General features: G+C 74.0%; 45 protein-coding genes and 3 pseudogenes (2 of these 48 running past the window's edge). 32 read left to right on the top strand and 16 right to left on the bottom strand.

Going from position 1 to position 57398, the window contains the following annotated elements; translation table 11 throughout:
- Together ACZ6JS_RS08710 and ACZ6JS_RS08705 are read left to right on the top strand one after the other, a co-directional pair.
- On the top strand, nt 1-315 hold the 3' end of the coding sequence (locus ACZ6JS_RS08710) for an acyl-CoA dehydrogenase family protein (RefSeq protein ID WP_469296903.1). Its footprint begins 876 nt before the window's first position; 315 of the gene's 1191 nt are visible here — the last part of the coding sequence; its start codon lies beyond the left edge, outside the window; the stop codon is at nt 313-315.
- A 545-nt stretch (nt 316-860) separates the two neighbouring features.
- Nucleotides 861-1520 carry an MSMEG_1061 family FMN-dependent PPOX-type flavoprotein gene (locus tag ACZ6JS_RS08705; protein ID WP_469296901.1) on the top strand — a complete coding sequence of 220 codons (660 nt, stop codon included), beginning with the start codon at nt 861-863 and terminating at the stop codon, nt 1518-1520.
- Between the two features lie 103 nt (nt 1521-1623).
- Here ACZ6JS_RS08705 and ACZ6JS_RS08700 read toward each other — a convergent pair whose 3' ends face one another.
- Together ACZ6JS_RS08700 and ACZ6JS_RS08695 are read right to left on the bottom strand one after the other, a co-directional pair.
- A complete protein-coding gene (locus ACZ6JS_RS08700) occupies nt 1624-2529 on the bottom strand; it encodes an ADP-ribosylglycohydrolase family protein (RefSeq protein WP_469296899.1) in 906 nt (301 codons plus the stop codon).
- 383 nt (nt 2530-2912) lie between these two features.
- Nucleotides 2913-3662, bottom strand: coding sequence for an ABC transporter ATP-binding protein (locus ACZ6JS_RS08695; RefSeq protein WP_469296898.1), 750 nt, complete (start codon nt 3660-3662; stop codon nt 2913-2915).
- A 202-nt stretch (nt 3663-3864) separates the two neighbouring features.
- On the opposite strand from ACZ6JS_RS08695, the gene ACZ6JS_RS08690 reads away from it, so the two are divergent.
- The 4 genes from ACZ6JS_RS08690 (at nt 3865) to ACZ6JS_RS08675 (ending at nt 12911) form a co-directional block, all read left to right on the top strand.
- Complete coding sequence (locus tag ACZ6JS_RS08690) at nt 3865-7140, top strand: FtsX-like permease family protein (RefSeq protein WP_469296896.1); 3276 nt, start codon at nt 3865-3867, stop codon at nt 7138-7140.
- Entirely contained in the window at nt 7137-10007 is a 2871-nt protein-coding gene (locus ACZ6JS_RS08685) for a hypothetical protein (protein ID WP_469296894.1), read from the top strand. The genes ACZ6JS_RS08690 and ACZ6JS_RS08685 overlap by 4 nt, the downstream gene beginning before the upstream one ends.
- Nucleotides 10004-10966 carry an ATP-binding cassette domain-containing protein gene (locus ACZ6JS_RS08680; RefSeq protein ID WP_469296892.1) on the top strand — a complete coding sequence of 321 codons (963 nt, stop codon included), beginning with the start codon at nt 10004-10006 and terminating at the stop codon, nt 10964-10966. Before ACZ6JS_RS08685 ends, ACZ6JS_RS08680 begins: the two co-directional genes overlap by 4 nt.
- Before the next feature lie 541 nt (nt 10967-11507).
- Nucleotides 11508-12911 carry a virginiamycin B lyase family protein gene (locus ACZ6JS_RS08675; protein WP_469296891.1) on the top strand — a complete coding sequence of 468 codons (1404 nt, stop codon included), beginning with the start codon at nt 11508-11510 and terminating at the stop codon, nt 12909-12911.
- A 39-nt stretch (nt 12912-12950) separates the two neighbouring features.
- Here ACZ6JS_RS08675 and ACZ6JS_RS08670 read toward each other — a convergent pair whose 3' ends face one another.
- Nucleotides 12951-13343, bottom strand: coding sequence for a TOBE domain-containing protein (locus ACZ6JS_RS08670; RefSeq protein WP_469296889.1), 393 nt, complete (start codon nt 13341-13343; stop codon nt 12951-12953).
- 177 nt (nt 13344-13520) lie between these two features.
- Here ACZ6JS_RS08670 and ACZ6JS_RS08665 point away from each other — a divergent pair, with 177 nt between their 5' ends.
- From ACZ6JS_RS08665 to ACZ6JS_RS08650, 4 genes are all read left to right on the top strand, one after another.
- Nucleotides 13521-14444: an oxygenase MpaB family protein gene (locus ACZ6JS_RS08665; protein WP_469296888.1), complete on the top strand. Its 924-nt coding sequence runs from the start codon at nt 13521-13523 to the stop codon at nt 14442-14444.
- Between the two features lie 26 nt (nt 14445-14470).
- Nucleotides 14471-16537 carry a serine/threonine-protein kinase gene (locus ACZ6JS_RS08660; RefSeq protein WP_469296886.1) on the top strand — a complete coding sequence of 689 codons (2067 nt, stop codon included), beginning with the start codon at nt 14471-14473 and terminating at the stop codon, nt 16535-16537.
- Complete coding sequence (locus ACZ6JS_RS08655) at nt 16534-18102, top strand: phytoene desaturase family protein (RefSeq protein WP_469296885.1); 1569 nt, start codon at nt 16534-16536, stop codon at nt 18100-18102. Before ACZ6JS_RS08660 ends, ACZ6JS_RS08655 begins: the two co-directional genes overlap by 4 nt.
- Nucleotides 18103-18179: 77 nt before the next feature.
- Nucleotides 18180-19184, top strand: a complete 1005-nt coding sequence (locus ACZ6JS_RS08650) for an alpha/beta fold hydrolase (protein WP_469296883.1) — start codon at nt 18180-18182, stop codon at nt 19182-19184.
- Nucleotides 19185-19234: 50 nt separating this feature from the next.
- Here the strand turns inward: ACZ6JS_RS08650 and ACZ6JS_RS08645 are convergent, their stop codons facing one another.
- Nucleotides 19235-19684 carry a nitroreductase family deazaflavin-dependent oxidoreductase gene (locus ACZ6JS_RS08645; RefSeq protein ID WP_469296881.1) on the bottom strand — a complete coding sequence of 150 codons (450 nt, stop codon included), beginning with the start codon at nt 19682-19684 and terminating at the stop codon, nt 19235-19237.
- A 39-nt stretch (nt 19685-19723) separates the two neighbouring features.
- Nucleotides 19724-20935, bottom strand: a complete 1212-nt coding sequence (locus tag ACZ6JS_RS08640) for an FAD-dependent monooxygenase (RefSeq protein ID WP_469296880.1) — start codon at nt 20933-20935, stop codon at nt 19724-19726.
- A gap of 78 nt (nt 20936-21013) precedes the next feature.
- Between ACZ6JS_RS08640 and ACZ6JS_RS08635 the strand changes: the two genes are divergently transcribed.
- On the top strand, nt 21014-21634 hold the full coding sequence (locus tag ACZ6JS_RS08635) for a TetR/AcrR family transcriptional regulator (RefSeq protein WP_469296879.1): 621 nt from the start codon (nt 21014-21016) through the stop codon (nt 21632-21634).
- A gap of 184 nt (nt 21635-21818) precedes the next feature.
- Here the strand turns inward: ACZ6JS_RS08635 and ACZ6JS_RS08630 are convergent, their stop codons facing one another.
- Entirely contained in the window at nt 21819-26567 is a 4749-nt protein-coding gene (locus ACZ6JS_RS08630; protein WP_469296877.1) for a thioesterase domain-containing protein, read from the bottom strand.
- An 85-nt stretch (nt 26568-26652) separates the two neighbouring features.
- Between ACZ6JS_RS08630 and ACZ6JS_RS08625 the strand changes: the two genes are divergently transcribed.
- Nucleotides 26653-27027: a VOC family protein gene (locus ACZ6JS_RS08625; protein WP_469296875.1), complete on the top strand. Its 375-nt coding sequence runs from the start codon at nt 26653-26655 to the stop codon at nt 27025-27027.
- Between the two features lie 49 nt (nt 27028-27076).
- Here the strand turns inward: ACZ6JS_RS08625 and ACZ6JS_RS08620 are convergent, their stop codons facing one another.
- Nucleotides 27077-29077, bottom strand: a complete 2001-nt coding sequence (locus ACZ6JS_RS08620; protein WP_469296874.1) for a serine hydrolase domain-containing protein — start codon at nt 29075-29077, stop codon at nt 27077-27079.
- A gap of 316 nt (nt 29078-29393) precedes the next feature.
- Here ACZ6JS_RS08620 and ACZ6JS_RS08615 point away from each other — a divergent pair, with 316 nt between their 5' ends.
- The 3 genes from ACZ6JS_RS08615 (at nt 29394) to ACZ6JS_RS08605 (ending at nt 33998) form a co-directional block, all read left to right on the top strand.
- Nucleotides 29394-30509 carry an NAD(P)H-dependent flavin oxidoreductase gene (locus ACZ6JS_RS08615; protein ID WP_469296872.1) on the top strand — a complete coding sequence of 372 codons (1116 nt, stop codon included), beginning with the start codon at nt 29394-29396 and terminating at the stop codon, nt 30507-30509.
- 5 nt (nt 30510-30514) lie between these two features.
- Nucleotides 30515-32101, top strand: coding sequence for an acyl-CoA synthetase (locus ACZ6JS_RS08610; protein WP_469296870.1), 1587 nt, complete (start codon nt 30515-30517; stop codon nt 32099-32101).
- A 793-nt stretch (nt 32102-32894) separates the two neighbouring features.
- Nucleotides 32895-33998, top strand: a complete 1104-nt coding sequence (locus ACZ6JS_RS08605; RefSeq protein WP_469296869.1) for a calcium:cation antiporter — start codon at nt 32895-32897, stop codon at nt 33996-33998.
- Between the two features lie 40 nt (nt 33999-34038).
- Here ACZ6JS_RS08605 and ACZ6JS_RS08600 read toward each other — a convergent pair whose 3' ends face one another.
- Nucleotides 34039-36522 carry a penicillin acylase family protein gene (locus ACZ6JS_RS08600; protein ID WP_469296867.1) on the bottom strand — a complete coding sequence of 828 codons (2484 nt, stop codon included), beginning with the start codon at nt 36520-36522 and terminating at the stop codon, nt 34039-34041.
- 157 nt (nt 36523-36679) lie between these two features.
- On the opposite strand from ACZ6JS_RS08600, the gene ACZ6JS_RS08595 reads away from it, so the two are divergent.
- Nucleotides 36680-38257, top strand: coding sequence for a fatty acyl-CoA synthetase (locus ACZ6JS_RS08595; protein WP_469296866.1), 1578 nt, complete (start codon nt 36680-36682; stop codon nt 38255-38257).
- Between the two features lie 30 nt (nt 38258-38287).
- On the opposite strand, the gene ACZ6JS_RS08590 is transcribed toward ACZ6JS_RS08595, so the two are convergent.
- Nucleotides 38288-39145, bottom strand: coding sequence for a YhjD/YihY/BrkB family envelope integrity protein (locus ACZ6JS_RS08590; protein WP_469296864.1), 858 nt, complete (start codon nt 39143-39145; stop codon nt 38288-38290).
- Between the two features lie 96 nt (nt 39146-39241).
- On the opposite strand from ACZ6JS_RS08590, the gene ACZ6JS_RS08585 reads away from it, so the two are divergent.
- The 3 genes and pseudogenes from ACZ6JS_RS08585 to ACZ6JS_RS08575 form a co-directional block, all read left to right on the top strand.
- The gene (locus tag ACZ6JS_RS08585; RefSeq protein WP_469296862.1) at nt 39242-39400 is read left to right on the top strand and encodes a response regulator; all 159 of its coding nucleotides are present in this window, start codon (nt 39242-39244) and stop codon (nt 39398-39400) included.
- A gap of 316 nt (nt 39401-39716) precedes the next feature.
- On the top strand, nt 39717-40274 hold the full coding sequence (locus tag ACZ6JS_RS08580) for a flavoprotein (protein ID WP_469296860.1): 558 nt from the start codon (nt 39717-39719) through the stop codon (nt 40272-40274).
- Nucleotides 40275-40856: 582 nt separating this feature from the next.
- Nucleotides 40857-41083: pseudogene (locus ACZ6JS_RS08575) on the top strand (hypothetical protein); the annotation flags it as partial.
- Between the two features lie 166 nt (nt 41084-41249).
- Here the strand turns inward: ACZ6JS_RS08575 and ACZ6JS_RS08570 are convergent.
- The 3 genes and pseudogenes from ACZ6JS_RS08570 to ACZ6JS_RS08560 form a co-directional block, all read right to left on the bottom strand.
- The gene (locus ACZ6JS_RS08570; protein WP_469296859.1) at nt 41250-41558 is read right to left on the bottom strand and encodes a hypothetical protein; all 309 of its coding nucleotides are present in this window, start codon (nt 41556-41558) and stop codon (nt 41250-41252) included.
- Between the two features lie 507 nt (nt 41559-42065).
- Nucleotides 42066-42461 (bottom strand): hypothetical protein, encoded by a 396-nt coding sequence (locus tag ACZ6JS_RS08565; protein ID WP_469296858.1) that lies wholly within the window; start codon nt 42459-42461, stop codon nt 42066-42068.
- 37 nt (nt 42462-42498) lie between these two features.
- Nucleotides 42499-42869: pseudogene (locus tag ACZ6JS_RS08560) on the bottom strand (hypothetical protein); the annotation flags it as partial.
- 112 nt (nt 42870-42981) lie between these two features.
- Between ACZ6JS_RS08560 and ACZ6JS_RS08555 the strand changes: the two are divergent.
- From ACZ6JS_RS08555 to ACZ6JS_RS08545, 3 genes are all read left to right on the top strand, one after another.
- On the top strand, nt 42982-43449 hold the full coding sequence (locus ACZ6JS_RS08555; RefSeq protein ID WP_469297161.1) for a DUF2199 domain-containing protein: 468 nt from the start codon (nt 42982-42984) through the stop codon (nt 43447-43449).
- Nucleotides 43446-44111 carry a hypothetical protein gene (locus ACZ6JS_RS08550; protein ID WP_469296856.1) on the top strand — a complete coding sequence of 222 codons (666 nt, stop codon included), beginning with the start codon at nt 43446-43448 and terminating at the stop codon, nt 44109-44111. Before ACZ6JS_RS08555 ends, ACZ6JS_RS08550 begins: the two co-directional genes overlap by 4 nt.
- Before the next feature lie 691 nt (nt 44112-44802).
- Nucleotides 44803-45432: a hypothetical protein gene (locus ACZ6JS_RS08545; RefSeq protein ID WP_469296855.1), complete on the top strand. Its 630-nt coding sequence runs from the start codon at nt 44803-44805 to the stop codon at nt 45430-45432.
- 124 nt (nt 45433-45556) lie between these two features.
- Here ACZ6JS_RS08545 and ACZ6JS_RS08540 read toward each other — a convergent pair whose 3' ends face one another.
- The 3 genes from ACZ6JS_RS08540 to paaK all read right to left on the bottom strand — a co-directional run bounded on the left by ACZ6JS_RS08540 (nt 45557) and on the right by paaK (nt 47863).
- A complete protein-coding gene (locus ACZ6JS_RS08540) occupies nt 45557-46099 on the bottom strand; it encodes a DapH/DapD/GlmU-related protein (RefSeq protein ID WP_469296853.1) in 543 nt (180 codons plus the stop codon).
- Between the two features lie 105 nt (nt 46100-46204).
- On the bottom strand, nt 46205-46483 hold the full coding sequence (locus ACZ6JS_RS08535; RefSeq protein WP_469296852.1) for a hypothetical protein: 279 nt from the start codon (nt 46481-46483) through the stop codon (nt 46205-46207).
- 63 nt (nt 46484-46546) lie between these two features.
- Nucleotides 46547-47863, bottom strand: a complete 1317-nt coding sequence (gene paaK / locus ACZ6JS_RS08530; RefSeq protein ID WP_469296850.1) for a phenylacetate--CoA ligase PaaK — start codon at nt 47861-47863, stop codon at nt 46547-46549.
- 112 nt (nt 47864-47975) lie between these two features.
- Here paaK and ACZ6JS_RS08525 point away from each other — a divergent pair.
- Nucleotides 47976-48149: pseudogene (locus ACZ6JS_RS08525) on the top strand (alpha/beta fold hydrolase); the annotation flags it as partial.
- 335 nt (nt 48150-48484) lie between these two features.
- The gene (locus ACZ6JS_RS08520) at nt 48485-48664 is read left to right on the top strand and encodes an alpha/beta fold hydrolase (protein ID WP_469297175.1); all 180 of its coding nucleotides are present in this window, start codon (nt 48485-48487) and stop codon (nt 48662-48664) included.
- A gap of 71 nt (nt 48665-48735) precedes the next feature.
- Here the strand turns inward: ACZ6JS_RS08520 and ACZ6JS_RS08515 are convergent, their stop codons facing one another.
- Entirely contained in the window at nt 48736-50388 is a 1653-nt protein-coding gene (locus ACZ6JS_RS08515; RefSeq protein WP_469296849.1) for an acyl-CoA synthetase, read from the bottom strand.
- A gap of 188 nt (nt 50389-50576) precedes the next feature.
- Between ACZ6JS_RS08515 and ACZ6JS_RS08510 the strand changes: the two genes are divergently transcribed.
- From ACZ6JS_RS08510 to ACZ6JS_RS08475, 8 genes are all read left to right on the top strand, one after another.
- Entirely contained in the window at nt 50577-51377 is an 801-nt protein-coding gene (locus ACZ6JS_RS08510; protein ID WP_469296847.1) for a crotonase/enoyl-CoA hydratase family protein, read from the top strand.
- 606 nt (nt 51378-51983) lie between these two features.
- Nucleotides 51984-52952 carry a Zn-ribbon domain-containing OB-fold protein gene (locus tag ACZ6JS_RS08505; RefSeq protein ID WP_469296845.1) on the top strand — a complete coding sequence of 323 codons (969 nt, stop codon included), beginning with the start codon at nt 51984-51986 and terminating at the stop codon, nt 52950-52952.
- Nucleotides 52952-54025, top strand: a complete 1074-nt coding sequence (locus ACZ6JS_RS08500; protein ID WP_469296844.1) for a thiolase domain-containing protein — start codon at nt 52952-52954, stop codon at nt 54023-54025. The genes ACZ6JS_RS08505 and ACZ6JS_RS08500 overlap by 1 nt, the downstream gene beginning before the upstream one ends.
- The gene (locus tag ACZ6JS_RS08495) at nt 54022-55233 is read left to right on the top strand and encodes a thiolase domain-containing protein (protein ID WP_469296842.1); all 1212 of its coding nucleotides are present in this window, start codon (nt 54022-54024) and stop codon (nt 55231-55233) included. Before ACZ6JS_RS08500 ends, ACZ6JS_RS08495 begins: the two co-directional genes overlap by 4 nt.
- A 133-nt stretch (nt 55234-55366) precedes the next feature.
- Nucleotides 55367-55594: a DUF397 domain-containing protein gene (locus ACZ6JS_RS08490; protein WP_392053096.1), complete on the top strand. Its 228-nt coding sequence runs from the start codon at nt 55367-55369 to the stop codon at nt 55592-55594.
- 133 nt (nt 55595-55727) lie between these two features.
- The gene (locus ACZ6JS_RS08485) at nt 55728-56336 is read left to right on the top strand and encodes a hypothetical protein (protein WP_469296841.1); all 609 of its coding nucleotides are present in this window, start codon (nt 55728-55730) and stop codon (nt 56334-56336) included.
- Nucleotides 56337-56361: 25 nt separating this feature from the next.
- Nucleotides 56362-56778: an ACT domain-containing protein gene (locus ACZ6JS_RS08480; protein ID WP_469296840.1), complete on the top strand. Its 417-nt coding sequence runs from the start codon at nt 56362-56364 to the stop codon at nt 56776-56778.
- Between the two features lie 193 nt (nt 56779-56971).
- Nucleotides 56972-57398, top strand: the start of a protein-coding gene (locus tag ACZ6JS_RS08475) for an ATP-binding protein (RefSeq protein WP_469296838.1). 2396 nt of this gene lie beyond the right edge of the window; the window shows 427 of its 2823 coding nt (coding positions 1-427); it begins with the start codon at nt 56972-56974; its stop codon lies off the right edge, out of view.

Here is a 57398-nt window from a genome sequence, read left to right as displayed (position 1 = left end):
GCCCGCCTCGACGCGATGAAGCTGCTCAACTGGCAGATGGTGAACGCGGTCGAGTCCGGCACCTTGACCCCGCAGGACGCCTCCGCGGTCAAGGTGTACGGCTCGGAGGCGCGCCGCGACGCGTACGCCTGGCTGATGGAGATCGTCGGCGCGGCGGGCCCCCTCAAGGACGGCTCGGCCGGAGCGGTCCTCCACGGCGAGCTCGAACGCGGCTACCGCAGCGCGGTCATCTTCACCTTCGGCGGCGGCAACAACGAGATCCAGCGCGAGATCATCTCCTGGATAGGCCTGGGCATGCCCCGAGTCCGCCGCTGAGTGTCGTATGACGGGGGCCGAGCGCGCCGCCGAGCGGAGTCGCCGGCGGCGTGCGGCGGCCTCGTGGATGCTCCGTCGCGCCTGTCCACCAGGTAAGGGCCGCTGCGGCCCGCACGCCGGCAGGTCACCGGCCGCGCCGCTGTGGGACCCCGCCTGAGCGCGCTCTGCGCCGACGAACCCGACAGCGGGAAGCCGCCCCCGAAGCCCTGCGCTCCGCCCGACGGATCGTCGACGACGCCGCACCCGTCGCGCAGCACGGCGCCCTCGCCGACGCCGGGTTTCCTCCACGGGCGCCGTACCGCTCGGAGAGGCGATCCGCGGCGAGGCCCCCGGCCGCCCCCACGGCCGGGACCTCACCACCTGCGCCCGCGTCGGCCCGCCCCGGCAGGCCTGGCCCCGAGCCGGCCGGCGTTCCGGCGCGCCGCTGCGGGGGACCGGAGCAAACCCCGACCACCTGTCCCTGTCCCGACCCGCTGTCGTGGCCCAGCATTCGACGGCAGGGCCGACCGAGATCCGCCGCCGGCCGGCCCCTTAGGGTCGGGCGCATGACGCCATCTCTCGCCGGCAGCGCCTTCGACTCGCTCCGCCTCGACGCGGTGCCCGATCAGGACGCGTTGCGCCGGGTCTACGCATTGCCCCAGGAAACGGCCCTGCGCAAGCAGATGACCGAACTCACCGACCAGACACGCACGTTGATCGGCTGCTCCTCGCTGGTCCTGGTCGCCAGCGCGGACGCCGACGGCAACTGCGACGTCTCCCCGCGCGGCGGCCCCGCCGGGTTCGTCGCCGTCCTGGACGCGCGGACGGTGGCGATACCGGACGCCACCGGCAACAAGCGCCTGGACACCCTGCGCAACGTCGTCGCCACCGGACGGGCCGGCCTGCTGTTCGTCGTCCCGGGGCGCACGACGACGCTCAGGGTGAACGGCCGGGCCTGCGTCTCCACCAGCCCGGAGCTGCTCTCGCAGCTGACCGCCGTGGGCAAGCCGCCGGCCAGCGCGCTGGTGGTGGGGATCGAGGAGGTCTACCCGCACTGCCCCAAGTCGCTCCTGCGCGGCGGGGCCTGGAAGCCGGAGCAGTGGCTGCCGGCGGACGCCCAGCCGACCTCGGCCGAGGTGACGCTGGCCCAGCTGCGGATGCCGGAGCTGACGCTCGCCGCCGTCGAGCAGGCGGAGGCGGACTCGCTGAAGTACCGCTACGAGTAACGGCCGGCCGGCGGGCACCGACCGCCGGCCCCCGCGCGATCAAGCACGGTGCGGGCGACGACCGCGGAAGGTGTACGCCGGCCGCGCCCCCTCGGCGCGGGTCTCAGCCGAGCGGCGGCAGTGGTTCGCGGGACGCGTGCCAGACGGGCGGGAGCCCGGCGACGCCCGTGCGGGCGGCGATCACGCCGCCCGCGATGGCGCAGGTGGTGTCGATGTCACCGCGCCCCGCGACGGTGGACCACAGGCCCTCGTGCAGGTCGTCGAGATGGCCCGCCGCACACCAGAGCGCGTAGGGGACGGTGTCGGGACCGGACATCCGGTAGCCGGAGCCCAGGACCTCCGCGGCGTGCCGGACCGAGGTGCGTGCCGACATCCGGGCCGCTACCCGCACCCCTGACCGGACGTCGCTGTCGGGCAGTCGTGCGGCGACCGCCCGGAGGAAGCCCGGGCGGTCCGGCGCGGGGCCGCCACGGCTGCGCGTCGCGAGGGCGGCGGCGACTGCCACCGCCACCGCGCCGGCCACCGCCTCCGGGTGGTGGTGCGAGACCACGCTCTGCTCGGCGGCCCGTTCGGCGACGGCGTCGAGGTCGGCGGCGTGCCAGGCGCCGAGCGGGGCCACGCGCATCGCCGCGCCGTTGCCCCAGGATCCCTGGCCCTCGAACTGCCCGGCCACCACCTCCCGCCAGGGCTCGCCCGCGCCGATCCGGCGGAGCACGTCGTGCATCGAGGCGCCGTAGCCGCGGTGGGTGTCGTCGGCGTAGGCCTCGGCGAGGCGGCGGGCGAAGCGGTCCTGGTCGATCGTGCCGCCGCCCTCGACGAGTTCCCGGACGAGGACGACCGCCTGGGCGGTGTCGTCGCTCCACTGCCACGTCGGCTCCGGGGGCGCGATCCGTGCCTCCAGGGCCGCCGGGCCCTCGCGGCGCAGGATGCCGAACCAGCGGTCGCCGAAGGCATCGCCGAAGGCGAGGCCCGACAGGGAGTCGAGGGCGGCGGCAGGGAGATCGATCATCGAAGCAGTATCACCAAGCCACGGCGCCCCGGCATTCCGATTATGCGGACCGGTACAGGTCCCGGGCCTCCGGACACGGCCGGAAGCCGGCCGCCGCGCAGGCGGAGCAGGCGCCCGCGCCGGAGCTCGAGGTGAAGCCGACCTTGTTCGACGAGCCCATGTCCCGCAGAGCGGCGGCCTCGGCGGAGACCGCCCCGCCATGGCCGCGACGGCGGTGTTCCCGGTGCACGCCCATCGGGTTCGAGCGGACCTGGCCCGCCCGCTCCGGCCCCCACCCCGATCCGCCCCCGGCCCCACCGGCTCCCCGAGGTCGCGGTGCAGTCCACGGCTCGCCGACCCCCAGCGTTCCGGACAACAGGGCCCCCAGGACCGGCCGCCGGTGGCTATGGGGCTGCGGGGGCCGGGGAGTGTTCGACGAGGCGGCCGTCGCGCAGCTCCACCACGCGGTCGGCGAGTTCGATCAGGTTGGGGTCGTGCGTGGCGACGAGGACGGTGACCGACTCGCTGCGCACCACCGCGCGCAGCAGCTCCATGATGGACCGGCCCGTTTCGGAGTCGAGCTGGCCCGTGGGCTCGTCCGCGATGATCAGGTCGGGGTCGTTTGCCAGGGCCCGGGCCACCGCCACGCGCTGCTGCTGGCCGCCGGAGAGTTCGCCGGGGCGCTGCTCGGCGTGGTCCGCGAGGCCGACGAGGGCGAGCAGGGTGCGGGCGCGCTCCTCGCGTTCCCTGGCCGGGAGCCGGCGCAGCCGCATGGGTACGCCGACGTTCTCGGCGGCGGTGAGGACGGGTATCAGGCCGAAGGACTGGAAGACGAAGCCGACGCGGTCGCGGCGCAGGGCGAGCAGGTCCGGCTCGCCCAGGGACGCCAGGTCGGTGCCGTCGACGCTGATCCGGCCGGACGTCGGGCTGTCGAGGCCGCCGACGAGGTTCAGCAGGGTGGTCTTGCCGGAGCCCGACCGGCCCTTGAGGGCGGTGAGTTCGCCCCGGCGGACCTCGAAGGACACGCCGCGCAGGGCGTGGACGGCCTGCGCCCCGGTACCGAAGCTGTGGCGTACGTCGTCCACGACCACGATCGGTGTCCCGCCGGCCTCCCGGGCCGCCGGGACCGTGGCCGTTTCCTGGTGGTCCGTCATCGCCTGTACCCCCCCGTTGGGCCGTCCGAGCGGAGCGTCCAGCTCCGGTCTCGCGCCGCGCTCACGCTGCTGCTGCAACATTCTGATCGCATTTGCGCATCCGCCGCACCAATCACGCAAGCCCCTTCCGTCCATGGCTCGAATCTGACAACATCGTCCGCTATCCGGTACCTGGAGTCCGGACGGGGGAGGAACTCAACACGTGCTCGGCTTCGTCCTGCGCCGGCTGCGCGGGCGATGGCCGCTCGCCGTCGCCGTGCTGCTCACCGTACTGATCACCGCGACCGCTCTGACGGCGCTGACGGCCTTCACCCGCGGCGTGGGGGAGGAGGGGCTGCGGCGGGCCCTGACCGGCCCGGAAAAGCCCCGGACCGCCGTCGTGATCACCAGCGGCCATCCCGCCGAGGCCCGCACCAAGGACGACGAGTCCGTCCGCGCCTACGCGGAGGAGGTGTTCGGGCGGCTCCCCGTGGACGCTGAGAGCGTGGCTCGCAGCCGTTCCTACGGGCTCCCCGGCACCGCCGCCTCCGGCCAGGACGCCGACCTGACCCTGCTCGCCGCCTTCGGCCGCGACCACGTACGGCTGCTCGCCGGCCAGTGGCCCGGCCCGGTCACCGCCAACGCCGGGACCGCCACCGCCCCGGCACCGGTACAGGTCGCCGTGCCGCGCGCCGCCCTCGCCCGGCTCGGCCTCTCCGAGTCCGCGCTGCCCGCACCGGTCCGCCTCGACGACCGGTTCGGCGGCCCCCCGCTCACCGTGCTGGCCACCGGCGTGTACCGGGCCGCCGACCCGGACGCCGGATACTGGCGGCTCGACCCGCTCGGCGGCCGGGAGGTCCAGTCCAGCACCCTCGCCACCTACGGTCCGCTGATGGTGGACGACAGCGCCTTCACGACGGGCGCACTCCTGCAGAACTACCGCCTCACCCTGCTGACCCCGGACCTGCGCACCCTGCGCACCACCGAGGCCGAGGCGATCAGGGACGCCACCGAACCGGCCGCGGCCGACCTCGAGCGCACCACCTCCCTCCGGGCCGCCACCGAACTGCCCAAGGTCCTCGCCGAACTGGACTCCGGCCTGCGCGTCGCCCGCTCGACCCTGATGATGGGCGCCCTCCAGCTCGCCGTCCTCGCCACCGCCGCACTGCTCCTCGTCTCCCACATCGTCACGGTCCGCCAGGAGCCGGAGCGCGTCCTGCTCACCGCCCGCGGCGCCTCCCGCCGCCGGCTCGGCGCCCTGAGCGCGGCCGAGTCCCTGCTGCTGGCCCTGCCCGCCGCCGTCCTGGCGCCGCTGCTGACCCCGCCCCTGCTGCGCCTGTTCAGCCGGCTCGGACCGCTCGAGCGGGTCCGCCTTGAGATCCCTGACACCTGGCTGGTCTGGCCCGTCGCGGCCGGCTGCGCCCTGGCGTGCGTCCTGCTCACGACCCTGCCCTCCGTCCTGCGCGGCGCATCGGCCGCCGTCCTGCGCCGCGCCGGCAGCCGCCAGGCGGTGGTGTCCGGGGCCGCCCGCTCCGGCCTGGACCTGGCCGTGGTGGTCCTCGCCGTCCTCGGTCACCAGCAGCTGTCGCAGTACGGCGGGACGGATGCGCCGCCCGCCACCGGCTTCGGCGGCGGCCTCGGCGTGGACCCCGTCCTGGTCGCCGCCCCGGCGCTCGCCCTGTGCGCAGGCACACTGCTCGTGCTGCGGGTACTGCCGTTCGCCGCGCGTGCCGGAGGACGCCTGGCCGCGCGCGGCCGGAGCCTGGCGCCGGCCCTGTTCGGCTGGCAGCTCGCCCGGCGCCCCGGCCGCGCCACCGGGCCCGTGCTGCTCCTCGTCCTCGCCGTCTCCAGCGGGATCCTGGCCCTCGGCCAGGACTCCGCCTGGTCCGCGTCCCAGCGCGACCAGGCCGACTTCGCGACCGCCGGCGGTCTGCGGATCTCCGCGAGCAGCATGCCCGCGATGGGACAGGGCGGACGCTACGGGGCCCTGCCGGGCGGCGACCGCCTCAACCCGGTGGTCCGCCGCGAGCAGCAACTGCCCGGCGGGGTCGTCGCCGACGTCCTCGCGCTCGACGCCGCCAAGGCGGGCGAACAGGTGCCGCTGCGCGCCGACCTGCGGGGCGGCCGCGACATGCGCGACCTCTTCGGCCCGCTCGCCGACACCGCCGCCCAGAGCCCCGGCGTCGCACTGCCCGGCAACCCGCGCCGGATCGACCTCGATGTGACCGTACGCTCCTCCGGCACCGGCTGGGCCGCCGTCAGCATGCTGCTGCGCGACCGGTTCGGGTCGGTGCACGGCACACAGTCCGTCACCCTGCCGACGGGCGGCGACGCCACCCTCGCCTTCCCCCTGGACACACTGACCGGAGCCCCGGTCGGATCGGCCGCGGCCCCGCTGACCCTGGCGGGCCTGCGCCTCTCCTACGCCGGGGACGGCGGCCCGCCCGGCGACGGCAGCGAACTGATCCTGCGCCGGATCGGCGTCTCCGACACCGTCGACGGCGCCGCGGCGGCGGTCCCCGCTCCCGCCACCGCCGGCCCGGGCGGCTGGCGGGCGCTGCCCCCGCAGGGGCAGCGCATCCAGCGCGCCCCCGAACCGTCCCCCGGTCCGGCCGGATCCACGGACCTGGCGGGGCTGCGCTACTGGGGCGGGTTCGGCACCGACAGGGGGGTCACCGTCGTCCTGTTCCCGGCGCCGGCCGCGCCGCCCGCCGAAGCCGTCCCGGCCGTCGCCACCACCCGCTACCTGCGCAGCGTGGGCGCCGCCGTCGGAGACACGGTCCCGGTCCCGATGGACGGGGCGACCGTCCCCATGCGGATCACCGCCGCCGTGGACTCCCTCCCCGTGGCCGGGCGGACGGCGCTCGCCGCCGACCTGCGCACGCTCGGCCGGTTCCTGCTGGAGTCCGCCGGCCGGCAGCCGGGCCCGCCCACCGAGTGGTGGCTGCCCGCCGCCTCGGAGGCGGACCCGGTCCCCGCCCGGGCCGCCGCCGAACTGCGCGCGGGCGTCAGGACCGAGCGCGTCCAACTCCGCGAGGAGATCACCGACCGCCTGCTGGACGACCCGCTGAGCGCCGGCCCGCAGAGCGCGCTGGCCGCCCTCGCCGTCGCCTGCGCGGTCCTGGCGGCCATCGGCTTCGCGACGGCCACGGCCGCCGAACGAAGGGTGCGCGGCCGGGAGTTCTCCGTCCTGCTCGCCCTGGGCACGCCACGCCGGTCACTGGCCGTGGCGGCCGCCGCCGAGGGCGGGGTGCTGATCCTCATCGGGACCGCCGTGGGGACCGGACTGGGCGTGGCCCTCGTCCATCTGATGGCGCCCCTGATCGTCCTGACCCCCTCGGCCGGGCGGCCGTTCCCGCCCGTGCAGGTGGACATGCCGCTCTGGCAGATCCTGCTGACGGCCGCCGCCATCGCCGCCGTCCCCCTGCTGTCGGCCGCCTCCAGCGGCCCCCGGGGCCGCGACATCGCCGCCCGGCTGCGCCCCGTGGAGGAGATGTGACCACCCCGCCGTCCGCGACCCCGCAGCCGTCCGGCTCCAGGCCGCCCGCCGCGCCGCGGCCCGCGCCGTGGGTGCGTACCCGGCTCCGCGCGGCTCCGGTCGGAACCCTGCTCGCCGCCGCCCTGGCGTTCGTCGCCGTCCTGCTCGCCGCCGCGCTGCCGAGGGCCCAGGACCGCGGCGCCGACCAGGCCCTCAGGTCCTTCCTGAACGACACCGGGCCGACCCGCACCAGCCTCCAGGCGACCGCGCCGGCACCGGCGTCCGGGCAGAGCGCCCAAGCCCTGGACCAGACGCTGAAGAGCCTGCTCGCCCGCACCGGTGACACCTTCCACGTCGACGCCGGGAAAGTCGTCCACGGCACGCGGACCGACAAGCGACAGCCGCTGATGAATCCGGAACTGTCCCGGCCGCACCGCATCCCGCCCGAGATGTCCCTGCTGTACGTCCAACAGGCGCAGGACCACGTGAAGCTGGAGGAGGGGCGCTGGCCGAGCGGCGCCCCACGGCCCGCCACAGGCACCGCGTACGCGCCCCCGCTCCAGGTCGCCCTGTCACGGCAGGCCGCCGAGACCATCGGCGCCCGGGTCGGCTCCGTCCTGGCGAGCGCCCCCCTGGTCGACGGCACACCGTCCGTGGAGGTCGTGGGCCTCTTCTCGGTCCCGGACGAGACCGAGGACTTCTGGGTGGGCATGGACTGCCTCCCTCGCGCCTGCAAGAAGTTCGTCGGCGACAGCCACCTGTGGGAGGCCGACGCCTTCATCGGAGCCGGCGACCTCGACCGGATGGACCTCTGGGGCCACGACGCCCAGGACTTCTGGCGCCTCCCCGTCGACGTAAACCGCCTGCGGGCCGACCGGCTCGACGCCACGAAGGAGGAGATCGCCTCCTACGTGGCCGGCCCCACCGCCGCCACCCTCTCGTTCGAGACCCGCCGCGAGCGGCTGCGGACGACCTCGTGGCTGCCCGAACTGTTCGAGCAGGCACACGAGCGCAGGCAGGCGGCGGCTCCGCTCGCACTGATCGGACCCGCCGGCGTCGGCGGGGTCGCCTTCGTCGTCCTGTGCCTCGCCGGTGCGCTCGCCGCGGACCGGCGCGACGCCGAACTGCGGCTGCTGCTGGCGCGCGGCGGTTCCCGCTCCGCCATCGCCGGCCGGCTCCTCGGGGAGGGCGCCGTGACCGTCCTCCCGGCCGCGGCCGCCGCCACCGCGCTCGCCGTGCTCCTGCTGCCCACCCCACGGCTCGCCCCCGCACTGCTCTCGGCCGCGACCGTCGCGCTGCTCGCACTGCTGGCCTTCCCCGTCCGGGCGGCCGTGCTGCTGACCCCGCCGCGCCCGGCCGGGCGCTGGCGCCGGCCCGTGGCCGAACTGCTCGTCCTCGCCGCCACGGCCGCCGCCGTCCTGGAGGTCCGCCGCCGCGGGGTCGCCCCGGCCGGCAGCGACCCGGACCCGCTGCTCGTCGCGTCTCCGCTGCTGCTCGCCCTGTGCGGGGCGCTGCTGCTGGCCCGGGTCCAACCGGTGGTGACCGGGTGGTTCGCCCGGGCGGCCGGCCGCAGACCCGGACTGGTCGGCTTCCTCGGACTGGCCCGGGCAGCCCGTGGCTCCGGTGCCCGCGGCTCCGGAAGCTCCGGCCCCTCGGTCCTGCCGATGGTCGCTCTGCTGCTCGCCATCACCACCGGGGGGTTCGGAGCCGCCGTCCTGCAGTCCGTGGACTCCAACCGGCTCGGCGTCGCCCGGCTGACGGTCGGCGGCGACGCCGCGATCTCGGCCTTCGGCAAGGCGCACCTCCCGGACGGCCTCGCGAAGGCAGCCGGCGAACTGCCGGGCGTACGGACGTCCGTGCCGCTGTGGGTCGACCACGACTCGGCCCTCGTCGGCACCGTCCAGCGCTCCAGCCAGGTCAACCTGGTCGTCGTCGAGCCGACCGCGTACGCGGAGCTGTCCCGCGTCCTCGGCTGCGGCCCCTTCGCCCCCGCGCTGCTGGCCACGGGCGGCGGGGAGTCCGCGGACGCGCCGGTGCCCGCGCTGTTCAGCTCCGCAGTGGCACGCCTGGGCGGCTCGGGCACGTTCACGATCCAGCCCGGCAACGGCGGCGAGGTGCGGGTCCGGGGTGTCGCCGTGATCGACTGCACCCCGGCGGTCCCGGCCGCGGACGCCGCGACGGTCGTCCTGCCCGCGGGCCGCGCGACGGCCCTCATCGGCGGCCCCGACCGCCCCAACCGGTGGTTCGGCCTCGGACCCGTCGACGGCAACCGGCTGCGCGCGCTGGTCCGGTCCGCACTCCCGGCGGAATCCGCGCCCCCGTCCCCGTCCTCCTCGCCGACCGCCGCGGCCCCCGCCGAGGGCCGGGACCAGGCCCCCGGGGCGCGGCCGGACGACGAGGTGTATCCCGTACGCACCAGCGCCGACGCCGTCGCCGAGCTGGGCGCCGATCCGCTGCAGCGGTCGGCGCAGCGCCTCTTCTGGGCATCGGTGGCCGCAGCGGCCGGCTTCGCCCTGCTGGCCGTACTGCTGACGCTGATGCGGACCGTCCCCGAACGCGCGGCGCTGCTGGCCCGGCTGCGCACGATGGGCCTGCGTCGGCGGCAGGGCGTCGCGCTGATCCTCGCCGAGACCCTGCCGCACACCCTGGCCGCCGCGCTCGGCGGGGCCCTTGCGGCGGCCGCCGCGGTGGCGCTGCTGGGTCCGGCGATGGACCTGTCCACCCTGGTCGGCGCGAGCGTGCCGACCGGCGTACGGCTCACGGCCGGGCCCGTACTGACCCAGGCCCTGGGCCTGGCCGCCCTGGTCGCCGCAGCCGTACTCATCGAGGCGGCGACCTCCGGGCGTCGGCAGATCACCACCGAGTTGAGAGCGGGAGACCAGCGTTGAACAGCGATCAGCCGACGTACGAGGAGCTGCGCCGGCGGGTGACGGCCGCCGCCGAGCCCCGCACCCCGGCGACGGACGCCGCGATCGCCTGCGACCGCCTGGTCCGGATCTTCAGCACGGACGGCATCGAGGTACAGGCACTCCAGGGGCTGGAGCTGACGGTCGCGCAGGGCGACCTGGTGGCCCTCGTGGGCGCCTCGGGCAGCGGCAAGTCCACCCTCCTGAACATCCTGGCGGGGCTCGACGTCCCAACGGCGGGCAGCGCGGCGGTCGCCGGCTACGACCTGCTGGAACTGACGTCCCGGGACCGGCTGCGCTACCGCCGCGAAGCGGTCGGGTTCGTCTTCCAGCAGACGGCCCGCAACCTGCTGCCGTTCCTGACGGCCGCCCAGAACGTGGCCCTTCCCATGCAGTTGAAGGGTGGCAGCGGTCCTCGGCGCGGCGCGGGCGCACGCCGCTCCGCCCGCGTGGCGGAGATCCTGGACGCCCTCGGGATCGGCGACCTGGCTCACCGGCGCCCGGCGGAACTGTCCGGCGGCCAGCAGCAGCGCGTCGCGATCGCCGTGGCGATGGCCAACGACCCCAAGGTGCTCCTGGCCGACGAACCCACCGGTGAACTCGACTCGGAGACGGCCGCGGCTGTCTTCGAGGCCTTCCGGACCGTCAACAAGGAGCTCGGCGTCACCGTGGTCATCGTGACGCACGACCCCATGGTGGCGGGCGAGGTCCGCCGCACGGTCGCGATCCGCGACGGCCGCACCAGCAGCGAGGTCCTGCGCCGCCTGGTGACCGACGAGCACGGTGAGGAATCCGTCAGCGAACGCGAGTACGTCGTGCTGGACCGGTCGGGGCGCGTCCAGCTCCCCGCGAAGTTCCTGGAGGCCCTGGGCATGGAGCACCGGGTCGCGGTCGATCTGGCACCGGACCGCATCGAGCTCCGCCCGGACCGCGCCTGGTAGTGCCGCGATCGGCAGGGTTCACCGGGTCACGACGGCACGGCACCTCGCCGTGCTGTCGGACCGCGCAAGTGCGTTCGGTACGAGCCGCGGTCCTCCCCCGGTAGGAGCCGCGGTCCTCCCCCTTCCGATGCACCGCACCGGACGCCGCGCTCCGGGGGAAACTCCGGCCACAGCGTCAGCCGGGGGGCGAGGCGCCGGGCAACCGGGGCCGCCGGGCAGCCGGGCGCCGGGGCCGTCTCGGCCGGGGCCGGCCGGCCGGGGCCGTCTCGGCCGGATCGCCCGTCACAAGGACCGGACCCCACGGGCGTTCGCCGTGGCGGACCTGCGGCGGGAGCACTCCCATGGGTGTCAGCCTGTTGGCCCACAGCCGACTGACGCGCCGTCACCCCGCCCCCTACGCTGCAGTGCGCGCATGCTCCGGCAGGCCGGAGCGCGCCGCTGTCGCGACCTCACGCGCCGCCCGACAGTGCCCGGACCCGTCGGCGCGGTCTCGCCCGATGACGGGCCCGCCCCCGAACCCCGGCCGAAAGGTCTGCCGCCGATGACCCCCCGCATCCTGGGCGGGCCCCCGCCCCCCACCGCCCGACGCCGCCGTGCGCGCCGGGCCTTCCCGCTGGCCGCCGCCCTCCTCCTCGGCCTGGCCGGCCCGCCCGCCACCTCGGCGGCCGCCCCCGCCCCCGTCCGCGGGGAGGCCGGGGAGATCGCCGAGTACCCGCTGGCCGCCGGCAGCGCGCCGAGCGGCATCACCACGGGCCCCGACGGCAACCTCTGGTTCAGCGAGACCGGCACCAGGAAGATCGGCCGCCTCAGTCCCGCCGGGCAGCTGACCGAGTTCCAGCTGCCCGGCTCCGCCGGCGACGCGCTCGGGATCACCGCGGGCCCCGACGGAAACCTGTGGTTCACGGACGTCGGCGGACGGATCGGGAAGATCACCACGGCCGGCGCCATCACCGAGTACGACCTGCCCCCGGGCAGCGGCCGGCCCTTCGCCATCACCGCCGGTCCGGACGGCAACCTGTGGTTCACGGAGGACCCCGGCGACCGGATCGGGAAGATCACCACAGCGGGCGTCATCACCCGGTACGCCCTGCCCCACGAGGGCGGCGGTCCGGAGAGCATCGTCACCGGGCCCGACGGCAACCTGTGGTTCACCGAGATCCTCGGCAACCGGGTCGGGAAGATCACCACCGGCGGAGCCGTCACCGAATACGACCTGCCGCACCCCGACAGCGGACCGGACGTCATCGCCGCGGGTCCGGACGGCGCGTTGTGGTTCACGGAGCTCTTCGGCAACCGGATCGGCAGGATCACCACCGCCGGAACGGTCACCGAGTACGACCTGCCCACCGCCGACAGCGGCCCGGACGGGATCGCCACCGGGCCCGACGGCAATCTGTGGTTCACCGAGCAGCTCGGGAACCGCATCGGCCGGATCACGCCCTCCGGGCGGTTCGCGCATGACCCGCTGCCCGCCCCGGCGAGCTTCCCGACCCGTATCACCGCCGGTCCCGACGGCGGCATGTGGTTCACCGAGATCGTCGGCGACCGCGTCGGACGCGTCGGGACCGGGGCCGGCCGGCCGAAGGCCGACCTGGCGGTCCGGCTGGACGCGCCGGCCACCGTACGGGAAGGCGATCAGTACACCTACACCGTCACGGTGACCAACGACGGGCCCTTCGCCGCCGCGGACACCGTGGTCAGCCTGAACCTGCCGCGCGGGGCGCAGGTCACCGGCACCGCTCCGGCGGCCGACCACAACGGCACCAACCGGGTGAGCCGGCGGATCGAGGCACTTGGCGCCGGACAGCTGCGGGTCTTCCACGTCACGGTACGGGCCGCCCAGAGGCCCGTCGTCATCGCGACCGCCGAGGCCCGCTCCCGCACCCCGGACCCGAAGCGGAACAACAACACCGACAGGGCGGCGACCCGGGTGACCCGTCCCTGACCGTCCCGCCGCAGAGGCCGGTCCGCATCGATGTGGAGCTCAGTCCACGTCGACGTGGACGCTGGTGGACTTCACGCGGGCGACGGCCCGGACGCCGACCGCGAGTCCGAGCTCCTCGACCGCCTCGCGCGTCAGCAGGGACACCACCCGGTGCGGACCCGCCTGGATCTCGACCTGGGCGCAGACCTCGCCGAGCGTCACCGCGGTCACGATGCCGGACAGCGCGTTGCGGACGGACGTCGCGACCTCGCCGTCATCCTCGGCGGACCCCCGGGCGAGCTCCACACAGAAGGCGGCCAGGTGCGCGCCCTCCACCATCCGCCTGGTGCCCTCCCGCCGGGTCGGGAAGCGGCCGGCGTCGGCCCAGCGACGGGCGGTGTCGGTGCTGACGCGGAGGAGCCGGGCGGCCTCGCCGATGGTGTACAGGTGCACCCCGCAACCCTACGGCGCCGGTCGTCCCGACGGGGCGGCCGGCCCCGATCGGCCCCGTCCCTTCGCCGCCGCCCGCAGGGACTCGTACGGGGCGGGTCGGCGGCCCGACGGCTGCCGGGCGGGCGTCCGCGTCGGTAGGCTGGAACCGCCGGGGCGCCTGCGACGGGGAGGTACGGGATGGGGAACACCGAGACCGGACCCGGGCCCCGGCCCGGGACGGGATCCGGCGCCGACCCCGGGCTCTACGGCCCCGCGTCCGTCACCTGGCAGTGCCACGGCGACCCGATGATGTGGATCGCCGGGGTCCGTGCCCTCTACCTCCAGGCCCTCCATCCGCGCGCCGTCCGGGGCGTCATGGAGAACTCCGACTTCCGGCGGGACGCCTGGGGCCGGCTGCTGCGCACCGCCGACTTCGTCGGCACCCTCACCTACGGCACCACCGAGGCCGCCGAGCGCGCCGGCGGCCGGGTCCGCGCCATCCACCGCAGGCTGTCCGCCACGGATCCGGCCACCGGCCGCACCTTCTCCGTCGACGACCCCGAGCTGCTGCTGTGGATCCACTGCGCCCAGATCGACAGCTTCCTGCACGTCCTGCGCCGATCGGGCATCGCCCTCACCGCCGCCCAGGCCGACCGCTACGTCGACGAGAACCGCGTCAACGCACGCCTCGTCGGCCTCGACCCGGCCGACGTCCCCGCCGACACCGCCCGGCTCGCCGCCTACTTCGAGCAGGTCCGCCCGGAACTCGCCGCCGGCCCCGACGCCCTCGCCGTGGACGACTTCCTGCGCGGCCCGCCCGTCCATCCCCTCCTGGTGCTTGGCCGAAACCTGCTGTGGCGCCCGCTCGCCGGCCTCGCATACGGTTCCCTCCCCGGCTGGGCGCACCAGCTGTATGGGCGGCCCGCTCCCGCCCCGCGCAGCGTCACCCGGCGCCTGCGCCTCACCGGACGCGTGCTGCGCTGCATTCCCGCAGGTCTGCGCTGGAAGCTGCCGCCAGGTCACATCTTGAAAGCGATGCGCCGCATGGGCCCCGGGAGCCGCCCCTCTCCGTACACACTGCGTACATCAGCGGCCATACTGGACCGGCCGGGGAGGGCGTAGCGCGACAACGGGGGCGACTTTAAGACATGGCGGAGTCCAGACTGATCCAGGGCCGGTACCGGTCGCTCGATCTGATCGGGCGCGGCGGCATGGGCGAGGTATGGCGCGCCCGGGACGAATCGCTGGGCCGGCAGGTCGCCGTGAAGTGCCTCAAGCCGCTCGGCGCCGATCAGGACGCCCACTTCACCCAGGTGCTGCGCGAGCGCTTCCGGCGCGAGGCCCGCGTGGCCGCCTCCCTCCAGCACCGAGGCGTCACCGTCGTGCACGACTTCGGCGACGACAGCGCCGCCGGCGGCCCCCTCTACCTCGTCATGGAGCTGCTCGAGGGCCGCAACCTCAGCCAGCTCATGGAGGACAACGAGACCCGCCCCCTCCCCGTGGACGTGGTCGTCGACATCGCCGAGCAGATGGCCGCCGCCCTCGGCTACACCCACGACCAGGGCGTCGTCCACCGCGACCTGAAACCCGCCAACATCATGCGGCTCGTCGACGGCACCGTGAAGATCTGCGACTTCGGCATCGCCCGGCTCGCGCACGACATCGGCTTCACCGCCAAGCTCACCGGCGGAGGCATGGCCATGGGCACCCCGCACTACATGTCGCCCGAGCAGATCGCGGGCGGCGAGGTCGACCACCGCAGCGACCTCTACTCCCTCGGCTGCGTCCTGTACGAGATCGCCACCGGCGCCCCGCCCTTCGACCTCGGCGACTCCTGGTCCGTGCTCATCGGCCACCGCGACACCGCACCCGTGCCGCTGCGTGTGCACCGCCCCGAGCTGCCCGGGTACTTCGAACAGGTGGTCCTGGACCTGCTCGCCAAGTGCCCGGAGGACCGCCCGCAGGACGCCCGCCTCGTGCACCGCAGGCTCGTCGAGTCCCGGCTCGGGCCCGGCGGGCTGCCCGGCGCCCTCGCCCCCCTCCCGGCCTGGGCCCGCGGCATGACCGCGGGCCGCAAGGCCGGCATCGAAGCTCGTCCCGCGAGCGGCGAATGGGCCGTGCTCACCGGCTCCTGGACGGCCGTGCGCCCCGGCGGCGGGCGGCACGGCACCATCGTGCGCCCCGCGCCCGCCGAGGACCCGCGCCTCACCGCGGCGTACGGGTTCCCCCGCCCGTCCGGTCCGCGCGAGAACGGCCCGGACGCGCTCGCGGCCGGCCACGCCCGCGCCTACACCCTCAGCCGCGCGGGCCGCCCCGAGGAGGCACTCTCGGTGTACACGGCCGTGGCCGACGGCCGCGCCAGGGTCCTCGGCCCGGACCACGCCGACACCCTCGCCGCCCGCCAGGAGGCGGCGTACGAGATGGGCCGGCTCGGCCGCCACCAGGAGGCCCACGACGTCTACCGCGCCGTGCTGGTCGCCCGCGAGCGGACCATGGGCCAGCTCCACCCCGACACGCTGCGCTGCCGCCACAACCTGGCCTGCGCGCTGCGGGCGCTGGGCCGGTACGCGGAGGCCCACACCACGGCCGTCGCGGTCGCCGCGGACCGGGCGGCCGTGCTGGGCGCCGAGCACGCGGACACCCTGCTGACCCGTTACGAGGCGGCGTACGTGCTCGGCCGCCTCGACCGCTGGCAGGAGGCACTGGCCGGCTTCCGCGACGTCGCCGCCGCGCGGGAACGGGTCCTCGGCCGCGACCACCCCGACACCCTGGCCGCCCGCTACGAGGTCGGCATCGCCCTGGGCCGCACCGGCGGCAGCGCCCAGGCCCTCGACCTGTTCCGGGCCCTGGTCCGCGACCGCACCCGCGCCTACGGGGCGACCGACCCGGAGACGCTGCGCGCCCGGCACGTCCTCGGCGTCAACCTGGGCCGCCTGGACCGCTGGGAGGAGGCGGTGGCCGAGGCCCGCCAGGTGGCCGCCGTACGGGCCGAGGTGCTCGGCCCCGAACACCCCGACACCCTGGTCAGCCGCCGGGAACTGGCTGTCGGCCTGGGCCGGCTGGGCCGCTGGGACGAGGCCCTCCCGATCTACCGCGACCTCTCCGGCATCCGCGAACGGTCGCTGGGTGACGAGCACCCCGAGACCGTGCTGGCCCACGCCGACGAGGCCCACTGTCTGGAGCGGCTCGGCCAGGTGTGCTACCAAGAGCCATGACGACCTTCGGGCGGGACGTGTACGACGATGTGATCGTGGGCGGCGGGCACAACGGTCTGGTGGCGGCCGCCTACCTGGCCCGGGCGGGCCGGTCGGTGCTGGTGCTGGAGAGGCTGGGGAACACCGGCGGGGCGGCGGTCTCCAGCAGACCCTTCGTGGGTGTCGACGCCCGCCTCTCGCGCTACTCGTACCTGGTCTCCCTGCTGCCCGACAAGATCGTGCGCGACCTGGGGCTGAGCTTCGCCCTACGCCGGCGCACGGTGTCCTCGTACACGCCGACCGAGCGTGACGGGCGGCCCGGCGGACTGCTCGTCGGCGGGGGCGAGGAGCGCACCCGGGCGTCCTTCGCCCGGCTGACCGGCTCGGACCGGGAGTACGAGAGCTGGCGCGCCTTCTACGGGACCACCGGGCGGGTGGCCCGGAGGGTGTTCCCGACCCTGACCGAGCCGCTGCCCACGCGGGCGGAGCTGAGGGCCCGGATCGACGACGAGGCCGCGTGGCGGATGCTGTTCGAGGAGCCGCTGGGGCAGGCGGTGGAGCGGCACTTCGACGACGACCTGGTCCGCGGGGTGGTCCTGACGGACGGCCTCATCGGCACCTTCGCGGACGCGCACGACCCCTCGCTGGCCCAGAACCGGTGCTTCCTCTACCACGTCATCGGCGGCGGGACCGGGGACTGGGACGTGCCGGTCGGCGGCATGGGCGCCCTGACGGACGCCCTCGCGGCGGCCGCGACCAAGGCGGGGGCGGAGATCGCCACCGGCCACGAAGTGCTGCGGATCGACACCGACGGGGCCGATCCGGCCGAGGTGGTGTTCCGTACGTCGACCGGCGAAGGCCGGGTCGTCGGCCGCACGGTGCTGGTGAACGCCTCGCCGCGGGCGCTGGCCGAACTCCTCGGCGAGACCCCGGCCCCGGACCCGGCGACGGCACCCGAGGGCGCCCAGCTGAAGGTCAACATGCTGCTGCGCCGGCTGCCGCGGCTGCGGGACACCACCGTCGACCCGCGCGAGGCATTCGGCGGGACCTTCCACATCGCCGAGGGGTACGAGCAGCTCGCCCGGGCCTACGCGGAGGCCGCCGCAGGGGAACTGCCGTCCGTACCGCCCTCGGAGATCTACTGCCACTCGCTGGCCGACCCGACGATCCTCGGGCCGGAACTGGTCGAGCAGGGCTACCAGACGCTCACCCTCTTCGGCCTGCACACCCCGGCCCGGCTCTTCGGGCACGACAACCGGCAGGCCCGCGAGGTGCTGCTGACCGCCACCCTCGCCCAGCTCGACGCACACCTGGCCGAGCCGCTCACCGACTGCCTGGCCTTCGACGCGGACGGCCGGCCCTGCATCGAGGCGAAGACCCCGCTTGACCTGGAGCGCGAACTGCGGCTGCCGGGCGGCCACATCTTCCACCGCGACCTGTCCTGGCCCCACGCGGACGGGGGCGGCCGGTGGGGGGTGGAGACGGCCCACCGCAACGTCCTGCTGTGCGGCGCGGGTGCGGTCCGCGGCGGCGGCGTCAGCGGGGTCCCGGGCCACAATGCGGCGATGGCGGTGCTCGGTCGCTAGCCCGTCCCGTGCCCCCGCACGCGGGGCGTGTCCGAAACCGGACGGTCGTGCTCGGGCCCGTGCGTACGGTGTTACCCATGAGTAACGTGAGTGGTGCGAGTGACATCGGCGGCGCGCAGCCTTCCGGCGGACGGTCACGGCGCGGGATTTTGAAGGCGGCCGTCGCCGGAGCCGGAGCGGTCGCTGCGGTGAGCGCGGGGGCCTCCGCCGCGACTGCGGACACGCGGAGGCGGGACGCCCCCGTCTTCGTCCTCGTCCACGGCTCCGGAAGCAACTCCTACGGCTGGAGCGCGGTCCTGCGGGAGCTGGCCCTGCGCGGCCACCGGGCGGTCGCGGTGGACCTGCCCGGCCACGGGCCCGGAGCCTACTTCCCCGTCTCCTACCAGGCCCCGCAGGACCTGGAGCGGCTGGCCGCGGAGCCCTCCCCGATCAGTGCCGTGACCCTGGCGGACTTCACTGCCCACGTGGTCGGGACGGTACGCGCCGCGCACCGCAACGGCCCGGTCGTCCTGGTCGGCCAGAGCCTGGGCGGGGTCACGCTGAACGCGGTCGCCAACGAAGTGCCCGAGCTGATCGCCCACTTGGTGTACGCGTCCGCGTTCTGCCCGACGCGGCACAGCTCGGTGCTGGAGCTGATGGCGACGCCGGAGGCCGCCTCCAGCGCCCTGTTCCGGATCCCCGGCTTGAAGACCCCGCCGGAGCTGGGAGTCAACCGGGTCAACTGGCGTTCCGGCGACCCCGCCTTCTTCGCGGCGGTGAAGGACGCGTTGGCGGCAGACTGGTCGGACGCGGAGGTGCGGACACTGCTGAACATCCTCGAGCCGGACGAGTCGGCGGCGATCGGCGCCGCCGACGCCCGCGGACTGCCCGACCGGTGGGGGCGGGTGCCCCGCACGTACCTGCGGTTCGGCGAGGACCGGGCCATCCCGCCCGCCCTCCAGGACCTGATGATCCGCGAGGCGGACGGGACGACGCCGCGCAACCGCTTCCGCGTGCGGTCGCTGGCCGCGCCGCACGTCGGCCCGCGGGACGCGGCCGTGTGGGCGGACGAGCTGGAGCGGGTGGCGCGCACGTGCGGCTGAGGTGACGCGGCAACCGGGACGCGGTCGAGGTGACGGGCCCGTGGGCGTGCCTACGCGGCGGGCTCGATCACCACGATCGGGATCTCCCGGTCGGTCTTGGCCTGGTACTCGTCGTAGGCGGGCCAGTGCCCCACCATCACCGGCCAGTACGCGGCGCGCTCCTCCGCGTTCGCGGTGCGCGCCGTGCCCTGCAGGATCCGCGGGCCGACCTGGATGCGGACCTCCGGGTTCGCGCTCAGGTTGCGGAACCACAGGGGGTGCTTGTCGGAGCCGCCCTTGGAGGCCACGACCAGGTAGCGGCCGTCGGCCTCACCGTAGATGAGCGGCGTGCGCACGGGCTTGCCGGAGACCCGGCCGACGGTGGTGAGCAGGAGGGTCTGGGTGCCGTTCCAGTACTGGCCCTCGGTGCCGCCGGAGCCCGCGTACTGCTCGACGTGCTCCAGCTGCCAGCTTCCGGCCGGCGGGTCGGTCGGGTGGTCCCAGTCGATTCCGGTCGTCATGGGTTGTCGCCTGCCTTCGTGTCGAACGGTCAACGAACCTCACCATCGAGTGCCAACGCCCGCGGGTGCGCCGTCGATTCCGGCCGGAAGGGTGAACCCGTCGAGTACACCGTCCATCGCCCGGTGCGCCACCGCGGCCGGTGTGGCGCGGACGGCGAGGTCGCGCAGGGCGGCGGCGAGGGGGTGGCTGACGGCGGCGATGCGGCCCGCGCGGCGGGCCCGGACGCGGATGGCGTCGGTGCGTGCGCAGCGGGCCGTGCTGTAGGCGGCGAGGGCCTGCGGAACGCCCCCGGGGCCGGCTCCGTCCAGGAGGTGGGCGAGGACCACGGCGTCCTCGACGGCCTGGCACCCGCCCTGCCCGAGGTTCGGCGTCATGGCGTGGGCGGCGTCGCCGAGCCAGGCCAGGCGCCCGTGGTGGAACCGGGGGAGCGGCGCCGCGAGGTCGTAGAGGTCGTGCTGGAGGACGGCCGCCGGGTCGATCCGTTCCAGCAGGGCCGGTATCGGGTCGTGCCAGGTGCCGTAGCGGCGCAGGAGTTCGGCGCGGACGTCGGCGGGGCGGTGGCCCTCGGGCGCGACGGCGGTGGCGTAGACGTAGGTCCTCCCGTCGGCGAGCGGGACCACTCCGAAGCGCTCGCCGCGGCCCCAGGTCTCCGCGGTCGCCGCCCCGGCCGGGCTCGCGGCGGCCGGCAGGACGGTGCGCCAGGCGGTCTCCCCGCTGTGGCGCAGGCCCGGGTGGTCCGGGAAGTGGCGGCGGCGCAGCGGGCTGTGGATGCCGTCCGCGGCGACCACGAGGTCGGCGGAGCCCTCGAGGTCGCCGGCCGAGGTCCGGACCACCGGGAAGCCGTCGGCGCCGTCCACGGCCGTGACCGCGACACCGTAGCGGACCGTCCCCGCGGGGAGCGCCGAAGCCAGGGCCTCGGCGAGGGCCGAGCGGTGCAGGGCGAGCGGCGGGCCGCCGTAGCGGGCGGCCAGGGCCGCGGTGTCGGCGCGGCTCAGCCAGCGGCCGTCGGGGCGGCGCAGGCCCATGGCGGCCGGCAGGGCGCGCACCGCCGCACCGCTGATGTCGAAGCCGATGGTGTCGAAGGCGCGCAGGGCGTTGGGGGCGAGGACGATCCCTGCGCCGACGGCGGCCGGGCCTGGGGCCCGCTCGCACACGGTCACCTGCCAGCCCTTGCGGTGCAGGGCCAGCGCCGCGGTGAGGCCGCCGATCCCCGCCCCTGCGACGACCGCGTGACGCTGAACTGCCGACATGACGGATCCCTGCCTTCCTCCCGTCCTCTACATCTGTAGAGGATCAACGCATTCACTCTACAGCTGTAGAGTTGCCGGATGTCCACCGCTCCCCCTGCTGATCGCAGAACGCTGATCGCCGACACCGCGATCGGCCTCGTGGCCGCCGCCGGCCTCCGGGGCCTGACCCACCGCGCGGTCGACGCGGCCGCCGGGCTGCCCGCGGGCAGCACCTCGTACTACTTCCGTACGAGGACGGCCCTGATCGCGGCCTGCTACCAGCGGCTGGCCGAGCTGGACCTCGCGGACGTGGACGACGGCGGTCCCCTCGGGTCCGCCCCGCCCGCCCCCGCGGTGGCGCCGGACCGGGATGCGGCCGCCGCCGCGCTGGCCGGGCTGCTGTACCGCTGGCTGACCGTGGGGCGGGAGCGCCAGCTGGCCCGCTTCGAACTGAGCCTGGAGGCGGCCCGCAACCCGGAGCTGCAGGCGGACCTGCGCCGGGCGGGGCAGGGGGCCCGGGTCCGGGCCGCGGGCGTCGCCGCCGCGCTCGGGTCCGACCGGCCCGACGAGGCCGCCGAACTGCTGGTCGCCTGGACCGAAGGGCTTCTCTACGACCGGCTGGCAGGCGCCCTCGCCCGCTCCCGTCCGGCCCCCGACCTCACCGAACTGACCGCCGTCGCCCACCGGATGCTCGCCGCGGCCCTGGCGGACCCGGCCTGACGCGGAAGAGCCCCACCGCGCCGGGGGATGTGGCGGCGGGGCTCTTCCATCGGTACGCACCGGCGGGATCAAGGCGGGAGGGCCGGTGCGTTCCTCCTGGTGGAGTGTGCACACGCTACGCCCGGGGTGGCTGAAAATACACCCCTTCGCATGGCTTGAATCGGGGGCTCGTGAGGGTCAGGATTTACTGTTCGGGCCCGCCCGAAGTCCGCGCCCACGCCTGGTCGAACATCTCGTGCAGCGGCGCTGTCGGCAGCAGCCGGACGAACGGTGCGAGGACGTCTCCGCGCCACAGCGGCGACGCCAGGTGGCTCGCCAGCTTCACCGTCTCCAACGGCAGGTGCGGGGCCTTCAGCTCGGTCCACCCCCCGGGCAGGAACACCGTCCGGCCGGCCCGCGCCCGCTTCGCCTCCACCACCGCGCCCGTGGCGAGGAGTTCCGCCCGCGCCGCCGTGTGCTGCTTGGCCGACCAGCCGTTCCACCGCCGCACGTTACGGTCGGTGGGCGCGGCCAGCGCCGCCAACTGCAGGTACAGCGCGGCCGCGTCCGCGCCGGTCCCCAGTTCCACGGCCACCCGCGCGACCAGCTCCGGGCAGGACCGCCGCGGGTCCGCCTCGTACGCGCCGGCCTCCACCGCCCCCGAGCACGCGCGGCGCATCATCCGCTCCAGCCCGCCGCCGGCCAGCAGCAGCGCCGCCCGGTCCACGGCATCGGTGAGGCCGGTGATCGCGCGGATCCGCCCCCGCACGCCGGGGTCGTGGGCCCGCGCCGGCCGCAGGAAGGCGGCACCGCCGGGCGCGCACACCACCAGCGCACCGGAGTCGTACGCCGTCACCGGCGGCTTCCCGTCGTCCTCGCGGTGGTCCTCCACCACCGGCAGCCGCTCGGGTCCGAACTGCTCCGCGATCGGCACCGTGCTGTCCGCGACGATCCCGCCGGGCAGCGCCAGCAGCAGTTCCGGCCGGTCCAGTTCGGCGCGCAGCCGCTCGTACAGGTCCACCGCACCGGCCACCGCGGGATCACCGACGGGCCGGTCCGTCCAGGCCCACACCAGTGCGCTCGCGAGCCGGCCGACGGCCAGACCCACCGGGGTGCGGCGCGGCAGTTCGGGTCCGGCCGGGGGAACGGCCCGGACCTCCACCCTGCTGCCGTACCGAGTGGCTGCCAGCTCCCAGCCGGCCGCCTCCACGGTCGCGTCCGCGGCGGCCCCGTAGCCGCCGGCCAGCCGCCGGGCCCACACCTGCGACAACCCGAGGTCCGCCTCGAGGGCGTCGGCCGCCTCGTCGTGCACCGCCGCCTCGGTCCCGAGCAACTCCCGCCACACCCCAGCCATCCGCTCCACGGCAGCCTCGACCCCGCCCGGCCGCCACAGCTCCTCCGGGTCCGCGGGCAGGGCCGCCGCCAGGACGGCACGCCGGCCGGCAGCCCCCAACCGCTCGCGCAGCACCTCGTACGACTCGGCCGTCATCGGCGTCGCCCGGTACGGGGCCCTGCGGGCCAGGGCACGCTGCTCGTCCCGGTCCGGACGGCCGACCAGACCGGCCACCACCAGCCGGGCCACGGCAGTGCGCACGCCGGTCAGTTCGGCGAAGCGTGCGGCCGCCGACTCCGGGAGCGGTACGGGGCCGCGCGCGTCGACCGCGGCCGCCAGGGCACGCAGCCGGGCGGCGTCGTCCCGGTCCACGCTGACGAGCCGCGCCTGCGCGACCGCGGCGGGCACCGGGTCCCCGCCCTGAGGTCCGGCGGCTGCGGGCGCCACGAACCAGCACTGCGACCCGCCGGCACGAACGGGCGCGGACGCGACCGCGGTCGCACCGGCCCGCAGTCCGTCCAGCACCTCGGCCGGTGCCCGGCCCACCCACCACCTGCCGCCCGCACGCGCGACGGGCTGGTCCGCCCAGGTGTCCAGGAGCGCCAGCAGAGCGGCCCGCTCCCCGTCCGGCGTCGGCGCCACCACCGCCCGCCACGCGGCGGCGTCGATCGAGCCCAGCAGCTGGGACCAGTCGTGCGGCGGCGCCGGCGGTGAAAGCCGCCGCACCTCCTCCGTGATCGTCCCGGCCAGGCAGGCGCCGTCGGCGGCGAGCGCACCCAGCGTCGCCGGCAGGGCCACGTCCGCGGTACGCCGCCAGGTGCCGCCCCCGCCGTCCGCGACCAGCCCGAACAGCGCCGGCATCAGCTCGGTGTCCGGCGCCGGCCGGCGCGGCAGGGCCGCCGGAGCCTCGAGCAGCAGGCTCACACGCCGGTGCAGGGCGCGCCGCCGCTCCTCCACCCGGGCGGCCCGCCCGGCCACCGCCACCACGGCCTCGACCAGCACCGGGTCGGTGACGTCCGGCAGCTCCCGGGCCACGGCCGCGCGCAGCGCGCCCGGACCGTCGAGGGCCGCGTCCAGCAACGCCTGCGCCGCCGCGGGCTCCACCGTCCGCAGCGCCCGGGAGCCCGCGGCGTCCCGGGTGCGCAGCAGGTACCAGAAGGCCGGCGGCAGGGCCGCGCCCCCCGACACGGTGACCCGGCGGGTCACCGTGCCCCGCGACCGGCCGGGCGTGGGGTGGCCGTCCAGCTCCCACAACAGCGCCCCGTCGGCCGCGTAGGCGCGTACCCCCGTGAAGGTCTGCGCCTCGGCGAGGACCACGTCCTGCGCCGCGCCCTCCGGCGGGGCCCACAGCCCCCACGGCTGCTGGCCCGGCCGGTCGATGTCGAAGCGGGCGCGGCGCCCGTCCACGCTCTCCACCAGGTAGTGGTCGGGCGCCGGATCGCGGTGCCCCGTACGGAAGAGGACGCGCGTCCCGACCAGTCCCTCGCGGCTGCCCAGCGGGGAGCCGGGCAGCCCCGCGGGCAGCGGTGCCAGCTGGAGTGCCTCGACGTCGAGAGCCATGCCGGCCTCGGACGGCTCCGCGGCCGGGTCGGGGTCCGGAGCCCGTCCCGGGAAGTCGGGCAGCGCGGCCGCGCCCCGCGCTTCCCCGGTGACCGGGTCGACGAGTTCCCAGGGACGCCGCCCGAAGACGGCGTTGGTCCAGATCCGTGAGCCGTCGCCGAGCTGCAGCTCGTCCCGGTCGATGCCCTCGCGGCCGCCCGGGCGCAGCACCCGGTGCCCGCCGTGCCGCCCCCCGCCGTCGGCCGTCTCGAACTGGAAGCCGTACGCGCCGTCCAGGCTGCCGCCGCACGGCACCAGCCCGCCCGTCTCGTCCGGCGTGAAGGGCTCGTCGGGGCGGTCGGCCCAGAAGGCGACGTCGCAGTGGTAGCGGTTCCCGGGGGTCCAACTCACCAGGAAGGAGCCTCCCACATAGTGCACCGCGTACATCGTCGCCTCCCCGGGCACCGTGAACCGGCAGGAGCCCCGCACCCCGTCGGGGGCGACGGCGACCGCCCGGTCCCGTCCGAACACCGTGAGCACGGGCCAGGTCGAGGTCACCCCCGCCACCCCGGGCAGCACCGCGTCCGCCTCCTCGGCTCCGGCGTCCGCCGCGAACTGCGCGTACACGGCCTCCAGGGCCGGCCACGCCAGTTCCTCCGGCAGCCCGGCCGCCAGCGAGCGCCGCAGGGCCCCCGCCGCGCCCGCCCCGGCCAGGGCGTCGCCGATCCCGCCGAGCGCCGACACCGTCGGCCGGTCCAGCAGGACCTCCAGCTCGGCGACGGCCTCCTCGGCCCCCGCCATGCCGCCGCCCGAGACCGTGTCGACGAGCTTGCCGACGCGTACGGCCACCTCCTGGGCGATGCCCTCGTTGCCCGGCAGCAGCGTCACCGCCGACCCCGCCCGCCGCGTGGGTCCCGCCGGCCACCGGGGCCTCAGCCCTGCGTGCACCGTGCCCTCCAGCCGGGGTCCGAACACCGGGTCCGCGGCGAGGGCGGCGAGGTCCCGGCGGGAGTCCGTTCCCCAGAAGCGCATCCGGATCTCCGGCCCCGGATCGACGACCGGGACGCCCGCCGCGAGACACGCGTCCAGCACGTCCGCGTCGAAGCCCTGGTAGTGGTGCCGGGTGGTGTGCACCGTGACGGGCGCGCCCACCGCCCGCAGCCGCGGCCCCAACCGGCCGACCAGATCGAGGAACTCGGGCGGCAGCGGCTGGCGGGCGACACCGCCGCCCGACTGCGCCGCGTACTGGTACATGCGGACGAAGCCGCCGACCCACTGGTGCAGCCCGCCCTCGGGGACCACCCGCCCGGCCTCCATCGCCTCCGTCGCACCGCAGGCGATTAGCATGCGCAGCCACGCCCCGCCGTCGGTGGCCCCGTCCGGGAAGACCTCCACCAGCCCCGCGGCGACGGCGTCCGCCGGCGGATGGGCCGCCAGGACCGGGGCGGCGGCCGTCAGCAGCGCGTCCGGTACCGACTTCTTCCGGGTGACCGACAGGATCGCGCCCACCAGCCGGGCGACCTCCTCGGTCCCGAGCCCGGCGGCCTTCGCGGACGCCCTCACCCGCCGCACCAGGTCCGCCGGGAGGTCCGCCGCCGAGCCGGCCCACGCGGTGAGGAACACTTCCAGGGCCGTGTGGGCCGCGGCCGGATCCAACGTCTCTGCGAGGAACCGCTGATGCGCCCCGAACTCCTTGGCCGGCATGGCGCCGCCCCTGGCGAACAGCAGGGCGTTGGCCCGGCGGTAGGCGGCGTCCACCGGCAGCCCGTGGCGCCCTTCTGCCGCACGGGCCGCCGCGTAGGCCCGGCCGCCCGGGCGGCTCCCGCGGCCGATCAGCCGGTGGCCCACGGTGTCCCAGAACCACGGCAGGTGGGCGGGCGGCAGCCGGCGTGCCCGCGCCGTCATCGCGTCGACGAACCGGCCCGGCTTGGCCCAGGACCGGTTGAGCTCGGTGTCCATGGCGTCGATCAGGTCGCGTGCGGCTCGGGCGGCGCCCGGATCGTGGACGGCGACCCAGTCGGCGTAGGTGGTGGAGCGGTGCGTGCCGGCGGTGGGCAACAGGGCGTCGAGCGAGGCGATCATGTCCTGGATATTCGCACGCGCCACCGACAGGGCGGCCCGGGAGGCGTGGCGCCTCCGCACGGAGATCGGGTTCTAGGATCCGGGCATGATCGCTGAACTGCAGTGCGTGGTCCTGGACTGTCCCGAGCCGCGGGTGCTCGCCGATTTCTACCGGTCGCTTCTGGGCGGCAACGTCGACCAGCCGGACCGGCGTTGGTCCCTCGACGAGGACTGGGCGACGCTCCACACGCCGTCCGGTCCGGTGCTCGCCTTCCAGCGTGCGACGGACCACGTTCCCCCGAGCTGGCCGGACCCCGGCCGGCCGCAGCAGTTCCACCTGGATCTCGGGGTTGCGGACCTGGACCGGGCGCAGGAGGAGGTGTTCGCGGCCGGCGGGACCCTGCTCGACGGATCGGACGGGCGCGGCTGGCGCGTCTACGCGGATCCGGCGGGGCACCCCTTCTGCCTCGTGCAGGACTGATCCGCCGGGCCCTTGGGGCCCTTCGGGCCGTTGGGGCCCTTCGGTCCGCTCAGTCCGCGGACCTGGTCCAGCCGACGGCCTCGACGCGGGCCGCGTCGTCGGGCCGGTCCTCCGCGAACAGCAGCCCGGCCGGTTCCGCCACCCGCACGACGTCCACGTACACCCCCCGGCCGACGTAGCGGCCCGTAGCGGTGTGGCGGAACCTCAGCCGCACCTCGCGGCCCGCCCAGGCGGCGGTGAGGGGGGCCTCCAGGCGGTGCCAGATGCGTCCGGACCAGCCGCCGGCCGAACCCCGCGGCCACTCCTCGGCGACGCCGCCGGTGGACCGCACGGTGGTGAACGGCAGCGGCGCCCAGTCCACCCCGTCCGGCGAGACCTCCAGGTGCAGGGCGCCCTCGCCGGGCACGGTGTCCCACCACACGGCGCAGCGCAGGCGGGCGGCGGCGGTGGCCGGAGTGAGCGGGGGCAGGGTGAGGGTGCCCGAGCCGCCGGGGGCGGTCCCCGAGAACCAGGCCGCGCCGCCGTGCCGGGTGCGCACGGGGACCGCGCGGGCGAAGCGGTTGCCGACGGCCACCCTCGGGGCACTGCCGGCCCGCCAGGTGCGCACGGGGTGGACGGAGTTGCCCAGCAGGATCAGGAAGGAGTCGGTTGAGGGGTCGAGGACGAGGGAGGTACCGGTGAAGCCCGTGTGGCCGGCCGAGTGCGGCGTTGCCATGGCTCCCATGTACCAGTGCTGGTAGAGCTCGAAGCCGAGGCCGTGGTCGTCGCCGGGGAAAGCCGTGTTGTAGTCGGTGAAGAGCAGTTCGACGGAGGCGGGGCGCAGGATGCGCCGGCCCGCGTAGGCCCCGCCGTCGAGGAGGGTGCGGGCCAGGACGGCCAGGTCCCAGGCGGTGCCGAAGACCCCGGCGTGGCCCGCGACCCCGCCGAGGGCGTACGCGTTCTCGTCATGGACCTCGCCCCACACCAGGCCGCGGTCCAGGCCGGACCAGGGCGGGCGCTGTACCTCCGTGGCCGCGGTGACCCGGCGCCAGGAGAGCGGCGGGTTGTACCGCGTGCGGTGCATGCCGAGCGGAGCGGTGATCTCGTCGCGGAGCAGGACGTCCAGAGTGCGACCGGTGATCCGTTCCAGGAGCAGTTGCAGCGCGATGAGGTTGAGGTCGGAGTAGCGGTAGACGGTCCCCGGGGTCTCCTGCGGCCGGACCGACCACAGCAGCCGCAGCCGGCCCTCACGCGTGGACTCCTGGTAGAAGGGCGCCCACGAGCGCAGTCCCGAGGTGTGTGTGAGCAGTTGGCGGACCGTGATGATCTCCTTGCCGCCGCCGGTGAACTCCGGGAGGTAGCGGCGCACCTGCGCCTCCAGCTCCAGCCGTCCCCGTTCCATCTGCTGCACGGCCAGGATCGAGGTGAACAGTTTGGTCAGGGATGCCAGGTCGAAGACGGTGTCCTCGGCCATGGCGATCCGCTCGGCCGCGGGGAACTCCCGGACCCGGTCGGTCCGTCCGTCGTACTCCGCGTACCGGACGGCGTAGCCCATGGCCCGGTGCAGGGCGACGGTGCGGCCCCGCCCGGCGAGGACCACCGCCCCCGCGTAGTACGGGTGCTCGGGGGAGGGGCCCAGGAACCGCCGGGCCTCGTCCGCCACCGCCTCCAGGTGCTTCTCCAGCAGCCCGGCCTGGCGCGCGGACCCGTACCGCAGGCGCAGCCCCTGCAGGGCGCGCCGTTCGGCCGGGCCGCCCGCCGCACCCGCCGCGCCGGGGAGCGCGGCGTGCAGGACGAGTACCCCGCCGAGCGCCAGCAGCCGCGCCCCGAGCCGCCGCCGACTCAGCCCCCGGGCCGGCTCGCGCACACCGTCGCGCTCCTGTCCCCGTCGCGGCTCCCGCTCCCGTCCCTGCTCCCCTCCCTGCTCCAGGTGCTCCACGACGCCGTTGCGGCGTGCGGCCTTTGGGACGGCCCCGTGGTCGCGCGGTCGCTCGCCGCCGGTGCCGCGCGTGCGTTCCGTGCGGTCCGTGCCGACCTCGGCCACCGCTTCGGCCCCCGTGTCCGCTGCCATGTCAGCCCTCCTTGTCCGCAATCGGCAACCGGCGACCGGCAACCGGCATGGCGACCAGCAACCCGCAGCCCGCGCCCGAAGTCCCGTCCGCATGCGGTCGCACGCAACCCGCACCGCCGCGGCCGGGCCCCGGCACACCGCCGGGCGCGCCGCGGGTGTTCGGGCCCCGGGCCCTGTGAATCGCCGAGCGTGCCGCAGGCTATTGGGTATCTGCCCGCACCTCGGGCACCCTGCCCGCCGACCGGGCCGGAAAGAATCTGACACTGCATCAGAAAACCTCTTCCCTCGGCCGCCGGGCTGCGGCATCCTGCCGCCCATGGAGACGGAGCTGAGCAGGAAACTGGGAGTCGAGCACGCCATCTTCGGCTTCACGCCCTTCCCCGCGGTCGCCGCCGCGATCACCCGGGCAGGCGGGTTCGGCGTGCTCGGCGCGGTCCGCTACACCGCGCCCGACGACCTGAGGCGCGACCTCGACTGGATGCAGGCGCACACGGACGGCAAGCCCTACGGCCTGGACGTCGTCATGCCCGCCAAGAAGGCCGTGGACGGCATCGGCGAAGCCGACATCGAGGCGATGATCCCGGCCGGACACCGCGCCTTCGTCCGCGACACCCTCGCCAAACACCACGTGCCCGAGCTCGCCGAGGACGAGGCCTCCGGCTGGCGCATCACCGGCTGGATGGAGCAGGTCGCCCGCAACCAGCTCGACGTCGCCTTCGACTATCCCGTCAAACTCCTGGCGAACGCCCTCGGTTCCCCGCCCGCCGACGTCATCGCCCGCGCCCACGACCACGGCGTCCTCGTCGCCGCCCTCGCCGGCAGCGCCAAACACGCCCGCCGGCACGCCGAAGCCGGCATCGACGTCGTCGTCGCCCAGGGCTACGAGGCCGGCGGTCACACCGGCGACATCGCCACCATGGTCCTCGTACCGGAGATCGTCGAGGCCGTCGCACCGCTCCCGGTCCTCGCCGCCGGCGGCATCGGCAGCGGCGAGCAGATCGCCGCCGGCTTCGCCCTCGGCGCCCAGGGCGCCTGGCTCGGCTCCCTCTGGCTCACCACGACCGAGGCCGACCTCCACTCGCGCGCCCTCACCGACAAGCTCCTCGCGGCCGGCTCCGGCGACACCGTCCGCTCCCGCGCCCTCACCGGCAAGCCCGCCCGCCAACTGCGCACCGAGTGGACCGACGCCTGGGACGACCCGGAGGGCCCCGGCGCGCTCCCCATGCCCCTCCAGGGCCTCCTCGTCGCCGAGGCCGTCTCCCGCATCCAGAAGTACGAGGTCCTGCCGCTGCTCGGCACGCCCGTCGGCCAGATCGTCGGCCGGATGAACAGCGAACGCAGTGTCCAGGCCGTCTTCGACGAGCTCACCAGCGGCTTCGAGAAGGCGATCGACCGCATCAACCGCATCGCCGGCCGAGTCCGAGAGGCATGACCCCCATGACCGCCACGACGTCCACCACCACCGCCGCCGCCGACCGGCAGCCGCCCAACGGCTTCTGGGCGCAGGCCGCCGCGGACCCCGGACGCACCGTCCTGACCGCCCCCGGCGGCGAGGAGTGGAGCGCCGGCCGGCTGCACGCCGACGTCAACCGGCTCGTCCACGGCCTGCGCGCCGCCGGGCTGCAGCGGGGCGACGTCTTCGCCGTCGTCCTCCCCAACGGCGTCGAATTCCTCACCGCCTACCTCGCCGCCTCCCAGGCCGGCTTCTACCTCGTCCCCGTCAACCACCACCTGGTGGGTCCCGAGATCGCCTGGATCGTCTCCGACTCCGGTGCCAAGGTCCTGATCGCCCACGGGCGCTTCGCCGAGGCCGCCACCGCCGCTGCCGACGAGGCCGCCCTGCCCGCGAGCCACCGCTACGCCGTCGGCACGGTCCCGGGCTTCCGCCCGTACGGCGAACTCCTCGACGGGCAGCCCGCGACACCCCCCGCCGACCGCACCCTCGGCTGGGTCATGAACTACACCTCCGGAACCACCGGCTGCCCCCGCGGCATCCGCCGCCCCCTGCCCGGCAAGCTCCCGGAGGAGACGTACCTCGGCGGCTTCCTCGGCATCTTCGGCATCCGCCCCTTCGACGGCAACGTCCACCTGGTCTGCTCGCCGCTCTACCACACGGCCGTCCTGCAGTTCGCCGGCGCCGCCCTGCACATCGGGCACCCGCTGGTCCTCATGGACAAGTGGAGCCCGCGGGACATGCTGCGCCTCATCGACGGCCACGCCTGCACCCACACCCACATGGTGCCGACCCAGTTCCACCGGCTCCTCGCCCTCCCGCAGGAGACGAAGGACGCCTACGACGTCTCCTCGATGCGGCATGCCATCCACGGCGCCGCGCCCTGCCCCGACCACGTCAAGCGGGCGATGATCGACTGGTGGGGCGGCTGCGTGGAGGAGTACTACGCGGCGAGCGAGGGCGGCGGCGCCTTCGCGACCGCCGAGGACTGGCTGAAGAAGCCCGGAACCGTCGGCAAGGCGTGGCCCATCAGCGAACTGGCCGTCTTCGACGACGACGGCAACCGGCTGCCCCCGGGTGAACTGGGCACCGTCTACATGAAGATGAACACCGGCGGCTTCAGCTACCACAAGGACGAGGACAAGACGAAGAAGAACCGCATCGGCGACTTCTTCACCGTCGGGGACCTCGGCCTGATGGACGAGGAGGGCTACCTCTTCCTCCGCGACCGCAAGATCGACATGATCATCTCCGGCGGGGTCAATATCTACCCGGCCGAGATCGAGTCGGCCCTGCTCACCCACCCGGCCGTCGCGGACGCCGCCGCCTTCGGCATCCCGCACGCCGACTGGGGCGAGGAGGTCAAGGCGGTCGTCGAACCGGCCGAGGGCTTCGTGGCCGGCGACGCCCTGGCAGCGGAGATCCTGCACCACTGCGAGCGCCGGCTCGCCGGGTACAAGCGCCCCAAGACCGTCGACTTCATCGAGGCGATGCCGCGCGACCCGAACGGCAAGCTCTACAAGCGGCGGCTGCGGGACCCGTACTGGGAGGGCCGCGAGCGCGCCGTGTGAGCCTCGGAGGGTGGCGCGGGCTTCGGCCGCGTCACCCGGGCGTGATGGCGTACACCCGGGGCATTGCGGCTGCCCGGCCTCCGCGCGTGCCGGCCGAGTTGGGCGCGGACCGGGGACCGGCAGCGACGCCGTCAGGGCGGTCTACCCCCTCGTACGCTTCCCGCGCTCCGGCGCAGGGAAGACGTCCACCCCGATCCGGCCGGCCGGGCTGCCGCTCCCTTCCACGTACAGCCGTACCGGGTCGGGGCCGGTCGGCAGGAACCCGCGAAGCAGCAGCTCGGGCTGCGGCTCGCACTCGTGGGCTCGGAGAACGGCTCGTGCATGGAGACGGCCGCGTGCAGCGCGTCGATGCGGTCGTGCACCGGACCGCCGCGATGGCCGACCGCGGGGCGTCGGTGTCGGAGGCGTCGACCGCGGCAGGACGCAGCCCGGCCGCCGCGGCCGGGACCTGCCCGCCCCGCAGGACCACACGCGTCAGCGCCGGCCGCCCGGGTGGCTGCAGCCCGCCGCGCACCGGCAGCCCCTCGGCGCGGGGGAGACGTGGCACGGCAGCACCCTGAGCACAGGGTGGTGCGGGCCGGTCGGGTTCGGCCCCGGCCCGGCCCCGGGCCGGCCTCGGTCCCGTCCCGCGGGGCGGCCGCCGAGGTCATGACCCCGTCTTCGGGCGACCCGGCCCGCCCCGCGGGCGAGCGGAAGCCGCCACGCCGGGAGGATCCGGGGGGAACACCACGTCAGACCCCTGCGAGCGCGCCGTGCGACACACCCGAGGGACACATCTGGCAAGTTGGCGGATATGGGTACGACGAAGCGCAGCTCCCCCCTGACCGACTGGACCGTCCTGGTTCCCGTGCTGGCGCTCGTCGCGCTGGTGTTCAGCTGGGGGAGGGAGCTACCCGGCTTCGCCGTGGTGCTCGTCGCGCTCTGCCTGGCCGGCGCCGTCCTGGCGGCAGTCCACCACGCCGAGGTCGTCGCCCACCGGGTGGGCGAACCCTTCGGCTCCCTCATCCTCGCCGTCGCGGTCACCGTCATCGAAGTGGCCCTCATCGTCACCCTGATGGCCGACGGCGGGGACAAGTCCGCCTCCCTCGCCCGGGACACCGTCTTCGCTGCCGTCATGATCACCTGCAACGGCATCGTCGGCGTCTCCCTGCTCGTCGGAGCCCTGCGCAACCGGATCGCCGTCTTCAACCCCGAGGGGTCCGGCGCGGGCCTCGCCACCGTCGCCACGCTCGCCACCCTCAGCCTGGTCCTGCCGACCTTCACCACGAGCAAGCCCGGCCCGGAGTTCTCCACCGGTCAACTGACCTTCGCCGCCGTCGCCTCGCTCGCCCTGTACGGGCTGTTCGTCGCCGTCCAGACGGTCCGCCACCGGGACTACTTCCTGCCCGTGGACACCGGCCGGGACGCGGATCCGCGGGACGACCACGCGGCGCCGCCCACCGACCGCGCCGCCCTGTTCAGCCTCGGACTGCTGCTGGTCGCGCTCGTCGCAGTGGTCGGCGACGCCAAGGCCGTCTCCCCGACCATCGAGACGGCGGTGGCCAAGGCAGGCCTGCCTCAGGCGGTCGTCGGCGTGATCATCGCCCTGCTCGTGCTGCTGCCCGAGACCCTGGCCGCCGTCCGCGCCGCCCGCCGCGACCGCGTGCAGACCAGCCTCAACCTCGCCTACGGATCCGCCATCGCCAGCATCGGGCTGACCATCCCGGCGATCGCACTGGCCTCCGTCTGGCTCTCCGGACCGCTCCTGCTCGGACTCGGCCCGGTCCACATGGTCCTGCTCGCCCTGACCGTGGTGGTCAGCACGCTCACCCTCGCCCCGGGCCGCGCCACCCTGCTCCAGGGCGGGGTGCACATCGTGGTGCTGGCCGCGTACCTCTTCCTGGCCGTCAGCCCGTGAGGGGGCGCGGCCCCGGGCCGGGAAGAGGCCGCGGACCCGGTCACCGCCGCTCGCGGACCAGTACCACCTTCAGCTGCGGCGAGGTGAGGATGTCCCGCTCGCAGAAACGCGCCCGGACCCAGCGCTCCTCGGAGAACAACCGGGTCTGGTCCGCGTGGTACGGCGAGCCGGGGTTCGAGGACTGGCCGTACGTCAGCAGGGTGCGCGCCACCGGGCAGGAGCTGCCGTCCCAGCCGACCGCCTGGATGTGGCTGGACCCGTTCGCCACGTCCGGGTAGCCGCCGGCCGCCGCGTTCCACCGCGCCTCGATCTTGTTCCAGACGCCGAGTGCCTCCGTACCGCCGCCGATCGGCAGCTTCCGGCCGCCCCGGACGACGAACTGGTGCTCGCCCAGCGGGGCGTCCAGGGCGATCCCGGCCGCCTTCAGCTCCGCCACGGTGTCCGCGAGTGCCCGCCCGATGCCGGGCGCCGCCCGGTTGAGGGTACGCGGCGTACGGACGGGGTCGGCGGCCGAGAACGGCACCAGCCACAGGTCCGCGGCCGGGGTCGACGCCGTCAGCCGGCGCCAGAACCGGTCGAAGAGCAGCGCGCCACGGCTGCCGGCGTCGGTCGTACGGTCCCAGCGGGCCAGCACCGCGCACGCCGCGGAGACGTCCACCACGGAACCGTCGGCCGCCGTGGCCGTGCCGCCGGGCAGAGCGGAGCAGGCCTGCGCCGCGTCCCCAGCCGCCAGCCCGCCGGCCGGCGCCCGGTTCGCGAACTGCAGCCCCTGCAGGTCGGCCACGGTCAGCCGGCCCTTCCCGGCCATCGCGGACACGTCCTCGACCGCCCCGCGGGTCCGCATCGAGCGCGGGGTGGCGACACTGCCCCAGATCCGCTCGTAGCCCGTGAGCGGCCGGTCCGCATTGGCCAGCCAGGCGCTGTCGTTGGAGTTCTCGGCGTACGGGGCGTCGCGCAGCGTCGGCGCCTTCCCCGGGCCGAACACGCCCGGCTGCACCGCGTCGGCGTCCGAGCCGAGCGCGCAGTCGCCGCGCGCACCGTCCAGCACCGCCAGCCCCGAGGCCGGATACAGCGCCCGGCCCAGCGGCGTGGAGCAGCGGGCGGCGAGCTCGTCGGTGATCCGGGGCAGCACCTGTGTCTGGGTGAAGAGCGTGCCGCCCGCCGAGTCCGCGGCCACGGTGTTGACCCAGGGCAGGCCCTGCGTGCGGGCCAGGGCGTCTTGGACGCCGGCGACCGACCGGGCCTTCCCGAGGGCGAGGGCGGTGTCGGAGCCGCGCAGGTTGGACGCGTTGGGATCGTTCAGCGCGTACGCCGACCGGCTGGTCCACGGCAGCGGCAGGCCGGCGCCGAGGTTCGTGACCACCGGCCCGTAGCGGGTCCACCACTGGGTGCGGGTGACCGGATCGCCGCCCGCCACGGGTACGGTGACGGTCCGCCGGGTCATCTTCTGCGGGACCCCGTCGACCAGGTAGGCGGTCGGATCCGCCGGGTCGAGGGCGAGCTCGTGCAGGTTGACCGGAGTGCCGGTCGCCACGGTGTGGCTCCAGGCCACCTTCTCGTTGAAGCCGATGCTGACCGCGGGCATGCCGAGCAGTGAGCCGCCGGACACGTTCAGCTCGCCCGGGATGGTCTGCTGCGACTGCCAGAATCGGCGACCGCCCTGCCACGGATAGTGCGGGTTGCCGAGGAGCAGACCCCGGCCGTTCGCCGTCGTGGACCCGGCGAACGCCACCGCGTTGGAGCCCATGTCGTACCGGCTCGTGTCGAAGAACTCCCGCGCCGCCTGCGCCGCGGCGGCCGGATCGCCCTCCTGCGGATCGGCGTCCCGCGGATCGGCCGCGCGGGCTCCGTCGGCCGCGGCCGGCGGCTGCCCGGCCGTGACGGCCGGAGGCTGGGCGCCGGTGATGCCGTCGATGCCGCGTCCCTCGCCGCCGAGGACCGCGATCGCCAAGCCGCGGGCGGCCACGTCGGCCGTGGTGACCGGGCGGAGCCATCCCGCACCCTTGCAGGCGGGGTCGGTGACCTTGTTCTGGGCGAGCCAGGCGTTGTAGCCGGCGGCCCAGCCGCGCATCAACTCCTTGACGTCCTTGCCGGGGCCCGCCGGGGCGGGCGTCGCCAGCAGCCGCTCCACCGTGCCCGACTCCCGGACTCCCTTGAAGTAGAGGTCGCTGGAGAGGTTCCGGGTGACGGAGGAGAGCGACCCGTCGGTCGCGGCGTCCTGCCCGAACCATCGCGAGCGCTCGCCCGAGACGGTCACGAACCCGTCCGCGAGCACACAGACCTGGTCCGCCGCCTGCGCCCAGCCGGTACCGAAGCCGACCTGTGCGTAGTCGCGGCCGCGTATGTGGGGTATGCCGTTCTCCGTGTAGCGGATGACGGCGGACAATCCGCCGCCGGCGGGTGTCCGCTCGGCGGGTGCCGTCCCGGCCTGGGCGTGGGCCGGCGGGACCGCGGCCGTCACGGCGAGCAGGGCCGCCCCGGCGAGGGCGACACGACGGAGCGTCGAACGCGTGGTGCGGTGCAACGTACCTCCCAAGTGGCCTGCGAGCGGCCGTGGTTACCCGATGGACAGGCGGTGCCTCCGTGCCCCCACACTCATTCAGGCGCCCCGACGACCTGTCAACATCCCGCTCGGTATCCGGTCATTGACCTCGGGTCGCCCGACGGCGAGGATCACGCCCATGACGTCAGCGCGAGCGGGGCAGGCAGGGCAGACGGGGCAGGCGGGGCAGGCGGGACAGACGGGGCAGGCGGCGGGTGCCGTACGGGACAACACGGTCGACGGACTCGTGCGCGACAGCGCGCGGCGGGTCCCCGACCGCCCCGCCGTCCGCTACGCCGGGCGGAGCTGGACGTACGCGGAACTCGACGCCGCCGTCAGCACCGGGGCCGCCCTCCTGCGGGAGCGGTACGGGCTCGCGGGCGGCGACCGGGTCGCCACCTTCGCCCACAACTCGGACGCCTACCTGCTGGCCTTCCTCGCCTGTGCCCGGGCCGGCCTCGTCCACGTACCGGTCAACCAGAACCTCACCGGCGAGGACCTCGCGTACATCCTGGACGACTCCGGGAGCGCCCTCGTCCTCGCCGACCCCGGCCTGGCCGGCCGGGTCCCCGACAGGTATCCCGTACGGGCCCTGCGCGACGCCCCCGACTCCTTCCTGGCCGCTCTGGCCGATCCGCGCCCCTTCGATCCCGACCGCGACCCGGGCCGCATGGCGCAGCTCCTCTACACCTCGGGGACCACTGCCCTGCCCAAGGGCGCGATGATGACCCACCGGGCCCTCGCCCACGCGTACGAGAGCGCGATCGAGGCGCTGGACCTGGCCGAGGAGGACCTGCCGGTCCACTCACTGCCCCTCTACCACTCGGCGCAGATGCACGTGTTCCTGCTGCCGTACCTGGCGGTCGGGGCCTGCAACACCATCGTGGACGCGCCGGTCGCCGAGCAGGTCTTCGACCTCGTCGAGGCGGGTGATGCGGACAGCCTCTTCGCCCCGCCGACGGTGTGGATCGGCCTGGCCGGCCATCCGCAGTTCGCCGAGCGCGAGCTGGGCGGGCTGCGGAAGGCGTACTACGGGGCCTCGATCATGCCGGTCCCGGTCCTGGAGCGGCTGCGCGCGCGGCTGCCGGGGCTCGCCTTCTACAACTGTTTCGGCCAGAGCGAGATCGGCCCGCTGGCCACGGTGCTCGGGCCCCGGGAGCACGAGGGACGGATGGACTCGTGCGGCAGGCCGGTGCGCCACGTGGAGGCGAAGGTCGTCGACGAGGAGGGCGTGGACGTGCCGGACGGCACCGCGGGCGAGGTGGTCTACCGCTCACCGCAGCTCTGCCTGGGCTACTGGAACGACCCGGAGGCGACCGGGAAGGCCTTCCGGGACGGCTGGTTCCGATCGGGCGACCTCGCGGTGCGGGACACGGACGGCTACTTCACGGTCGTGGACCGGGTGAAGGACGTCATCAACTCGGGCGGGGTACTGGTCGCCTCGCGGCAGGTGGAGGACGTGCTCTACGCCCATCCGGGTGTCGCCGAGGCGGCGGTGGTCGGGCTGCCCGACGAACGGTGGATCGAGGCGGTCACGGCGGTGGTGGTGCCGCGGGGCGAGGTGACGGAGGCGGAGCTGATGGCGTACGCCCGGGACAGGCTCGCCCACTTCAAGGCCCCGAAGCGGGTGCTGTTCGTGGACGCGCTCCCGCGCAACGCCAGCGGGAAGATCCTCAAGCGGGAGCTGCGGGACCGCTTCGGAACACAGGGCCGCTGACACCCGTACGGCCGGTACGGCAGCGTGCGGTCAGTCCGGTTTCCCGTGGTGCCGGGCGTCGTCCCAGGGGAGCAGGCCGCTGCGGCGCAGGCGCCGCAGAGTGAGGTGCTCGTGCACGAGACGGCCCACGAGCGCGCCGCCGTAGACCACGAAGCCGACGCCGACGAGCCAGGACTGGACCACCAGCAGCGTCCCGAACGGGCCGTAGATCACGGCGTTGGACGCGATGAGCGGGGAGAACACCAGCTGCGAGAAGAGCCGCAGCCCCAGCAGCCCGATACTGGTCGTCACCGCTCCCGGCACCAGGGCCCGCCAGCGGACCCGGCCGCCGAGCAGCAGACGCTGCGAGGCGACGAAGAACAGACAGGTCCCGACGAGGTCGCCGAGCGTGCCGAGCACCGTGCCGAGGCCGGCGGCCGATGGAGCGGGGATCACCACGAGCAGCGCGAGGTAGCAGACCAGCATGGCGAGCCAGACAACGTGCCGCCACATGGTGTGCCACCGGGCGGTCGGCAGGTCCCACACCTTTTCGTAGCCGGTCTGCACGGCGGCCCCGAAGGTCAGGCCGAATACGGCCAGCGCGGCCAGACCGAAGGCGGTGGTCCGTTCCAGCGCCGTGTCCGCCGCGCCGAAGACCATCTCGATCCGGGTCAGCGAGGACGCCGTCACGCCGAGGGCCTGGCCGAGCCAGCGGCCGAACCCCGAGCCGCTCCCGGGCGCCGCGGCGGCCACGACCACCAGCAGCGGCACCAGGGTGAGGAATCCGAGGGCCGCGAAGCCCATCGCCCGGTGCATCAGCTCCATCTCCCGGCCCCGGCTCCAGGCCAGCCCGACGTAGGAGCCCTGGAGCCGGTCGTGGAGCCGCCGGAGGGTCGAGGTCACGCCCATGCACTACCCGGACGGGCCCGTCGGCTCCCGGGAGCCCGACCGAAATGGGACCGAAGGGGTGGTTTACCGTCTGCTGCGCAGTCAGGGTCGGTCGAGGTGGCCGCGGAGGCGGGCGACGGCGACGGCGCGGTCCCGCTGGCCCGCAGGCACCGGCCGGACGTGGTCCTGCTGGACATCAGGATGCCCGGCCTGGACGGGCTGACGGCGGTGCCGCGCCTGCACCGGGCACAGCCGACCGTGGGCGTGATCATATGACGACCTGCGGTCAGGACGAGTACATCACCCGTGCCCTGGAGGAGGGCGTCGCCCACGGCTTCCTGCTCAAGGCCGACGACCCGAGGGAACTGCTGAACGGAGTGCACGCGGTGGGGGCCGGCCGGGGCCTGACTGTCCCCGCGGGGGCAGACCGCGTCGTCGCCGGACTGCGCGCGCAAAGTGCACGTCAGCTCGGTGCTCGGGAAACCGGGCGCGCGCAACAGGGTGGAGGCGGCCGTCGCCGTGTACGAGGGGGGCCTGGTACCCCCGGGACCCCGCTGACGCGCCGCCCGCGCCATCTGGTCAACTGTGGCGCATGACGCGCACCCTGTACCTCCTGTGTTCGGCAGCCCCACCGGTCTTCGACGTCGCCCGTGTGATCGAGGACGCGCAGGCCCGCGGCTGGGACGTGTGCCTCGGCCTGACCCCGACGGCGGCCCACTGGCTCGCGGGGGGCACCGACGGCCTGGCCGCGCTCACCGGACACCCGGTCCGCAGCCGTTACAAGCAGCCGGCCGACCCGGACGTGTGGCCCGTGGCGGACGCGATACTCGTCGCCCCGGCCACGTTCAACACGGTCAACGCCTGGGCGCTGGGACTCACCGACCGGTTCGTCGTCGGCGTGGCGGCCGAGGCCATGGGGAAGGGCACCCCGCTCGCCGTCATGCCGTGCGTGAACACGGCGTTCGCACGGCACCCGCAGTTCGAGCAGAGCATCGCCGTCCTCCGCGGCGCGGGCGTCCGGGTGCTGTACGGCGAAGGCGGCTTCACCCCCCACCCGCCGGGCCTGGGCGGCACGGAACCGTACCCGTGGACCCTCGCCCTGGACGCCGTGGACGACCTGGCCCGCACGGACTCCTCGGGCGCGCCGTAGCTCGCGTCGTAGCAGTCCTGCACGGCCCGCGGCGCCCCTCGGGCGACGACACCGCTTCCGGAGCGGGCGGGGGCGCGCGCCCGTGCGAAGCCGGGACTGCGCTCGTCGGCGTTCGGAACCGAGTCCCGTTCCCATCTCCGAGCCGCTACTGCCGGACCGGACGCCGAAACGGAGAGGGCAGTGGCGGAATCACGGCCGGCGCATGATCGACACAATGGCGTTCAAGTGCGGCACCGACACCCCGTGAATGCGCCTGCCCGAGCACTTCGGCTCGTGGGAAGGCGCCCACAACCGTCTGCGGAAAGGGGACCGCCGACGGCACCTGGGAAAAGGTCTCCACCTCGCTGCTCGCTCGGACCGACGCCCACGGAGACCTCGACGGCCGTCGCGGTCGACTCCGTGATCGTCCGGCCTCATCGGCACGCCGTGGTGGCCCGTCAAGAGGGGCCCGGGTCGGCGAGCCGGAGCATCATGCCTTCGGCCGGTCCCGCGGCGGTCCGACCACGAAGATCCACCTCGCCGCGGACAGCCGCTGCCGTCCGCTCGTTCGTCCCTCACTCCTGGCCATGCGGGCGACGTACCCGTGTTCCCCGAGATCGTGGCCCATTTACGCGTGACGCAGCGGTCGGCCGGCCCGATACCACCCCGGACCTGGTCCCGGCCGACAACAGCTACTCGTCCCGCGCGATCCGGACCCATCTCCGTCGGCGAGGGATCGGGCAGTGATCCCTCAACCCTCCGACCAGGTCGCCATGCCTAAAAGGCCAGGTCGATCGGGCGGTCGACCGCCTGCCTGCGACCGCGAGGCGTAGCAGCAGCGCAATACCGTCGAGCGGTGCATCAACAAGCTCTAGCGCGTGCTCTGACCACCCGTTCGACCAGACCGCCACCGTTTGGCCGGCCGGACTCCACGTCGCGCCATTTTCAGATGGTCGGACAGCTGATTCTTCGGAAAGTGGCTGCTGCCGTTGCGAGTCAGGCCAGCTCGAAACCGCTCTGAATGACGCCGTATTCCGCAGGTGTCTCCCAGCAGGTGTAATGACGGCCGGGGAGATCCGACAGGTCAGCCCCCAACTCTTGCGCCAACCAGGCCGCACTGGTCTTGCCTGTCCGCGAGGGGTCATCGACGGCCTGGTAGCAGGCCGTGGCGCCGCGCAGCGCGACGATCACGTACCTCACACGGTTGCCCGCGCCGATCACCCCTCCAGCGCCATGCTGCTCTTGCGTGCCGCTGGGAGGCTGCTCGCAAGACCCACGGTTCACGTCTTCCCTCGAGGAATCCACGACGTGATCGTACGTCCACCCCACGGTCCCCCGTCGCTGGGCCGAGGCCGCCGTTCGCACCCCCCAAACCCCCGCCCCGGCCACCGAGCAGCCGCGGCCGACCTGCTCGACGCCCGCCTCGCCAAGCCCGGCCGAATCCCAGCCTTGGCCTACTCCGCCCGCGACAGAAGGTGTTCTCCCGCCACGATCCCCCTCGGCGTTGCCCGGGCTGTCGCCGCTGCCTACAGCCCCGCCGACGGAGCGGGCCTCACCGCGGCCGCCGGCCGCCTGGGGGGCCGCGACCGTCCCGCCCGCCAAGGTCGTCGGCGCCGTCGCGTTCGGCTGGGCGTCCTCTACGTCCTGGCTCCGGCGGCAGCAAGACGTACTCTGCCCCGCTCGCGGGCCATCAACCCGCTCGAGAACTTCCCAGACATCGCCACGGGCTACGACAAGAGGGCGTACGTCTTCCACGGGACGCCACCGTGGCCACGATCCGCCTATGGCTTCGTCCAGTGTGAAGCTGGCCGTTCAGAGATCCTCGGCACCCGGGTAGTGGTGGCGAAGTTCGCTGAGCACGCGCTCGTCGTCAGCCTTGACATCCCACACGGAGCTGTCGAATTCGGTCAGGACGACAACCAGCTTGTCCTTGGCGAACCCACGTGCTTCAGCATCGATCAACTGCAGGAAGGGAGTCGTCAACGACAACAGCGTCAACGTGTCCATGCCCTCGCCGACAGACAGCCGCTCCATCTCGGCACAGCGAGGATCGACGAACTCGTCGAACTCGACGCGCCACGTCAGGTCCATGCCGAAGCTACCGAGGCGAACCAGCAGCTCGGCCAGGGTCACATAGTGCTTTCCGTGCCAGGCAGGAAACGTGATCCCCTTCATCCCCGCCTCAGCTTCGGCTGTATCGCGTGGCATGCGGCCCCTTTCCTCTGACGAACATTAGGCCATCAGCTCAAACGACCCATCGGACAGCCGCTGACTTGATTGTTGGACGTGTGCGGCTGGGTCTTGGGGTGGTCGGTTTCCGACCCGGGGCGTGGTGGTGCCCGTTGTGCGGGGTGGGGACGTCCTGGCGTGGGTGGGGCGGGTGTTCTTCTGTCCGGGAGGCCGCCCAGGTCCGGGGCGGGTGGGTTTCGGTGCTCCAGCCGGGCAGACGAGCGTGGGGCGGATGTGCCGGAAGTCGCGGCGGACCCGTGTCGGGGTGAGCCTGTCCGAGCAGACGGGCCTCTCCCGCGGACCCCGCCGGTCGGCTGCCAGCGGCCGGGCCAGCCTCAGGATCAGCCAGGTCCAGCGGTCGGCCGCCTCGGGGGTGCGGACCTTGGGAGCGGGTGGGTGCCGGCCGGTTGCACCGAAGCCGGTCGCTAGGCTCCCCGTCATGACCAGTGAGCTCGGATTCGCCTGCTCGTGCTGCGGCGCCCACCACCCTGAGCTGCCCATGAACTACATGGCCGAGGCCCCGGCTGTCTGGGATCCGTCCTTCGCTGACGCCGGCGACTGCCTGCTCTCGTCAGACCGGTGCGTGATCCAGGCGCAGCACTACTTTGTCAAAGGCCTGATCGAGATACCGGTGATCGGTAGCGACGAGGTGTTCTCCTGGGGCGCCTGGGTGTCTCTCAGTCGTGAGAACTTCTCCCGCGCGGCGGACCTCTGGGAGACGCCAGGCCGGGAGTCCGAGAGGCCGTACTTCGGCTGGCTCACAACCGATCTGCCGGTCTACGCGCCCACAACTCTCAACCTCAAGACCAACGTCCACACCCGCCCGATCGGCCAGCGCCCGTTCATCGAACTTGAACCTACCGCCCACCCTCTCGCCGTTGAGCAGCGCACGGGGATCACCCGGGAGCGCGTGCGGGAGATCGCCGCGGCAGTGCTGCACCCCTCCCGCGGCAGGAGTCAGCAGTGACGGGGGACGCACGAGTGCCGCTGACCCCCCTGGTGCCGGAGGGCTTGAGCCGCCGAGCCAGATATTTCGTCGAGGGGCATGGGCTGCGTGTTCCCCGCCGCGATCTCACGCTGTGCCGGGAGGTGTGGCTCGAGCGGGGGATACCGGCTGCGGAGATCGACCGGGCCGTGGCCTTCCAGGAACGCTGGGGTGGCATAGCTCTGCCCCCTGCCCCCGCATACGAGGGTGGCCCGCGCGTTCTGGAAGCGGATGTTCCCGCAGGCTCGGCCGTGGACGGATGGCGGTTCCCGGCCGGCGGTTGTCGCGTCTCCATGGCTCACGGGTTCATGATCGGGCAGGGAGGGGAGTTCGGGATCGACGCCGACCGCTGGATACCACTGCACGCCAGCACAGAGGGATGGGTGGAAGCCCTGGCACTGGCCGCCCACGCGGGCTACTGGGCCGAGACCATCACGAAGATCAAGGGCAGTGCCGTCGATGACCTGGACCTGGAAGGCTTCGAGCCGGTACCTGAAGTCCAGGGCCTCGCTGACACCTGGTGGCGGGGCAGGGATTCGCTGATCGCCGTCTATCGCGGAGAAGCCTCAGGCTTTGACGCCCCCCGCTGCTTGAGGGCCCACATCTACGGAGGACTCGACTCATGGGGTCTCAGCGGCAGTTGACACGCGGATGGACAAACTCTCCGGCCCGGCGGCGCCAGCGAGCATCTATGTGGCCGAAGGGGCCAACTGGGGCGTTTGGCGTAACGTACTGCGAGGAGCGGGATGATGGCGGCCAAGCCCGGCGCCGGATTCCGTACGTGCCGAGCGGGGCGGCGGCCCGCGTGCTGGTTTTCGTTGTCAGGTCATGCCGTCGAGTGATGTGCGATGGGCGCGGATGGAACCGCTACTTCCGGACCGGACACCGAAACGGGGTGGCTGCGCCGGAGGGACCTCGCGGGGTCTGGCCAGGGGTCGACCACCGCTACGGATGTGCGCCCTGGACGGCATGTGGGGCCGGGTGTTCACCGCGGTGACGGCAAGGGCCGACACCGAAGAGGACCTGGCCTGGGACGGGTCGGTGGACTCCACGATCGTACGAGCTCACCAGCATGCGGTCGGGCCCGGAGAACGGGTCCCGGCCGACGAGGCAGCCGGGGCGTCAGGCCGCCCGCCTTCGACCGCCAGGCCAACAAGCAGCTCAACACCGTCGCACGGTGCATCAACCGCCTCAAGCGTCCGCGGTGTGATCAACAAGGCAGGCGGACGGCGACCGCCCCCGCGCGCGAGACGAATTGCGCAGGTCAGGACGTCCCATGACCGTGTCCCCGAGCAGGACCCGGCCGGTCGCCGCTCAGGCGGAACGATCTAGGGTGTGTCGATGCAGCCCTTCTCCCCGCCGCAGATACCGGCGAACGAACTCCGGCCCGGCCGTCACTGGTACGCCGCAGCCGCCGCGATCGCCGTCGTGCTGATCGTGCTGGGCGCGGCCATCGGCACATACCGGTTCACCGACGCGCTCGATTCGGTGGACACCGGCCGCCAGTTCGCCAACGGCGACACCGTCACCCTCCGGCTCGAGCCGGGGAGCGAGAGGACCGTCTGGGTCAAGTACCCGGGCCGGTCGCCCGGACCGGCCTGCGACATCACCGGGCCGGGCACCCCAGGTCTCGACGATCCGGGCGCCGACGTCTTCCTCACCAGTGACGAGACCTGGACGCCGCTCTACACCGTCGACGTGCAGCGGGCAGGCGACTACAAGGTCACCTGCTCCTCCCAGGCACTCTCCCGTTACGCCATCGGGGACTCCGGGGGCCTTGTCGCGTTGGCGGGCTGGCTGATGGTGGCCGTCCTCCTCCCGGCGCTCGGCATCGGCATCTGCGTCGTCATCGTCCTCGTGACCGCCCTCCGCCGCAGAGGCCATCGCAAGCGGCTGCTCGCCGAACGCTACGGCGCCGGTGGTGGCCCGTCCCGCCGCGTGGAGCACGACTCGCATCTGCTGTGACCGCGACGAAGCTCCGCCGGTCACCGCACCAGGTGATCAATTGTGCAGGGTCAGTGATCGAGCGGAGGGCGGTCTGCCTCCCGGCTGCCCCGCAGCCGGGCTCGGCGCGGCCTCGTAGAGGACGTCACCACGTGCGGTGCACGGTTGCCTTGCCGCCGGTCACCAGGCTTGCCGGCGGTACGTCATCAGCCACGACCGCGCCGGCGGCCACCACGGCGTCACGGCCGATGCTGACGCCTGGCAGGATCGTGGCACCGGCACCGATCCACACGTTCTCTGCCACGTCGATGGGTGCACCGGTGAGGTACAGCCGCCGCTCCTCGGGATCAACCGGGTGGCCGCTCGTGATGAAGGTGACCTTCGGTCCGATCATCACGCGCTCGCCGAGCCGGATGCCGGCATAGTCCAGGAACGTGCAGTTCTGGTTGATGAAGACGCGCTCGGCGAGGTCGAGGTTCAGGCCGTGGTCGGTGTAGAAGGGCGGATAGATCGTGACCTTCGGCGGCAGTGGCTTGCCGAGGATCTGTTCGAACATTTCCGCCTTGCCTGCTTCGTCGTCGAAAGGCAGGACGTTCAGCCGGGAAGTGAGCTCGGTGACGCGCAGGACCCTTTCGGCCATGGCCTGGAACTCGGCGCTGTGGATGCGCATGAGACGGTCGCTGGACATGCCGTGATCCTTGCTGTGAACCGGTGACTGGACAAGACTCACCCGACAATCGAGATCACAGGGTGCAGGTGCTGACGGAGACGAAAACGAGGGTGCCCGAGATCGTCACGTGACGAACGAGGCTGCTGCGGCCGGCCCGCAGAGGCGAACCGGAACGGCCCGGCGCACCCCCTGTTCAAAACCCACCGGCACGTCATCGCGGCCAGGGTGGTTCGCAAGGGCCGACCCGATCTCGAACAGCACCAAGAGTGCACACCCGTAGGTGGCGTCGCCCGCGTCGCCCGCGTCATGCGTCCGGTCGGCATCGGGATCGGCGCAGCCCGTGGGGGCAAGCCGGGCGGCCACCGCCGCAGTGCCGGCAAAGGTGTGCGCGCATCGCGCCACGCCGGCCGGTCCCGGCCGCTCACGAGGCCGTCGCGACATCCCTGTTACTCGCGGAAGCCCATGTCAGGGCATCGGGGGACGGCCGGGGGTGCGGAGGTCCACGAGTCTTTTGATCTTGCCCACCGAGCGCTCCAGGGTCTCCGGGTCGACCACCTCGACCCGGACGGAGACGCCGATCCCCGCCTTGACCGCCTCGACCACGCCGGCCGCCGCGGCCTCCCGCAGGGCGGCGCCCGACTCCCGTCGGGCCTCCACCCGGACGGTCAGGGTGTCCATCCGGCCCTCGCGGGCCAGCCGCAGCTGGAAGTGGGGCGCCAGCCCCGGCGTCCGCAGGAGGATCTCCTCGATCTGGGTCGGGTACAGGTTCACCCCGCGCAGGATGATCATGTCGTCGCTGCGGCCCGTGATCTTCTCCATCCGGCGGAAGGCCGGCCGTGCCGTGCCGGGGAGCAGTCGCGTCAGGTCGCGGGTCCGGTAGCGGATGACCGGCATGGCCTCCTTGGTGAGGGAGGTGAACACCAACTCCCCGAGCTCGCCCTCCGGCAGCACCGCACCCGTCAGGGGGTCGACCACCTCGGGATAGAAGTGGTCCTCCCAGATGTGCAGACCGTCCTTGGTCTCCACGCACTCCTGCGCCACGCCGGGCCCGATGACCTCCGACAGGCCGTAGATGTCCACCGCGTCCATGTCGAGGCGCTCCTCGATCTCACGCCGCATCTCCTCGGTCCACGGCTCCGCACCGAAGATGCCCGTCCGCAGCGAGGTGGCGCGCGGGTCGATGCCCTGGCGCTCCATCTCGTCCAGCAGGGTCAGCATGTACGAAGGGGTCACCATGATGACCTCCGGCCGGAAGTCCTCGATGAGCCGGACCTGGCGGTCCGTCATCCCGCCCGAGGCGGGCACGACCGTACAGCCGAGGCGCTCGGCGCCGTAGTGCGCGCCCAAGCCGCCCGTGAACAGGCCGTAGCCGTAGGCGACGTGGACGATCTGCCCGGGGCGGCCGCCTGCCGCGCGTATCGAACGGGCCACGACGTCGGACCACGTGGAGAGGTCCCCGTCGGTGTATCCGACGACGGTCGGCCGGCCGGTGGTGCCGCTGGAGGCGTGGATGCGGCGCACCTCGGAACGCGGTACCGCGAACATCCCGAAGGGGTACTGGCCGCGCAGATCGGCCTTGGTGGTGAGCGGGAACAGGGCGAGGTCGGCGAGGGAGCGGCAGTCGTCAGGATGCACACCGGCCTTGTCGAAGGCCTGCCGGTAGAAGGGCACCCGCTCGTACGCGCGGTGCAGGGTGGCCCGCAGCCGCGTGAGCTGGAGGGCGGCCAGCTCGTCGTGGCCCAGCCGCTCGCCGTCGTCGTGGGATCCCGCCCGCACCGCCATGTCGTCACCTCATCGTGAGAAGGTCCAAGAGCCGACCGATCATTCGGTAGATTGCCAGGGCCTCGCAGGTCAAATCAATGACTCGAACGAGTGATCGTCTGTTCTGCCTCGAATGCGCGGCACGGGCGACTCCGCCGTCCCGGCGGACGAGTCGACGTACCGCGCCGACCGGCAGGTCGCCGACGTCGAGGCGCTCCGCGTCCATCTGGGTCTGGAGCGCATGGACCTCCTGGCCCACTCGGCCGCCGGAAACCTCGCCCTGCTCTATGCGGCCGCGCATCCGGAGCGGCTGGGCCGGACCGTCCTGGTCACCCCCACCGCCTGGGTGCTCGACCTGGTGAGCACCGCGCAGGAACGGCTGGCGGCGGCCCGCCTCAGGTCGGGGCCGAGCTGTACGACACGGCCGCGGAGGCGTACGGGCGCATCCTCGGCGGCGCCGACACGGACGAGGAACGGGACCGCGCGGCGCCCCTCTTCTACGGACGCTGGGACGGCGTCGCGCAGGCGCACTGCGCCGCGGGTGAGCACGAGCAGAACGAGAAGGCGGCCGCTGCCTTCGCCGGCCCGGGCGCCTGTGACCCGCCCGCCGTCCGCGCGGCCCTGCGCCGCGTCGCGGGGGAGGTGCTGGTACTCGCGGGCGAACTGGACGGCAATCCGCCGCCCGGCCTCGCCGAGCAGATCGCGGCGGCGTTCCCCGCCGGGATCCTCCACGTCCAGCCCGCCGCCGCGCACTTCCCCTGGTTGGACGGCCCCGCCGGCTTCGCGGAGCGCGTCGGGCGCTTCCTGGCCACCGGAGCCTGACCGGGGCGAACGCCCCGGGCTCGACGCCGCGTCACGTCCGACACGGCGTCGAACCCGGGCCCGCCGGTCTTTCAGCGCGCGGTACGGGTGCCCGTGCCGCCGGAGTCCGCCTCCGTCGCGACCGCCTTCGCCCAGCGGTAGTCCGCCTTGCCGCTGGGCGAGCGCTGGATGGCCGGCGTGATGACGAGCTGGCGCGGGATCTTGTAGCCCGCGAGCCTGGTTCGGCAGTGGCTCTGGATCTCGTCCAGCGTCGGCGCCTCCGCTCCCGGGCGCACCTGGACCACCGCGGCCACGTGGCTGCCCCAGGTCCGGTCCGAGACCCCGGCCACCAGGGCGTCGTACACGTCGGGATGCGACTTCAGCGCCTGTTCGACCTCTTCCGGATAGACCTTCTCGCCGCCCGTGTTGATGCACTGCGAGCCGCGGCCGAGCACGGTGACGATGCCCTGTTCGTCGACGGTGGCCATGTCGCCCAGCAGCACCCAGCGCTCCCCGCCCTTCTGGAAGAACGTGTCCGCGGTCTTCTCCGGGTCGTTGTAGTAGCCGAGCGGCACGTGGCCACGTTGCGCGAGGCGCCCCGGCTCGCCGACCGCCACCGGCTCGTGCGTCACCGGATCCACCACCTGCGTACGGTCGTTGACCTCCAGACGGAAGCCCCTCTCCGGGCCGGAGTCGTCCGTGGCGCGCCCGTTGGAGCCGGACTCGGAGGACCCGAAGTTGTTCAGCAGCAGGACGTTCGGCACCAGCCTCTGGAACTCGGCGCGCACCGTCTCGGACATGATCGCCCCCGACGAGGAGACGCTGAACAGCGATGACAGGTCGGCGCCCTTCAGGGGACCGTTCAGGGCGTCGATGAGCGGCCTGAGCATCGCGTCGCCGACCAGCGACACGCTCGACACCTTCTCCTTCTCGATCGTGCGCAGCACCTCCTCGGGCACGTACTTGCGATGGATGACCACCCGCTGGCCGTAGTTGAAGGCGATGAACGAGGTCAGCGTCGACGTCCCGTGCATCAGCGGGGGAGCCGGGAAGAAGGTCAGCCCCGCCCCGCGCGCCGCCACCCGCTCCGCCAGCTCCTGCGGCCGCTTCACCGGCTCGCCCGAGGGTTCTCCGCCGAAGAGCCCGGCGAAGAAGAGGTCCTCCGCCCGCCACATCACGCCCTTGGGCATGCCCGTGGTCCCGCCGGTGTAGATGATGAACAGGTCGTCCGCGCTGCGCGGCGGGAATCCGCGCCCGGGCGATCCGGTCGCCTCGGCGTCCGCGTACGCGACCGGGGCGATCGACGGCTCCGGAGCCCCCTCGGGCACCTCGCCGACCCGGATCAGGTGCCGCAGCTTCGGAGCCCTCGGCAGCGCGGCCGCCACCCGCTCGGTGAACTCGCCCTCGAAGACGAGCGCGGCGAGATCCGCGTCGTTGTAGAGGTAGACCAGTTCCTCCTCCACGTACCGGTAGTTGACGTTCACCGGAACCAGCCGTGCCTTCAGGCAGGCCAGGACGGTCTGGAGGTACTCGATCCCGTTGTAGAGGTGCAGGCCCAGGTGCTCACCGGCCGCCAGGCCGCTGTCCAGCAGGTGGTGCGCGATCCGGTTCGCCGCAGCGTCCAGCTCCGCGTATGTGAGGCGGCGCTCGGCGCCCGTCCCGGGGTGGTCCACGTACACGAGGGCCTCGCGGTCCGGGACCACGTCCACGACCGACTCGAACAGGTCGGCAAGGTTGTACTCCACCGTTCCTCCTGACCCCGTTGTTCCCGATGACTGGCCCCCGCGGCCGGCTGCTCCGGCGGTCATTAGAGCGCCGGGGCAGGCAACTGGGAAGGGCACCGCCCAAGAAATCTGACTGACTGTCAGGAATCTATTGAACTGCGCCGTCCCCTACTGCAACCTGTTCTAGGTCTTGAGACGGGAGGACGGCAATGGGTGGGACGGAACACCTGACCGTGGAACGCCGCGGCGCCACGCTGGTGCTCACCATGAACAGGCCCGAGGCGAAGAACGCGCTCTCGCTGCCGCTGCTGGTGGGGCTGTACGACGGCTGGCTGGAGGCGGACGCCGACCACGAGATCCGCTCCGTGGTCCTGACCGGCGCGGGCGGCGACTTCTGCGCCGGCATGGATCTCAAGGCGCTGGCCGGCAAAGGCATGGCCGGCGACCAGTACCGGGACCGCCTCAAGGCCGACCCCGACCTGCACTGGAAGGCGATGCTCCGCCACCACCGTCCGCGCAAGCCGGTGATCGCGGCCGTGGAGGGCTACTGCGTGGCGGGCGGCACCGAGATCCTCCAGGGCACAGACATCCGGGTGGCCGCCGAGGGCGCCACCTTCGGACTCTTCGAGGTCAAGCGGGGCCTCTTCCCCATCGGCGGTTCCACGGTGCGGCTGCCCCGTCAGATCCCGCGCACGCACGCCCTGGAGATGCTGCTGACCGGACGCCCGTACTCGGCGGCGGAGGCGGCGCGGATCGGCCTCGTGGGACGGGTCGTCCCGGACGGCACGGCGCTCGACGCGGCCCTGGAGGTCGCCGAGCAGATCAACGCGTGCGGGCCGCTGGCGGTCGAGGCGGTCAAAGCGTCGGTCTACGAGACCGCGGGGCTCACGGAGTCCGAGGGGCTGGCCTCCGAACTCCTTCGCGGCTGGCCGGTCTTCGACACGGCCGACGCGAAGGAGGGAGCGCGGGCCTTCGCGGAGAAGCGGCCCGCGGTGTACCGCCGGGAGTAGCGGGCCGTCGTCCCGTGCCGCCGCGGTGCCTCGCACGCGGGCGGGTAGGCGCCTCGGGGCTCGTCCCCGGCCCCCGCGGCCGCCGGGCCGGCGGCCGGCCGACGAGACCGGGGCCCCGTGGCCGGAGCGGGGGCGCCGGGAGCCGGTGCCCGCCCGGACGTCACCTCCCGGACCTCGGCCGAGGCGGAGGCCGGCGCTCCGCCGGGGCCCGTGTCCGAACGGGCGGGGTCGAAGGCCGGCGCCTCGCCCGGGCGTTGTGCCTCGAGCCTCGCTCGGGGCCCGTGGCGGGGGTCCGCCCAGGCCCCCGTGTCCGGAGGGGCGCGGGGCCGAGATCCGGTTCCCCGCCCGGCCCTTGCGCCCCAAGCCCCGCCCAGGCCGACGCCGGGGCACTGCCAAGGTCTCGTGCTTCGAACGGCGTCGGGGCGCTGCCGAGGTCTCGTGCGCCGAACGGCGGAGGCCGGGGCCGGGGCATGGCCCGGGTCCCGGGCCTTGAACGCCGGCGCAGCCGGAAGGGTTTCGCCCGCAGGGCGGGTCCGGCGCCCCGGAGCCTTGGCCGGGCCGCCGGATACCGCCCGCACCCGCAATCAACAGCATCGGAGAGCCACCATGACAGCTGCCTCCCCACCGGAGGTGCTCCGCGCGCCTCTCGTCGTCGAATTCCCCTTCACCCGGTCCCTCGGGCCCGTCCAGAGCGCCTTCCTCACCGGCCTGCGCGAGAGCGTCGTCCTCGGCGTGAGGACCTCGGACGGCAGGGTGGTGGTCCCGCCCGTCGAGTACGACCCCGTCACCTCCGAGGAGATCCGCGAACTCGTCGAGGTCGCCACCACCGGCACCGTCACCACCTGGGCCTGGAACGGCCGGCCCCGCCCGAACCAGCCCCTCGGGACCCCCTTCGCCTGGGTGCTGGTCAAGCTCGACGGCGCGGACACCGCCCTGCTGCACGCCCTCGACGCCCCCGGTCCCGACGCCGTGCGCACCGGCATGCGCGTACGCGTCCGCTGGGCCGCCGAACGCTCCGGCGCCATCACCGACATCGCCTGCTTCGAGCCGTCCGAAGACGACGCACCCGCCCCCGAAGCAGCACCCGCCCCCCACGACGGCGTGTTCCGCGACGCCGTCACGGGCATCGTCGCCGAAGCCCGCCTGGACTACGTCTACAGCCCCGGCCGCGCGCAGACCGCCTACATCAACGCCCTCTCCGAGCGGCGGACCGTGGGCGAGCGCTGCCCCTCCTGCCACAAGGTGTACGTCCCGCCGCGCGGCGCCTGCCCCACCTGCGGCGTCGCCACCACCGACCAGGTCGAGGTCGGTCCGGCCGGCACCGTCACCACCTTCTGCATCGTCAACATCAAGGCGAAGAACCTGGACATCGAGGTCCCCTACGTCTACGCCCACATCGCCCTCGACGGCGCCGGCCTCGCCCTCCACGGCCGGATCGGCGGCATCCCCTACGACGAGGTCCGCATGGGCCTGCGCGTCGAGCCCGTCTGGACCGAAGGCGGCCGCTACCCCGACCACTACCGCCCCACCGGCGAACCGGACGCGGACTACGACGCGTACAAGGAGCTCATCTGATGACCGGGCCCAGGACGAGCAGGTACGCACGCGACGTGGCCGTCGTCGCCTTCGCGCAGAGCGACCACCTGCGCCGCACCGACGAACTCAGCGAAGTCGAGATGGTCATGCCGGTCCTCCACGAGGTCCTGGCCGCCACGGGACTGAAGGCCGACGGGATCGGCTTCACCTGCTCCGGCTCCAGCGACTATCTGGCGGGCCGCGCCTTCTCCTTCACCATGACCCTCGACGGGGTCGGCGCCTGGCCGCCGATCTCCGAGTCCCACGTCGAGATGGACGGCGCCTGGGCCCTCTACGAGGCCTGGGTCAAGATCCAGACCGGCGAGGCGGACACCGCGCTCGTCTACTCGTACGGGAAGTCCTCGCCCGGATCCGTGCGCGACGTGCTCACCCGCCAGCTCGACCCGTACTACCTCGCCCCGCTCTGGCCCGACTCGGTGGCCCTGGCCGCCCTCCAGGCCCAGGCCCTCATCGACGCCGGCGAGACCGACGAACCCGCACTGGCCGCCATCGCGGCGCGCAGCCGGGCCGACGCCGGGGCCAACCCGCACGCCCAGCTGCGCGGCGCCGTCCCGCAGGGCGACTACCAGGTCCGGCCCCTGCGGACCGGGGACTGCCCGCCCGTCGGAGACGGCGTCGCCGCCGTCGTCCTGGCAGCCGGCGACCTCGCGCGCCGGCTGTGCGGACGCCCCGCCTGGATCACCGGCATCGACCACCGCATCGAGGCGCACGCCCTGGGCCTGCGCGACCTCACCGACTCCCCGTCCACCCGCACCGCGGCCGAGCACGCGGGCCTCTTCGACGCCCCCGTGGACACGGCGGAACTGCACGCGCCGTTCTCCTCCCAGGAGGTCGTCCTCCGCAAGGCCCTCGGGCTCGGCGCCACGGTCGCCGTCAACCCGTCCGGCGGGGCACTCGCCGCCAACCCGATGATGGCCGCCGGCCTGATCCGGATCGGCGAGGCGGCCGCCCGCATCCACCGCGGCGCATCCGACCGGGCCGTCGCCCACGCCACCTCCGGCCCCTGCCTCCAGCAGAACCTGGTCGCCGTCCTGGAAGGGGACCGCGCATGAGCACATCCGGCATCTCCGCCACCGCCGGCGCACCGCGCGCGACGGGCAAGGAGCCGGTCGCCGTCGTCGGCATCGGCCAGACCAAGCACGTCGCCGCCCGCCACGACGTCTCCATCGCCGGACTGGTCCGCGAGGCCGCCGCGCGCGCCCTCGCCGACGCCGAACTGACCTGGGCGGACATCGACGCGGTCGTCATCGGCAAGGCCCCCGACTTCTTCGAGGGCGTCATGATGCCGGAGCTGTACCTGGCGGACGCCCTCGGAGCCGTCGGCAAGCCGATGCTGCGCGTGCACACGGCCGGCTCGGTCGGCGGGTCCACCGCGCTCGTCGCCGCCAACCTCGTGGCCGCACGCGTCCACCGCACCGTCCTCACCCTGGCCTTCGAGAAGCAGTCCGAGTCGAACGCCATGTGGGGGCTCTCGCTCCCCGTCCCCTTCCAGCAGCCCCTGCTCGCCGGCGCCGGCGGCTTCTTCGCCCCGCACGTGCGCGCGTACATGCGGCGCACCGGCGCGCCCGACGGGGTCGGCTCGCTCGTGGCGTACAAGGACCGGCGCAACGCGCTGAGGAACCCCTATGCGCACCTGCACGAGCACGACATCACCCTGGAGAAGGTCCAGGCCTCGCCCATGCTGTGGGACCCGATCCGGTACTCCGAGACCTGTCCGTCCTCCGACGGTGCGTGCGCGATGGTCCTCACCGACCGGGCGGGCGCGGCCCGTTCGCCGCATCCGCCCGCGTGGGTGCACGGCGGCGCGATGCGCAGCGAGCCCACTCTCTTCGCCGGCAAGGACTTCGTCTCCCCGCAGGCGGGCAAGGACTGCGCCGCCGACGTCTACCGGCAGGCCGGCATCACCGACCCGCGCCGGGAGATCGACGCGGTCGAGATGTACGTGCCGTTCTCCTGGTACGAGCCGATGTGGCTGGAGAACCTGGGCTTCGCCGAGGAGGGCGAGGGCTGGAAGCTCACCGAGGCCGGCGTCACCGAGATCGACGGTGACCTTCCGGTCAACCCCTCCGGCGGCGTGCTGTCCACCAACCCGATCGGCGCGTCCGGCATGATCCGCTTCGCCGAGGCCGCCCTCCAGGTACGCGGCCGGGCCGGGGAACACCAGGTCCCGGGGGCCCGCCGGGCTCTGGGGCACGCGTACGGCGGCGGCGCGCAGTTCTTCGCGATGTGGCTGGTGGGGGCGCAGGAACCCACCACCTGAACGGAGCCCGTCCGCCCCGCCCGGGTGCCGGACCGGTCACGAGTGACTCACCGTGGCCTGTGCGGCACCCGCTGCGATGGTTAACCTGGCCCCCGGACGACGTACCGGGAGGAGCACGCACGTGGCCGAGAGCATGACTTCACAGCCCCTGGCCGGCTGGGGGAAGCCGGACCTCGATCTCACCGGGGCGGACTGGCAGTCGAGCAGCCGGGGAGCGGGTGACGTCCAGATCGCCTTCGTCGAGGGCTTCATCGCGATGCGCAACAGCGAGCGCCCCGAGAGCCCCTCCCTGATCTTCTCGCCGGACGAGTGGCACAAGTTCGTGCTGAACGCCCGGGGCGGGGAGTTCGACCTCACCTGACCGCACGCCACCGCCCCGTCCCCGCCGGGGCGGTGGCCCCCGTGACGGGCCCGTGCTCAGGCGGTCCCTGAGTACCCCGTTTGAGTACTCATGCTCATGATCCGCGGGGTCGCCGCTGCCTAGAGTGACCCGCATGGACACGGACCCGAACCCCACCGACACCCCGACAGCGGACACGCCCCGGTGGGCCAAGGGCTGCGCGGTCGCCGCCCTCTGCCTCCTCGGCCTGGCCGTGCTCGGGGCCTGGGCACTGGCCGAGTGGGAGAAGGGTTTGGACGGTTACGGCCAGCTGGAGCAGAGCGGCCCGGCCGGACATGTGGCGGACCCCCTCGGCCCGGGTGCGACCGCCCGGTACGAGGACGGTCTGAAGATCACCGTCAGCCGCCCGCGCGAGGAGCCCGACGGCACCTACAGCCTCACCGTCACCTACGACAACGACACCGGCGAAGAGCTCCGTCCCGGCGGAGAATCGGCCGCCTCCGCCGTGTCCTCGTACGGCGACGCACCCCTGGCCGTACGCGCCGGCCGGTCGCTCGACGACCATGCCTCCGGGTACAGCCTGAACTGGCTGAACTCACAGGAGTCCGCCGCGGCCCTCATGGCGCCCCTGGGCCCAGACCGTAAGCGCACCGTCCCGGTCCGCCTCAGTCCGAGCACGAAGGGCGTCCCGGTCACCGTGGAGGTGAAACCGCCGACCGCCGGTTTCCGCGAGACGGCGTACTTCCAGCTCGCCCTGGACTGACCCGACCGGTCGGTAGGGTGACCGCATGAGCGGAGAGAGCGACCTGCGGAAACTGCTGAGCGGCATGCGGCCGGAGCTGAACGAGGGCGCGTACGTGTTCTGCACCGTCCCCGGCACCGCGGTCCCCGCCGGAACCGCGCCCGTCGCCACCGTCCTGGAGGACGAGGGCCTCACCCTCGTCCTGCGCCAGGAGGACGCAGACGCCGCCGGACTCGCCTACGACTTCACCGCAGGCTGGATCACCCTGCGGATCCACTCGGCGCTCGACGCCGTCGGCCTCACCGCCGCCTTCGCCGCCGAACTCGGTGCCCACGGTCTGAGCTGCAACGTCATCGCCGGATACCATCACGACCACCTCTTCGTGGACGCCGACAGGGCCGCCGAGGCCGTGGCCGTCCTGGAAGGCCTCGCGGCACGTTCCGGACAGGACCGATCGGCTTAGGACCTCATCGGAACCATCTCGAAATCCCCTCGGAAAGCCTCCGGGAACCCCCGCGGAATCCCGTCGGAAAAGAAGATCGGATTCTTTCCGGCACTGGGACACCCCGCGATGTGCGCGGGCGTACGCTGATCTCCCAGAACAGGCCTGGGGGGTACCAGCCATGACGGACCACCGGACGCGCAGACGGCGTACCATGGTCGAACGCGATGCCGAACTCGCCATCGTCGACGAGGCCCTGGACCAGCTCACCGGTCCCGGGCCGGACGCCGGCGGCGCGCTGCTGGCCTTTTCCGGGCCCGCAGGCCTCGGCAAGACCACCCTGCTCGCCGAGCTGCGCCGCCGCGCCCACGCCCGCTCCTGCACCGTCCTCGCCGCCCGCGGCGGCGAACAGGAGCAGAGCCAGCCCTTCCACGTCGCCCGCCAGCTCATCCAGCCCCAGCTGGCCGGCACCTCCGAACAGGAACTGCGCGCCGCCCTCGGGAGCTGGTACTCCATCGTCGGCCCCGCCCTCGGACTCTGCGCCCCCGAACAGGCCGCCCCGCCCGACCCCCAGGGCCTGCGCGACGGCCTCGACTGGGTCCTCACCCACCTGGTCGTCAAACGCGCCCCCGTCGCCCTCG

It is taken from the genome of Streptomyces sp. NPDC046349, assembly GCF_055587885.1.
This window is presented reverse-complemented; position numbering and strand designations above follow the sequence as displayed.

What these genes read in the sequence shown, in the direction of transcription:
- ACZ6JS_RS08640 (WP_469296880.1), bottom strand. Translation starts at nt 20,935, where the DNA reads ATGTCGGCAGTTCAGCGTCACGCGGTCGTCGCAGGGGCGGGGATCGGC.
- ACZ6JS_RS08700 (WP_469296899.1), bottom strand. Translation starts at nt 2,529, where the DNA reads ATGATCGATCTCCCTGCCGCCGCCCTCGACTCCCTGTCGGGCCTCGCC.
- ACZ6JS_RS08485 (WP_469296841.1), top strand. Translation starts at nt 55,728, where the DNA reads ATGGACACGGACCCGAACCCCACCGACACCCCGACAGCGGACACGCCC.
- ACZ6JS_RS08490 (WP_392053096.1), top strand. Translation starts at nt 55,367, where the DNA reads ATGACTTCACAGCCCCTGGCCGGCTGGGGGAAGCCGGACCTCGATCTC.
- paaK (WP_469296850.1), bottom strand. Translation starts at nt 47,863, where the DNA reads ATGGCGGTGCGGGCGGGATCCCACGACGACGGCGAGCGGCTGGGCCAC.
- ACZ6JS_RS08540 (WP_469296853.1), bottom strand. Translation starts at nt 46,099, where the DNA reads ATGTCCAGCGACCGTCTCATGCGCATCCACAGCGCCGAGTTCCAGGCC.
- ACZ6JS_RS08480 (WP_469296840.1), top strand. Translation starts at nt 56,362, where the DNA reads ATGAGCGGAGAGAGCGACCTGCGGAAACTGCTGAGCGGCATGCGGCCG.
- ACZ6JS_RS08625 (WP_469296875.1), top strand. Translation starts at nt 26,653, where the DNA reads ATGATCGCTGAACTGCAGTGCGTGGTCCTGGACTGTCCCGAGCCGCGG.
- ACZ6JS_RS08610 (WP_469296870.1), top strand. Translation starts at nt 30,515, where the DNA reads ATGACCGCCACGACGTCCACCACCACCGCCGCCGCCGACCGGCAGCCG.
- ACZ6JS_RS08510 (WP_469296847.1), top strand. Translation starts at nt 50,577, where the DNA reads ATGGGTGGGACGGAACACCTGACCGTGGAACGCCGCGGCGCCACGCTG.
- ACZ6JS_RS08620 (WP_469296874.1), bottom strand. Translation starts at nt 29,077, where the DNA reads ATGGCAGCGGACACGGGGGCCGAAGCGGTGGCCGAGGTCGGCACGGAC.
- ACZ6JS_RS08675 (WP_469296891.1), top strand. Translation starts at nt 11,508, where the DNA reads ATGACCCCCCGCATCCTGGGCGGGCCCCCGCCCCCCACCGCCCGACGC.
- ACZ6JS_RS08665 (WP_469296888.1), top strand. Translation starts at nt 13,521, where the DNA reads ATGGGGAACACCGAGACCGGACCCGGGCCCCGGCCCGGGACGGGATCC.
- ACZ6JS_RS08605 (WP_469296869.1), top strand. Translation starts at nt 32,895, where the DNA reads ATGGGTACGACGAAGCGCAGCTCCCCCCTGACCGACTGGACCGTCCTG.
- ACZ6JS_RS08565 (WP_469296858.1), bottom strand. Translation starts at nt 42,461, where the DNA reads ATGCCACGCGATACAGCCGAAGCTGAGGCGGGGATGAAGGGGATCACG.
- ACZ6JS_RS08660 (WP_469296886.1), top strand. Translation starts at nt 14,471, where the DNA reads ATGGCGGAGTCCAGACTGATCCAGGGCCGGTACCGGTCGCTCGATCTG.
- ACZ6JS_RS08630 (WP_469296877.1), bottom strand. Translation starts at nt 26,567, where the DNA reads ATGATCGCCTCGCTCGACGCCCTGTTGCCCACCGCCGGCACGCACCGC.
- ACZ6JS_RS08650 (WP_469296883.1), top strand. Translation starts at nt 18,180, where the DNA reads ATGAGTAACGTGAGTGGTGCGAGTGACATCGGCGGCGCGCAGCCTTCC.
- ACZ6JS_RS08555 (WP_469297161.1), top strand. Translation starts at nt 42,982, where the DNA reads ATGAACTACATGGCCGAGGCCCCGGCTGTCTGGGATCCGTCCTTCGCT.
- ACZ6JS_RS08645 (WP_469296881.1), bottom strand. Translation starts at nt 19,684, where the DNA reads ATGACGACCGGAATCGACTGGGACCACCCGACCGACCCGCCGGCCGGA.
- ACZ6JS_RS08595 (WP_469296866.1), top strand. Translation starts at nt 36,680, where the DNA reads ATGACGTCAGCGCGAGCGGGGCAGGCAGGGCAGACGGGGCAGGCGGGG.
- ACZ6JS_RS08590 (WP_469296864.1), bottom strand. Translation starts at nt 39,145, where the DNA reads ATGGGCGTGACCTCGACCCTCCGGCGGCTCCACGACCGGCTCCAGGGC.
- ACZ6JS_RS08505 (WP_469296845.1), top strand. Translation starts at nt 51,984, where the DNA reads ATGACAGCTGCCTCCCCACCGGAGGTGCTCCGCGCGCCTCTCGTCGTC.
- ACZ6JS_RS08705 (WP_469296901.1), top strand. Translation starts at nt 861, where the DNA reads ATGACGCCATCTCTCGCCGGCAGCGCCTTCGACTCGCTCCGCCTCGAC.
- ACZ6JS_RS08695 (WP_469296898.1), bottom strand. Translation starts at nt 3,662, where the DNA reads ATGACGGACCACCAGGAAACGGCCACGGTCCCGGCGGCCCGGGAGGCC.
- ACZ6JS_RS08635 (WP_469296879.1), top strand. Translation starts at nt 21,014, where the DNA reads ATGTCCACCGCTCCCCCTGCTGATCGCAGAACGCTGATCGCCGACACC.
- ACZ6JS_RS08580 (WP_469296860.1), top strand. Translation starts at nt 39,717, where the DNA reads ATGACGCGCACCCTGTACCTCCTGTGTTCGGCAGCCCCACCGGTCTTC.
- ACZ6JS_RS08500 (WP_469296844.1), top strand. Translation starts at nt 52,952, where the DNA reads ATGACCGGGCCCAGGACGAGCAGGTACGCACGCGACGTGGCCGTCGTC.
- ACZ6JS_RS08495 (WP_469296842.1), top strand. Translation starts at nt 54,022, where the DNA reads ATGAGCACATCCGGCATCTCCGCCACCGCCGGCGCACCGCGCGCGACG.
- ACZ6JS_RS08615 (WP_469296872.1), top strand. Translation starts at nt 29,394, where the DNA reads ATGGAGACGGAGCTGAGCAGGAAACTGGGAGTCGAGCACGCCATCTTC.
- ACZ6JS_RS08655 (WP_469296885.1), top strand. Translation starts at nt 16,534, where the DNA reads ATGACGACCTTCGGGCGGGACGTGTACGACGATGTGATCGTGGGCGGC.